The organism is Amaricoccus macauensis (assembly GCF_049800915.1).
In the GTDB taxonomy this organism is placed as follows: Bacteria; Pseudomonadota; Alphaproteobacteria; order Rhodobacterales; family Rhodobacteraceae; genus Amaricoccus; species Amaricoccus macauensis_A.
In genome coordinates, this window is sequence record NZ_JBNAFY010000003.1 from 424193 (window position 1) to 481863 (window position 57671).

50 protein-coding genes, 3 tRNA genes and 1 other RNA gene (2 of these 54 running past the window's edge) are annotated in these 57671 nt (G+C 61.6%); 18 read left to right on the top strand and 36 right to left on the bottom strand.

Annotated features, from left to right (window positions below):
• Positions 1-27 carry the end of an ATP-dependent chaperone ClpB gene (clpB, locus tag ACP15W_RS09795; RefSeq protein WP_424932694.1) on the top strand. It extends 2574 nt beyond the left edge of the window, so only the last 27 of its 2601 coding nucleotides appear in the window; its start codon lies beyond the left edge, outside the window; it ends in the stop codon at positions 25-27.
• 86 nt (positions 28-113) lie between these two features.
• Here clpB and ACP15W_RS09800 read toward each other — a convergent pair whose 3' ends face one another.
• Together ACP15W_RS09800 and ACP15W_RS09805 are read right to left on the bottom strand one after the other, a co-directional pair.
• Positions 114-869 carry an NAD(P)-binding domain-containing protein gene (locus tag ACP15W_RS09800; RefSeq protein WP_424932695.1) on the bottom strand — a complete coding sequence of 252 codons (756 nt, stop codon included), beginning with the start codon at positions 867-869 and terminating at the stop codon, positions 114-116.
• Between the two features lie 255 nt (positions 870-1124).
• Positions 1125-2735: a glucan biosynthesis protein gene (locus tag ACP15W_RS09805; protein WP_424932696.1), complete on the bottom strand. Its 1611-nt coding sequence runs from the start codon at positions 2733-2735 to the stop codon at positions 1125-1127.
• 227 nt (positions 2736-2962) lie between these two features.
• On the opposite strand from ACP15W_RS09805, the gene ACP15W_RS09810 reads away from it, so the two are divergent.
• The 5 genes from ACP15W_RS09810 to ACP15W_RS09830 are packed head-to-tail and all read left to right on the top strand — an operon-like array spanning position 2963 to position 8355.
• On the top strand, positions 2963-3634 hold the full coding sequence (locus ACP15W_RS09810; protein WP_424932697.1) for an SURF1 family protein: 672 nt from the start codon (positions 2963-2965) through the stop codon (positions 3632-3634).
• Positions 3635-3654: 20 nt separating this feature from the next.
• Positions 3655-5049: a threonine synthase gene (gene thrC, locus ACP15W_RS09815; RefSeq protein ID WP_424932698.1), complete on the top strand. Its 1395-nt coding sequence runs from the start codon at positions 3655-3657 to the stop codon at positions 5047-5049.
• A complete protein-coding gene (locus ACP15W_RS09820; protein ID WP_424932699.1) occupies positions 5046-6308 on the top strand; it encodes a M16 family metallopeptidase in 1263 nt (420 codons plus the stop codon). The genes thrC and ACP15W_RS09820 overlap by 4 nt, the downstream gene beginning before the upstream one ends.
• 38 nt (positions 6309-6346) lie before the next feature.
• Complete coding sequence (locus ACP15W_RS09825; RefSeq protein WP_424932700.1) at positions 6347-6922, top strand: GNAT family N-acetyltransferase; 576 nt, start codon at positions 6347-6349, stop codon at positions 6920-6922.
• Positions 6922-8355 carry an FAD-binding oxidoreductase gene (locus tag ACP15W_RS09830; protein WP_424932701.1) on the top strand — a complete coding sequence of 478 codons (1434 nt, stop codon included), beginning with the start codon at positions 6922-6924 and terminating at the stop codon, positions 8353-8355. Before ACP15W_RS09825 ends, ACP15W_RS09830 begins: the two co-directional genes overlap by 1 nt.
• Positions 8356-8592: 237 nt before the next feature.
• On the opposite strand, the gene ACP15W_RS09835 is transcribed toward ACP15W_RS09830, so the two are convergent.
• On the bottom strand, positions 8593-9204 hold the full coding sequence (locus ACP15W_RS09835) for a flavin reductase family protein (RefSeq protein ID WP_424932702.1): 612 nt from the start codon (positions 9202-9204) through the stop codon (positions 8593-8595).
• Between the two features lie 116 nt (positions 9205-9320).
• Here ACP15W_RS09835 and ACP15W_RS09840 point away from each other — a divergent pair, with 116 nt between their 5' ends.
• Positions 9321-9854 (top strand): GNAT family N-acetyltransferase, encoded by a 534-nt coding sequence (locus ACP15W_RS09840; protein ID WP_424932703.1) that lies wholly within the window; start codon positions 9321-9323, stop codon positions 9852-9854.
• A 40-nt stretch (positions 9855-9894) separates the two neighbouring features.
• On the opposite strand, the gene ptsP is transcribed toward ACP15W_RS09840, so the two are convergent.
• The 3 genes from ptsP to ACP15W_RS09855 all read right to left on the bottom strand — a co-directional run bounded on the left by ptsP (position 9895) and on the right by ACP15W_RS09855 (position 13924).
• Positions 9895-12159: a phosphoenolpyruvate--protein phosphotransferase gene (gene ptsP, locus ACP15W_RS09845; RefSeq protein WP_424932704.1), complete on the bottom strand. Its 2265-nt coding sequence runs from the start codon at positions 12157-12159 to the stop codon at positions 9895-9897.
• 23 nt (positions 12160-12182) lie between these two features.
• Positions 12183-13409, bottom strand: coding sequence for an aspartate kinase (locus tag ACP15W_RS09850; RefSeq protein WP_424932705.1), 1227 nt, complete (start codon positions 13407-13409; stop codon positions 12183-12185).
• Positions 13410-13504: 95 nt separating this feature from the next.
• A complete protein-coding gene (locus ACP15W_RS09855) occupies positions 13505-13924 on the bottom strand; it encodes a DUF1178 family protein (protein ID WP_424932706.1) in 420 nt (139 codons plus the stop codon).
• 120 nt (positions 13925-14044) lie between these two features.
• Here ACP15W_RS09855 and ACP15W_RS09860 point away from each other — a divergent pair, with 120 nt between their 5' ends.
• The 5 genes from ACP15W_RS09860 (at position 14045) to ACP15W_RS09880 (ending at position 20027) form a co-directional block, all read left to right on the top strand.
• On the top strand, positions 14045-15397 hold the full coding sequence (locus ACP15W_RS09860) for a sensor histidine kinase (protein WP_424932707.1): 1353 nt from the start codon (positions 14045-14047) through the stop codon (positions 15395-15397).
• A gap of 262 nt (positions 15398-15659) precedes the next feature.
• Positions 15660-16364, top strand: a complete 705-nt coding sequence (gene phoU / locus ACP15W_RS09865) for a phosphate signaling complex protein PhoU (RefSeq protein WP_424932708.1) — start codon at positions 15660-15662, stop codon at positions 16362-16364.
• A gap of 17 nt (positions 16365-16381) precedes the next feature.
• The gene (gene phoB, locus ACP15W_RS09870; RefSeq protein ID WP_424932709.1) at positions 16382-17077 is read left to right on the top strand and encodes a phosphate regulon transcriptional regulator PhoB; all 696 of its coding nucleotides are present in this window, start codon (positions 16382-16384) and stop codon (positions 17075-17077) included.
• Positions 17078-17576: 499 nt separating this feature from the next.
• On the top strand, positions 17577-18386 hold the full coding sequence (locus tag ACP15W_RS09875) for a hypothetical protein (protein WP_424932710.1): 810 nt from the start codon (positions 17577-17579) through the stop codon (positions 18384-18386).
• Between the two features lie 270 nt (positions 18387-18656).
• The gene (locus tag ACP15W_RS09880; RefSeq protein ID WP_424932711.1) at positions 18657-20027 is read left to right on the top strand and encodes a glutamate--cysteine ligase; all 1371 of its coding nucleotides are present in this window, start codon (positions 18657-18659) and stop codon (positions 20025-20027) included.
• A 463-nt stretch (positions 20028-20490) separates the two neighbouring features.
• Here ACP15W_RS09880 and ACP15W_RS09885 read toward each other — a convergent pair whose 3' ends face one another.
• From ACP15W_RS09885 to ACP15W_RS09910, 6 genes are all read right to left on the bottom strand, one after another.
• Positions 20491-20892, bottom strand: coding sequence for a F0F1 ATP synthase subunit epsilon (locus tag ACP15W_RS09885; protein WP_424932712.1), 402 nt, complete (start codon positions 20890-20892; stop codon positions 20491-20493).
• 12 nt (positions 20893-20904) lie between these two features.
• Entirely contained in the window at positions 20905-22332 is a 1428-nt protein-coding gene (gene atpD, locus ACP15W_RS09890; protein ID WP_424932713.1) for a F0F1 ATP synthase subunit beta, read from the bottom strand.
• A 19-nt stretch (positions 22333-22351) separates the two neighbouring features.
• Positions 22352-23227, bottom strand: a complete 876-nt coding sequence (locus ACP15W_RS09895) for a F0F1 ATP synthase subunit gamma (protein WP_424932714.1) — start codon at positions 23225-23227, stop codon at positions 22352-22354.
• A gap of 27 nt (positions 23228-23254) precedes the next feature.
• Positions 23255-24793 carry a F0F1 ATP synthase subunit alpha gene (gene atpA, locus ACP15W_RS09900; RefSeq protein WP_424932715.1) on the bottom strand — a complete coding sequence of 513 codons (1539 nt, stop codon included), beginning with the start codon at positions 24791-24793 and terminating at the stop codon, positions 23255-23257.
• The gene (locus tag ACP15W_RS09905) at positions 24793-25353 is read right to left on the bottom strand and encodes a F0F1 ATP synthase subunit delta (RefSeq protein ID WP_424932716.1); all 561 of its coding nucleotides are present in this window, start codon (positions 25351-25353) and stop codon (positions 24793-24795) included. Before ACP15W_RS09905 ends, atpA begins: the two co-directional genes overlap by 1 nt.
• Before the next feature lie 290 nt (positions 25354-25643).
• Positions 25644-26459: a class I SAM-dependent methyltransferase gene (locus ACP15W_RS09910; RefSeq protein ID WP_424932717.1), complete on the bottom strand. Its 816-nt coding sequence runs from the start codon at positions 26457-26459 to the stop codon at positions 25644-25646.
• A gap of 70 nt (positions 26460-26529) precedes the next feature.
• Between ACP15W_RS09910 and gloB the strand changes: the two genes are divergently transcribed.
• A complete protein-coding gene (gloB, locus tag ACP15W_RS09915; RefSeq protein WP_424932718.1) occupies positions 26530-27297 on the top strand; it encodes a hydroxyacylglutathione hydrolase in 768 nt (255 codons plus the stop codon).
• Between the two features lie 196 nt (positions 27298-27493).
• A complete protein-coding gene (gene clpA, locus ACP15W_RS09920) occupies positions 27494-29818 on the top strand; it encodes an ATP-dependent Clp protease ATP-binding subunit ClpA (RefSeq protein ID WP_424932719.1) in 2325 nt (774 codons plus the stop codon).
• Positions 29819-29925: 107 nt separating this feature from the next.
• Here clpA and ACP15W_RS09925 read toward each other — a convergent pair whose 3' ends face one another.
• On the bottom strand, positions 29926-30495 hold the full coding sequence (locus ACP15W_RS09925; RefSeq protein ID WP_424932720.1) for a hypothetical protein: 570 nt from the start codon (positions 30493-30495) through the stop codon (positions 29926-29928).
• A gap of 954 nt (positions 30496-31449) precedes the next feature.
• Entirely contained in the window at positions 31450-32058 is a 609-nt protein-coding gene (locus ACP15W_RS09930; RefSeq protein ID WP_424932721.1) for a glutathione S-transferase, read from the bottom strand.
• Positions 32059-32548: 490 nt separating this feature from the next.
• On the opposite strand from ACP15W_RS09930, the gene ACP15W_RS09935 reads away from it, so the two are divergent.
• On the top strand, positions 32549-32686 hold the full coding sequence (locus ACP15W_RS09935; RefSeq protein WP_424932722.1) for an entericidin A/B family lipoprotein: 138 nt from the start codon (positions 32549-32551) through the stop codon (positions 32684-32686).
• Positions 32687-32699: 13 nt separating this feature from the next.
• On the opposite strand, the gene mtaB is transcribed toward ACP15W_RS09935, so the two are convergent.
• Both mtaB and dapF read right to left on the bottom strand, forming a co-directional pair.
• Positions 32700-33971 (bottom strand): tRNA (N(6)-L-threonylcarbamoyladenosine(37)-C(2))-methylthiotransferase MtaB, encoded by a 1272-nt coding sequence (gene mtaB, locus ACP15W_RS09940; protein ID WP_424932723.1) that lies wholly within the window; start codon positions 33969-33971, stop codon positions 32700-32702.
• Entirely contained in the window at positions 33968-34822 is an 855-nt protein-coding gene (gene dapF / locus ACP15W_RS09945; protein ID WP_424932724.1) for a diaminopimelate epimerase, read from the bottom strand. Before dapF ends, mtaB begins: the two co-directional genes overlap by 4 nt.
• 149 nt (positions 34823-34971) lie before the next feature.
• Between dapF and ACP15W_RS09950 the strand changes: the two genes are divergently transcribed.
• Positions 34972-35047: transfer RNA gene (locus tag ACP15W_RS09950), tRNA-Lys, on the top strand.
• A 382-nt stretch (positions 35048-35429) separates the two neighbouring features.
• Here ACP15W_RS09950 and ACP15W_RS09955 read toward each other — a convergent pair.
• The 7 genes from ACP15W_RS09955 to ACP15W_RS09985 form a co-directional block, all read right to left on the bottom strand.
• Positions 35430-36128 carry a haloacid dehalogenase type II gene (locus tag ACP15W_RS09955; RefSeq protein ID WP_424932725.1) on the bottom strand — a complete coding sequence of 233 codons (699 nt, stop codon included), beginning with the start codon at positions 36126-36128 and terminating at the stop codon, positions 35430-35432.
• Between the two features lie 219 nt (positions 36129-36347).
• Entirely contained in the window at positions 36348-37127 is a 780-nt protein-coding gene (locus ACP15W_RS09960) for a TIM barrel protein (protein ID WP_424932726.1), read from the bottom strand.
• Positions 37128-37276: 149 nt separating this feature from the next.
• Complete coding sequence (locus tag ACP15W_RS09965; RefSeq protein WP_424932727.1) at positions 37277-38095, bottom strand: ATP-binding cassette domain-containing protein; 819 nt, start codon at positions 38093-38095, stop codon at positions 37277-37279.
• 1 nt (position 38096) lies between these two features.
• Positions 38097-39200 carry an ABC transporter permease gene (locus tag ACP15W_RS09970; protein WP_424932728.1) on the bottom strand — a complete coding sequence of 368 codons (1104 nt, stop codon included), beginning with the start codon at positions 39198-39200 and terminating at the stop codon, positions 38097-38099.
• Between the two features lie 75 nt (positions 39201-39275).
• Positions 39276-40202 carry a sugar ABC transporter substrate-binding protein gene (locus ACP15W_RS09975; RefSeq protein ID WP_424932729.1) on the bottom strand — a complete coding sequence of 309 codons (927 nt, stop codon included), beginning with the start codon at positions 40200-40202 and terminating at the stop codon, positions 39276-39278.
• Positions 40203-40396: 194 nt separating this feature from the next.
• The gene (iolG, locus tag ACP15W_RS09980; protein ID WP_424932730.1) at positions 40397-41389 is read right to left on the bottom strand and encodes an inositol 2-dehydrogenase; all 993 of its coding nucleotides are present in this window, start codon (positions 41387-41389) and stop codon (positions 40397-40399) included.
• 369 nt (positions 41390-41758) lie between these two features.
• A tRNA-Gly gene (locus tag ACP15W_RS09985) sits at positions 41759-41832 on the bottom strand.
• A 104-nt stretch (positions 41833-41936) separates the two neighbouring features.
• On the opposite strand from ACP15W_RS09985, the gene ffs reads away from it, so the two are divergent.
• Together ffs and ACP15W_RS09995 are read left to right on the top strand one after the other, a co-directional pair.
• An RNA gene (gene ffs / locus ACP15W_RS09990) (signal recognition particle sRNA small type) lies at positions 41937-42033 on the top strand.
• A 146-nt stretch (positions 42034-42179) separates the two neighbouring features.
• Positions 42180-42254, top strand: a tRNA-Lys gene (locus ACP15W_RS09995).
• 312 nt (positions 42255-42566) lie between these two features.
• Here the strand turns inward: ACP15W_RS09995 and ACP15W_RS10000 are convergent.
• From ACP15W_RS10000 to ACP15W_RS10060, 13 genes are all read right to left on the bottom strand, one after another.
• Positions 42567-43022, bottom strand: coding sequence for a BLUF domain-containing protein (locus tag ACP15W_RS10000; RefSeq protein ID WP_424932731.1), 456 nt, complete (start codon positions 43020-43022; stop codon positions 42567-42569).
• A gap of 176 nt (positions 43023-43198) precedes the next feature.
• Entirely contained in the window at positions 43199-44974 is a 1776-nt protein-coding gene (locus tag ACP15W_RS10005) for an IlvD/Edd family dehydratase (RefSeq protein WP_424932732.1), read from the bottom strand.
• A 5-nt stretch (positions 44975-44979) separates the two neighbouring features.
• Entirely contained in the window at positions 44980-46422 is a 1443-nt protein-coding gene (locus ACP15W_RS10010) for an NAD-dependent succinate-semialdehyde dehydrogenase (RefSeq protein WP_424932733.1), read from the bottom strand.
• Positions 46423-46435: 13 nt separating this feature from the next.
• Positions 46436-48322 (bottom strand): thiamine pyrophosphate-binding protein, encoded by a 1887-nt coding sequence (locus ACP15W_RS10015; RefSeq protein WP_424932734.1) that lies wholly within the window; start codon positions 48320-48322, stop codon positions 46436-46438.
• A complete protein-coding gene (locus ACP15W_RS10020) occupies positions 48315-49820 on the bottom strand; it encodes a tripartite tricarboxylate transporter permease (RefSeq protein ID WP_424932735.1) in 1506 nt (501 codons plus the stop codon). Before ACP15W_RS10020 ends, ACP15W_RS10015 begins: the two co-directional genes overlap by 8 nt.
• A 5-nt stretch (positions 49821-49825) precedes the next feature.
• Entirely contained in the window at positions 49826-50326 is a 501-nt protein-coding gene (locus ACP15W_RS10025; protein WP_424932736.1) for a tripartite tricarboxylate transporter TctB family protein, read from the bottom strand.
• A 25-nt stretch (positions 50327-50351) separates the two neighbouring features.
• On the bottom strand, positions 50352-51317 hold the full coding sequence (locus tag ACP15W_RS10030; protein WP_424932737.1) for a Bug family tripartite tricarboxylate transporter substrate binding protein: 966 nt from the start codon (positions 51315-51317) through the stop codon (positions 50352-50354).
• A gap of 58 nt (positions 51318-51375) precedes the next feature.
• A complete protein-coding gene (locus ACP15W_RS10035; protein WP_424932738.1) occupies positions 51376-52440 on the bottom strand; it encodes a xanthine dehydrogenase family protein molybdopterin-binding subunit in 1065 nt (354 codons plus the stop codon).
• Positions 52440-54380: a molybdopterin-dependent oxidoreductase gene (locus ACP15W_RS10040; RefSeq protein WP_424932739.1), complete on the bottom strand. Its 1941-nt coding sequence runs from the start codon at positions 54378-54380 to the stop codon at positions 52440-52442. The genes ACP15W_RS10035 and ACP15W_RS10040 overlap by 1 nt, the downstream gene beginning before the upstream one ends.
• On the bottom strand, positions 54373-55293 hold the full coding sequence (locus ACP15W_RS10045) for an FAD binding domain-containing protein (protein WP_424932740.1): 921 nt from the start codon (positions 55291-55293) through the stop codon (positions 54373-54375). Before ACP15W_RS10045 ends, ACP15W_RS10040 begins: the two co-directional genes overlap by 8 nt.
• A gap of 32 nt (positions 55294-55325) precedes the next feature.
• Positions 55326-55811, bottom strand: coding sequence for a RidA family protein (locus ACP15W_RS10050; RefSeq protein ID WP_424932741.1), 486 nt, complete (start codon positions 55809-55811; stop codon positions 55326-55328).
• 35 nt (positions 55812-55846) lie between these two features.
• Entirely contained in the window at positions 55847-57010 is a 1164-nt protein-coding gene (locus ACP15W_RS10055; RefSeq protein WP_424932742.1) for a zinc-dependent alcohol dehydrogenase, read from the bottom strand.
• Between the two features lie 41 nt (positions 57011-57051).
• Positions 57052-57671, bottom strand: the 3' portion of a protein-coding gene (locus ACP15W_RS10060) for an IclR family transcriptional regulator (protein ID WP_424932743.1). The gene runs 190 nt beyond the window's last position; the window shows 620 of its 810 coding nt (coding positions 191-810); its start codon lies beyond the right edge, outside the window; its stop codon occupies positions 57052-57054.

Consider the following 57671-nt stretch of genomic DNA (forward strand, 5'->3'; position numbering starts at 1 on the left):
AGCCCGAAGACCACCCTGGTGCACTGACACTTGATGGGTCTTGCCTGAAACTTGTGGGAGCCGCCCTGCCATCGGGCGGCTTTCGCGTGTTCAGAGGCTGCTATGACCGACGGTCACTTCGGAGCAAGGCGCTGGCCGATGTCTGCAAGCGATTCGAGAAGTGCGCGGTGCGCGCCTCCCTCCCTGAGCCCCGTCACCATTTGAAGGCTGATCGTTCCCTCCGTCGCCAGGGCGTCGCGCTCGCGCGCAAGCACGCCCTCATCGCGGCCCATCGCTGCGAGAAATCCCGCGACCAGTTCGGCGGTGTAGAATTCCGCCGCGGCCCTATCGCCCGTGGTTTCGCCCAGCCAGCCTGCAGCGCTCCCCATCAGGTCGAGCAGGCCCGGCACCATCGCACAGATCGCGAAATGGGCGTTGAGCCCGGCCTCGTCCGGGACCGGCACCACCGGGTTCTCGGGTGCGAAAAGCTCTTCCAGAACCCCGGCTTTCGGACAGGCCGCCAACGGGCATCCACCCTGTTCGAGAAAGCCCAGCGGGATCGTCGCGACAATATCCCGGGCCGGAGCGCACAAGTCTGCCAGGTTGGCCAGGGAAACCCCGGCAATGACGGAAACGATCCTGTGATTCTCTGTAAATTGCAGCTGCCGAAGGACCTCCACGGCCACATGCGGGCGAACACAGAGAAAAACTATCTCCGAACCGTCGACAACGTCCTGGTTGTCGGCCACCGCCACACCATGGGACGCGGCAAGATCAGCCGCCACGTCCGAATTGCGTTTCGATACGGTGATCTCATGTCCGCGCCCGGCCAGAAACCGCACCATGGGTGCGGCAATATGGCCGGTCCCGACAAATCCGATTCGGCTCATGTCCCTGGTTCTCCCCTTCGATCAGGGCCCCGGCACGGCATTTGCCCGTGTCCCAGTCTACGCGCTTCGCAGGTGGCACGATACTCTCTGCTGCGGATCCATGGCCGCTCGTCTCCTCGATTTCCCGTGATCCGTCAGACATCATCGAGCGCGACCGTTGCTACGTCCGGGCGACGATCCGCATGGATTCTGGGTAAGGCCGCACGGGCCAATCCCGGCGACAAGCCGGGATTGGCAGATCGGAGAACCGATCGATCAATTGCCTTCGCGCATGCCCCGCATGGCGGCGATCTGCGCCGGGTGAAGTTGCCCCAACCAGGTTTCCGTCAGCGGTTCGCCGTCCTTCGCAAGGAAGGCGCGCACATCAAGCGTGTCCATGTCGATGGAGGACTTGAGGTCGAAGGTCATGCGCCAGCCCTCGTCGCCCGCGATCGGCAGGACATAGGGGTTGATGACCTCTGCCGAACCGGCGGAGATCACCGGCTCCACGCCATCCTCGGGCGTCAGCCCTTCGAGGCTCTCTCCCTCGAAATCGATCACGACCTTGATCTGATCGGCCGGGCGCGGCTGTCCGGGCACTCCCCCTGCACCGAGCCGCGTGGCGGTGGTCCGGGCCAGGCGTCCGCCATGAGGCTCACGCTCTCCCCAGTACATCCGGTAGTTGAACGCACGCGCGTCCCCAGCTTCGGGAAGCTCGGCCGGCAACCAGTAGGCGACGATATTGTCATAGATCTCGTCGTCCGTGGGGATCTCCACGAGCTGCACGACGCCCTGGCCCCAGTCGCCGGTGGGCTCGATCCAGACCGAGGGGCGGCGGTCGTAGAACACCCCGTCATCCTCGTAGTTGTCGAAGTCCCGGTCGCGCTGGATCAGGCCGAAACCGCGCGGGTTGGTGTCCGAGAAGCTCGAGGTCGCCACATGCGACGGGTTGCCCAGCGGCCGCCAGATCTGCTCGCCGGCACCCGTGACCATCGACAGCCCATCCGAATCGTGCACTTCGGGGCGCCAGCTGAATGCTTGCACCCGGTTGGTCTCCGAATACCAGAACATGGAGGTGAGCGGCGCGATCCCGAGCCGTTCGACCGGCGCGCGGAAGTAGAGCTCGGTTTGGATGTCCATCACCTGCCCGGTGTCGTTGGCGATCTCCATCCGGTAGGCGCCGGTGATCCGCGGCCCGTCCATCAGCGCGTAGATGATGACGTCGGTTTCCGGGTTCACGCTGTCCTCGATGTAGAACTCGGTGAAGCGCGGAAATTCCTCGGGCGTGTTCAGCCCCGTGTCGATGGCAATGCCACGCGCCGAGAGGCCATACTGCCGTTCCGCGCCATCGGTGCGGAAATAGGCGCCGCCGAGGAAGGAGATCCAGTCGGTGTTGAGATCCTCGCGCATGATGCGGAAGCCCGCGAAGCCCGCATCCTCATCGAGTTCATGCGCCGGGCTGTCCTCGGGCATGTCGAAATAGCTCTTGGAATAGCGGATCTCGCGCGCCTGGCCATTGTCCACGATGCTCATCTTCACCGGCGAGCGGAAATAGGTGCCGAGATGGAAGAACTGGAGCGGCACGTCGCCCACATCCACCGTCGCCTCACGCCGGAAGCTGATCTTCCAGTGGGCGTCGTAGTCGATGCGTTCGAGCACGTCCGGGTGATCCACCACCGGCGCCTCGTAGGGCTCGCCCGCGAGCGCCTCGGCCCGGTCCTTCAGGATGTCGAAGGAGAAATCCTCGCTCGGGCCCAGATCCGGCATGAACGGCGGGCTCGTCTGGGCGAAGGACACCCCGGCAGGGCCCATGCCCGCAGCAATGATCGCTGCGGCGGCGATCCGGATCAGGGCCTGGCGGCCACGGGCGGCGACGGCTGAGTTCATCAATCGAAGTCTCCAGAACATTGGCTGCGGGCCAAACCGGCCCCGCCGCTCTCTCATACGAATTTTTGGGATTCGCGCCAGAGCAGCCGCCTCAAACCGGGCGAAAATCGGGCATGTTTCGCGGTTTTCGCTTCGAATAGGCGGGCGGCCGCGCGCAGGCGGGGGCTTGTGCCGCGCCATCTCGCATCGCAAACAGGCCGGGCCGCAACGAGGAGGAGCCCGAGGACATGAACCGCCGAATGATTGCGCCGCTGCTCTTCGGTGTCGTGGGCGTGGCGATTCTGCTGAACCTGGGCGCCTGGCAGATGCGCCGCCTGGCCTGGAAGACCCATATCATCGACACCATCGAGGCCCGCATGGCCGCCCCCGCGGCTCCCGTCCCCGCCAGCCCCGATCCCGAGGAAGACCGCTACCGCCACATCCGCGCCACGGGCGAGATCGAGCCGGGCGAACTGCATGTCTATACCTCCCACCCGCCCCATGGCGTCGGCTACCGGATCGTCGTGCCGCTCGCGCTCGAGGATGGCCGCCGGATCCTGCTCGACCGCGGCTTCGTGCCGATCGACGAGAAGGAGACGCCCCGCCACCTGGGCGCGATCACGGTCGAAGGGGCGCTGCAATGGCCGCGCGAACAGGACAGTTTCACCGCCGAGCCGGACCTCGAGAAGAACATCTGGTTCGCCCGCGACGTGCCCCGAATGGCCCAGGCGCTCGGGACCGAACCCGTCCTCCTCGTGACGCGTGCCAGCGACGACCCCGAGCAACCGCTGCCGCTTCCCGTCTCGGTGAATATCCGAAACAATCACCTGGAATACGCGATCACCTGGTTCTCCCTTGCCCTCGTATGGGCGGTGATGACACTCTTTCTACTTTCGCGTATCAAGCGCCGAACCGATTGATGCAGAGCACTGGACCATCGATGAAATACATTTCCACCCGCGGCGGCGCACCGACGCTCGGCTTCGAGGAGACCATGCTCACCGGTCTGGCCCGCGACGGCGGGCTCTACGTGCCCGAAACCTGGCCCACGCTGACCGAAGAGGAAATCACCGCCCTCGCGGGCCTGCCTTATGAAGAGGTCGCGTTCCGCGTCATGCGCCCCTTCGTGGGCGAGGCCTTCACCGACGAGGAGTTTCGCGCGATTCTGACCCGCGCCTATGCCGGGTTCGGCCATGTGGCGCGCTGCCCGCTCTCCCAGATCGGGCCGAACGACTGGTTGCTCGAACTGTTCCACGGGCCCACGCTCGCGTTCAAGGACGTGGCGATGCAGCTCATCGGCCAGCTCTTCGAGGCCAGCCTGAAGCGGTCGGGCAAACGCGTGACCATCGTGGGCGCGACCTCCGGCGACACGGGCTCCGCAGCCATCGAGGCCTTCCGCGGGCTCGATGCGGTCGAGGTCTTCATCCTCTTCCCCCACGGCCGCGTCTCCGACGTCCAGCGCCGGCAGATGACCACGCCAGACGACGCCAATGTCCACGCACTCGCCATCGACGGTGATTTCGATGACGCCCAGGCCCGTGTGAAGGACATGTTCAACGATCACGCCTTCCGCGACGGCGTGGGCCTTGCGGGCGTCAACTCGATCAACTGGGCCCGCGTTCTGGCGCAGGCGGTCTACTACTTCACTGCTGCGGTTTCCCTCGGCGCCCCCCACCGCAAGGTAAGCTTCACCGTGCCCACCGGCAATTTCGGCGACATCTTCGCCGGATACGTGGCAAAGAAGATGGGCCTGCCCATCGACCGGCTGGTGATCGCCACCAATCAGAACGACATCCTCCACCGCACGCTCGATAGCGGCGCGCATGTGAAGGAAGGCGTGACCCCCTCGATCAGCCCCTCGATGGACATCCAGGTGAGCTCGAACTTCGAGCGGCTCCTGTTCGAGCTCTACGACCGCGAGGGTGCGGCCGTGGCGCAGCTGATGGGCGAGCTATCCGGCGCAGGTGGCTTCACCCTGTCGCAGGGCGCACTCCAACGGCTCCGGGCGGAATTCGACAGCGCCCGCGCCTCCGAGGAGGAAACCTCCGAGACCATCCGCACCGTGCTGGCCGAGACAGGACAGGTGCTCTGCCCCCATACGGCCGTTGCCGTGAAGGCCGCGCGCGAAAAACGCGGCGATGCGTCCGTACCCATGGTCGTGCTTGCCACCGCCCATGCTGCGAAATTCCCCGACGCGGTGGAATCGGCCTGCGGCATCCGCCCACCCCTGCCCGCGCGCATGTCGAACCTATTCGATCTGCCGGAACGGGTGACGCGCGTCGAGAACGATCTGGGCGCAATCCAGTCCATCGTGGGCGGGGAAAGAGTCGCATGAGTGTAGAGATCCACACGCTTTCCAACGGGCTGCGCATTGCAGTCGAGACGATGCCGGGCCTGCATTCCGCCTCCATCGGTCTCTACATCACCGCCGGCGGCCGCCACGAGCGGATCGAGCAGAACGGTGTGGCGCATTTCCTGGAACACATGGCCTTCAAGGGCACGCCCCGGCGGAATGCCCGCCAGATCGCCGAAGAGATCGAGGACGTGGGCGGCTATATCAACGCCTACACCGGCAAGGAGATGACCGCCTATTATGCGCGCGTGCTCGAGCCCGATGTGGAAAGCGCGCTCGACCTGCTCTCGGATATCGTCTTCAACCCGCTCTTCGACCAGCCCGACATCGAAGTCGAGCGCAACGTGATCCTCCAGGAGATCGGCCAGGCGCTCGATACGCCCGACGACATCATCTTCGACTGGCTCCAGGAAACCGCCTTTCCCGAACAGCCCTTCGGCCGCACCATCCTCGGACCGGCAGATCGGGTATCGAGCTTCGGCAAACCGGACCTTTCGACCTTCGTGCGCGAGCACTACAGCCCCGATCAGGTGATCCTCGCGGCCTCGGGTGCCGTCGATCCCGAGCGGCTTCTTGCCGCCGCCGAAAAGCATCTCGGCCACCTGAAGGCCCGAAGCGCCGATGCGCCTTTGCCCGCCCGCTTTCATGGCGGAGAGCGCCGCGAAACCCGCAAGCTCGAGCAAGTGCACATGGCGATGGCCTTCGAGAGCCCGACGGCCGTGTCGGACGAAGCCCATACGGCGCAAATCTATACCGTCGCCATGGGCGGCGGCATGTCGTCGCGCCTGTTCCAGCAGCTGCGTGAGCAGCGCGGCCTCTGCTACACGATCTTCGCCCAGGCCTCTGCCTATTCCGATATCGGCCAGATCACGCTCTATGCCGGCACAGGGCCGGACCAGATCGGCGAGCTCTGCAACCTGACCATGGACACGCTGCGACAATCCGCCGAAGGGCTGGATCAGGCCGAGATCGACCGCGCCCGCGCCCAGCTCAAGGCTGGCATGCTCATGGGCCTCGAAAGTCCCTCGGCACGGGCCGAGCGCCTGGCGCGGATGATCGCGATCTGGGGACGTGTTCCACCGATCGAGGAGACATTGGCCAAGCTTGACGCGGTCGATTTCAACGCGGTCCGCGATTTCGGGCAGTCGCTTGCCTTGCGCAGCGACCCGGCGGTCGTTCTGCTCGGTCCGGCATCTGGCGCGCCGGAGCGTGCCGCATTGGCGGCGCGACTGGCTGCATGAACGCCGTGACCGGGAGTCTGCTGCTCAGGCGCCGCAGTATGCCGGTCATACGCACGAATCGGCTCATCTTGCGGCTGCCGGAGATGTCGGATCACGTGCAATGGGCGCAGGTCCGCCGCAACGGCGAGGATTTTCTGCGGGTCTGGGAGCCGAACTGGGCCACAGACCATTTTTCACGCAAGGCGTTCCGGGCGCGGGTTTCATGGGCCGCACGGGCACGCGACGAGGGCCGGGCGCTGCCGCTCTTCCTCATTCGCCGCACGGATCGCCAATTTATGGGGGCGATCACCCTCGACAACATCCGCCGTGGCCCGGCCCAGATCGGCCAGGTGGGCTACTGGATCGGCCCGGATTTCTCGCGCCAGGGCTACATGTCCGAAGCGCTCAATGCGCTCGTGGAACATGCTTTCACCAGCCTGGACCTGAGCCGTATCGAAGCGGCATGCCTGCCCGAAAATTCCCCGTCCCGAGGTCTGCTGGAGAAGTGCGGATTTCGCTATGAAGGCGTGGCGCGCAGCTATCTCCAGATCGCCGGACGTTGGCGCAACCATGTGCTCTATGCCAATCTGCGCTGGGATCGGCGCGCATCGAGCGAACCCGAAGGGATGCTGTGATGGCCAGTGAGCACGGGATCAATCCGGCGGGCCCCGATGTGCTCCAACACATCGAGGCTGCCATCGGCGCCGCTGCCATGCTCTCGCCGGAAGCCCGCTACCTCGAGGAACCGCGAGGCCGCTACCACGGACAGGCCGCGGCGATCCTGCGGCCCGCCTCCACCGAAGAGGTCGCGGCCGTGGTCCGCATCTGCGCCGAGGCGCGGGTGGGGATCGTGCCCTTCGCCGGCGGCACGGGCCTTGTGGGTGGCCAGATCGCGGAGGATCTCCCCGCCCCGCTCGTCCTGTCCTTCGAGCGGATGAACCGCATCCGGCATGTCGATGTCACAGACAACGCGATCGTGGCGGAAGCGGGGGTGATTCTCGCCGATGTCCAGGCCGCCGCCGAGGCCGCAAACCGCCGCTTTCCCCTTTCCCTCGCCTCGGAAGGCACCGCGCGGATCGGCGGGCTGCTCGCCACCAATGCGGGCGGGCTCAACGTTCTGCGCTACGGCAATGCCCGCGACCTGTGCTACGGCGTCGAGGCCGTCATGGCGGACGGCAGCACGTTCGAGGGCCTGCGCCCGCTGATGAAGAACAACATGGGCTACGATCTGCGCCACCTGCTCATCGGCTCCGAGGGCACACTGGGCCTGATCACTGCCGCAAGCCTCCGGCTCTACCCGATCCCGTCCCATGCGGCGACCGCCTGGCTTGCGGTGCCGTCACCCGCAGCCGCGCTTGACCTGCTGGCACTTGCCCGCGACCGGATGGGCCATTCGATCAGCGCCTTCGAACTCATGTCGTGCCGCGGCTTCGACTTCCTCGCCGAAACCATGCCCCAGATCCCGCAGCCCCCGCGCCTGGGAACCGACTGGATCGTGCTGACGGAGGCCGAGGAAGGCCCCGGCACCGCGCTCGAGGAGCGCTTCGCAGAGCTGATCGAGACCGCCATGACGGAGGGCCTCGTCGAAGACGGGCTGATGGCCCAGAACGAGGCGCAGCGAAAATCCTTCTGGACCGTCCGCGAAACCATACCGGAAGCCAACCGCCTCATCGGCTCGATCTCGAGCCACGATGTTTCCGTCCCGCCCTCTCAGCTGGTAACCTTCATTGACGAGGCAGGCCGCGCGCTGGCCGCGCTGGACCCGGACATGCGGATCAACTGCTTCGGCCACCTGGGCGACGGAAACCTGCACTACAACGTCTTCCCCCCGAAGGGCCGGACACGCGCGGATTTCGAGAACCTGCGCGGCACGGTCAAGCAGACCGTCCACGAATGCGTGCACGAGCTCGGCGGCTCGGTCGGCGCGGAACACGGTGTCGGACGCCTCAAGGTGCAGGATTTGCAACGTTTTTCCGCACCCGGCGAGTATCGCGCCATGCAGCGGATCAAATCCGCGCTCGATCCGGAGGGGATTCTCAATCCCGGTGCGGTCATCGCTCAGAACTGAGGGAAAGCGCCATTTCCGCAGCCGGAGCCCGGAAATGAAATGCGCCCTCTCTCGGGGGAAAGAGAGGGCGCTCTAACCAGACTGGAGGGTCTGAGGGTTTGCAAGCAACATGTCCGTTCGTTGGACATTTACTTTTTCGGCCAGAATGGTTACTAAAGATTTAACTACTTTCGATGAATTCGCGCTTTGCGTGTATTTTTTCCCAAACCGCTCAGTTCACTGATCGTGACCTCGAAATCACGCCTGTCCAGGGCGGTTCAGCGCAAAGACCGTCTCCACCGCGGCATAGTCCCGATACCCCAGACGGCTGAGTGGCCGATAGGCCGTCACATCTACCATGCCATCCTTCAGAATGGCCGGATCGATATGGATGCCGACAACCTCTCCAAGCACGAGAAAGGACGCCTGCGCGGGAAGATCGATGATCTGCCAGAGCCGGCACTCGAACGCCGCCAGGGCGGTGGCGATACGCGGAACGGAGACGATCTCGCACGACGCCTTCTCCAGCCCGGCCAGATCGAACTCGTCCACATCTGACGGATAGCTGCCGCTGCTGACATTCATCGCATCCGACATCGCCATGGGCACCACGTGATGCACGAATTCGCCGCGCGCGCGGATATTGGCGAGAGTGTCCTTGCCCTCATCCGTCGCGCCCTTTCCACCGGTGCTTGAGAACATCAGCATCGGCGGCTTGTCGGCCACCGCATTGAAGAAACTGTAGGGGGCGAGATTCGCTCGACCCGTCGTGTCCAGAGTGGAGATCCAGCCGATCGGGCGGGGAGAGATCAGAGCCTTGAAGGGATCATGCGGCAAACCATGGGCATCAAGACCCGGACGATAGAACATGAACCAAGCACTCCAATGGACATTTCCCCCAGTTTATGAGCGTGATACCAGCAAGTCGAGCGGGCCAGAGCCGCTCTTGCCCAAGACCAGAACGATGCGGAGCCTGACCGGCACAGATGTTTCGCCTCTACCGGGAACGCCCCGACGACCAGTTTGAAGTCGAATACCTCTACGACCTCGCCTTCGCGCCGGGCCGTACGGCCCTGTCGTCCTATCGCTTGCGCGACGGCGTCGATCCGGTGGCCGGGCTCTCGCTTGTGGCGCGCGACGAATACGATGTGCTGGCCGGGGCAATCCGCTACTGGCCGGTGCGCGTCGGCGTCCGCGGCGACGCAGCCCTCCTCCTCGGCCCCGTGGCTGTCCACCCCACCCGCCAGGGGGAAGGGCTCGGAGCGCTCCTCATCATGGAAAGCCTGCAAAAGGCCAGCGAGACCGACTGGACACGGGTGATCCTCGTGGGCGACGAGCCCTATTATTCGCGGTTTGGCTTCTCGCGTGAGAGGGCGCGAAGCCTGAGCTTTCCCCCTCCAACCAATCCCGACCGGCTTCTTGCCCGCGCGTTGAAACCCGGAGCCTTCAGAGGCGTCGGCGGAATGGTCGAGAACTGGTCGCAATGGTCGCCGCGCACATTGCGCAGCAGCGGACGCTAGACAAGCACCGTCCGAAAAAGGGGTCTCGCACCACGGCCCGTCAGGCGGGAACAACGATACCCTTCGCGTTGAGCCACTCCTCGAGCGCGGGTCGCAGGCAGGCGTCGCACCGTTCACGAGAGGCCGCGATCACGGCCCGCAGTTCCCCAAGGTCGACCTGCCGCAGCAGCGCCTTCACCGGCCCGATGGATGCGGGGCGCATCGAGAGATTGCGAAGTCCGATTGCAACGAGCACCAGCGCCTCAAGCGGACGGCCGGCGTCCTCGCCGCAGAAAGACAGCGGTTTGCCGTGCGCCTCGCAGCGCTTCACGATATGTTCGATGAAGGTCAAGAAACTCAGGTTGAGCGTATCGTAGCGCCGCCGAACCAGTTCGTTTTCACGGTCTGCGGCAAAGAAGAACTGTTTGAGATCGTTGCCCCCGATTGAGACAAAATCGGTAAGCTCGAAGAAACTGTCCGGCGCGAAGGCAAGGCTCGGCGTCTCGAGCATGGCACCGATCCGCACGGTGGAAGGCAGGCGGTGGCCCAACCCGGCTTCGCGATCAAGCACGGACGTGAAGATCTCCCGCGCCGCCGCGAATTCGCCGGTTTCCGCCACGAAGGGAAACATCACGTGCAGAGGGCGGCCCTTGGCACCGCGTATCAGCGCCTGAAGCTGCATCCGCATCACGCCCTTGCGGTCCAGTCCGACCCGGATCGCCCGCCAGCCTAGGGCCGGGTTCGGCTCCTCCGGACGCTTCATGTAGGGCAGCACCTTGTCCGACCCGATATCGAGAGTGCGGAACACGACCGGTTTCTCACCCGCGGCATTGAGAATGCGGTCATAGAGTGCGGCGAGGTCGGCGCGCTTCGGCACGGTCGAGCGAACGAGGAACTGAAGCTCGGTGCGGAAGAGGCCGACACCCTCCGCGCCGCATTTCGGCAGGCTCGGCAGGTCCGCCATCAGGCCCGCATTCATCTGCAGGCAGATACGCTCGCCATCAAGCGTTTCTGCGACTTGATCCCGCAGGGCTGCATATTCTTCCTGGGCCTCCGCGAGCATCTCGATCTTCTCGCGGAAGGCCTGCGTGACCGTGTCCTCGGGCCGCAGGTGAACCGTTCCCTGATCACCATCGACCAGGATGAAGTCACCGTTCTGGGCCTCGCGGGTGATTCGATCCGCGTGAATGATCAGTGGAATCGCGAGCGCGCGGGCCACGATGGCCGCATGGCTGCCGACCGATCCCTCCTCCAGCACCACACCGCGGAGCTTCCGGCCGTAGTCGAGCAGTTCTGCCGGTCCGATATTGCGGGCTACAAGGATGGCATCGTCGGGAATGTCGCGACCGTTGTTCTGGTCGAGGCCGGCCAGCAGCCGCAGGAGGCGATTGCTGAGGTCATCAAGATCGTGCAGTCGCTCCCTGAGGTAGGGATCGGAAACCCGCATCATCCGCGAGCGGGTGGCAGACTGCTCCTTTTCGACCGCCACCTCCGCGGCCAGTCCGCTCTGGATCGACTCCTCGATCCGCCGGACCCAGCCCTTGTCGTTCGCGAACATCCGGTAGGCATGAAGCACTTCACGGTGCTCGCCGCTCATGGTCAGGTAATCCGCGTCGAGCATTTCGTCGACTTCGGCGCGCAGGGCCTCGATGGCCGCTTTTAACCGCGCGCATTCCTGCTCCGGATCCTCGCTGATCGGTTGGGAGACCACGATGTTCGGCTCATGCAGCACCACATGGCCGATCGCCACGCCCTCCTGCCCCACAAGCCCCCGCGCGAAGAACGGCCCCTGGTGCTGGCGCGCGATCTGCATCGGGCCGGGCCCTATGAAGGCACCCAGTTCGGCCATCTCCGCGATCACCATGGCGACGACTTCGAGCGCGTAGACCACGTCATCGGAATAGACCCGCGCCTCGCGGTTCTGAATCACCAGAACACCCAGGACTTCCCCCAGCCGCTGGATCGGCACGCCAAGGAACGACGAGTAGACCTCCTCACCCGTTTCGGGGATGAACCGGAAGCCGGTGGTATGGGCGGCATCGGCGGTGTTGAGCGGCTCGGCGCGCTCGGCGATGCGCCCGACAAGGCCCTGTCCCAACCGCAACCGGGTCTGATGCACCGAATCCGGGTTGAGACCCTGGGTCGCGCAAAGCTCCAGCCAGTCGCTGTCGCGCTTGAGGTAGACAGAACAGACCTCTGCCACGATGCCATTGGAGATCAGTCGGACGATCCGGTCGAGGCGCTCCTGCCCCTCGCCCGGCTCCGCCAATGTCTCCCGCAATCGCGTGAGAATGATCCGTGAGTCCACGGCCTTTGAAAATGGCATCTCCAGTGCCGGTCTCCCGGAGCTTAGCTCACCTTGTCCAGATCAAACGCATCATGCAGTGCCTGAACCGCCAATTCCAGATATTTGCGTTCGATCAGAACCGAGACCTTGATCTCGGATGTGGTAATGACCTTGATATTTATTCCGTCCTTGGCCAGTGCCTCGAACATCCGGTGCGCCACACCCGCCTGGCTGCGCATGCCGATGCCCACGATCGAGACCTTGGAAACCTCTTCGTCGCGGCTGATGTCGCGGTAGGAAATGCCCCCATCGGCGCGGGTCTTCTCCAGCGCCTGGATCGCCCGTTCGAGCTCGTCCGTCGGGCAGGAGAAGGTCATGTCGGTCATCTCGTCCGCACCGACATTCTGCACGATCATGTCCACGTTCACGCCCGCATCCGCAAGCGGGCCGAAGATCGACGCGGCCACGCCGGGCCTATCCGGCACGCCGGTGATGGTGAGCTTGGCCTCGTCGCGCGAATGCGCGATGCCGCTGACGACTTTGCTTTCCACGATTTCCTCCTCGTCGCAGACGATCGTTCCGGGCACGTCGTTGAAGCTCGAACGCACCATCAGCGGGACCTTGTAGCGCATGGCCAGCTCGACCGAACGGGTCTGGAGCACCTTGGCGCCCAGGCTCGCGAGCTCCAGCATCTCCTCATAGGAGATCTTCTCGAGCTTCCGCGCCTTGCGGGTGATTCGCGGATCCGTCGTGTAGACCCCGTCCACATCAGTGTAGATGTCGCAGCGTTCGGCCTCCAGCGCGGCCGCGAAAGCCACCGCCGTGGTATCCGAACCGCCGCGCCCCAGCGTCGTGATCCGGCCCTCGGGGCTGATCCCCTGGAAACCGGCGATCACCGCGTGAAGCCCCTCGCCGAACTTCTGAATGAGGTTGTCGGTCTCGATGGACACGATCCGCGCGGCACCATGGCTCGAATTGGTCCGCAGCGGCACCTGCCAGCCCTGCCAGCTCCGGGCGGGAACGCCCAGCTGCTGCAGCGTGAGCGCCATCAGCCCCGCGGTCACGTTCTCGCCCGAGGACACCACGGAATCGTATTCGCGGGCATCGTAGAGCGTCGCCGTATCGCGCACCCAGCCGACAAGCTCGTTGGTCTTGCCGGACATGGCAGAGACGATCACGGCCACATCATAGCCGCGCTCGACTTCGCGCTTCACCTTCTCGGCCGCGTTGCGAATCCTGTCGAGATCCGCCACCGACGTGCCGCCGAACTTCATCACCAGTCTGGGCATGGTCACCGCCCCCAATTAGATCGACCCCTCTTATCGGGCACGATCAGGGGCTGCAAGCGCGGCAGGCTGTTGGAAGGGTTAACGGAATACGAACTTCAGTTGGCCTTGCCCCGGCTCCAGGGCAGGGGCGCGACCGGAATGCCGTCCTCGATTAGCTGCTTGGCCTCGGCATGGTTCGCCTCGCCGATGATCGGGCGCTCGGGGGAAACACCCTCGTGAATGCGCCGCGCCTCGGCCGCGAAGTTCCGCCCGACATCCTCGGAGCTGCTCTCGATCTTGCGCCGCAACTCGGCCAGCGCCTGCTCCGCCGGGCTCGACGGCTTGGTGAGATCGGGAGCCTTCTCCTTTCCACGCGTGCGCACGCGAGGCGCCATCAGATCCTTCTCGATCTCCACCGAGCCGCAGATCGAGCAGGCGACGAGCCCAAGCCCGCTCAACCGCTCGTAGTCCCCGCTCGAGGAGAACCAGGAGTCGAATCTGTGATCATTCGTGCAACGCAAGGTGTATCTGATCATCTCGCACCAGAAGTTTGCCTTGCTTTCTAGATATATGACAGGTCCGTGAAAACAATATTGCTTCTCGTCGAAGTGTTCCCTTGTTAGGAGAAACCAGCGGACACTTCACAAGGACATGAAATGCAACGGTGGGCTCTCCCCCCGATAGCCATTGTCACGGGCGCGGCAGCCGCAGCAATCTCGGCGGCAGAGATGGCTCCGCTTGCCACTTTCGCGATTGTCACTGTCATAGCGTTGGGCGCGAGTCTCACATTGCATTCGCGCATCTCGCCGCCCTCCGACCCCGATGCAACCGCCCCGACGCGGGACAAGTCCCCAAAGCCCGTGGCGATCCCCGGCAATGCGCAGGAATTGCCCGGGGAGCTGAGCCGCATCGTCTTCGAGAAGCTCCCCGTGCCGCTCATCTTGATCACCCGACGCGGCCTGATTTCCTTTGCCAATTCCGCGGCGCAGGAAACGCTCCCCCGGCTGTCGAACGGCCAGCATTTCGCCCATAGCCTGCGCGCGCCAGCCTTTGTCGAGGCGGTCAGCGCCACGCTGAAGGACGGGAAGGACCGGACCTTCGAATTCATGGCCTACGAGGCCGGCGACCGTCATTTCGAGGCCCGCGTCAGCATGCTCGCCCTCGGTGAGGCGTCCGGGCTCGAGGACCAGGCAATCGTCCAGATCGAGGACAGGACCCAGACCCACCGCGCGGAAATGCTGCGCTCCGATTTCATCGCCAACGCCAGCCACGAGCTGCGCACGCCACTGGCCTCGATCATCGGCTATATCGAGACGCTGCAGAACCACGCGCGCGAAGATCCCGACGCCCGCGAGCGGTTTCTCCAGATCATGGGGCGGGAAGCGCACCGGATGCAGCGCCTCGTGGACGACCTGATGTCGCTGAGCCGGATCGAACTCAACGAGCATGTGCGCCCGGTCGAACGGGTTTCTCTAAATCGCATCGCGATGGATTGCGCCGCTGTTTTCCGCCCCTTCGCGGAAAAGGAGAATATCAACCTCCAGGTCGAGCTTGAGGCGGACACCCCCAACGTCATCGGCGACCCTGACCAGCTCGCCCAGGTTTTCACCAACCTCATCGACAACGCGATAAAATACAGCGGAGACAACGCCACCATCCGCCTCCACACAGCGCCCGCAAGCCCCGCCAACCCGGGCCGGATCGGTGTCTGTGTCAGCGATTCCGGCGTCGGCATTCCAAAGGAAAAGATTGCGCGGCTCACCGAACGTTTCTACCGGGTGAATGTGCACACCAGCCGAAACAAGGGCGGAACCGGACTGGGGCTCGCCATCGTCAAGCATATCCTCAATCGACACCGCGGCAGGATCGAGATCACCTCGACCGAGGGGAAGGGAAGCACCTTCACGGTCTGGCTGCCGCGCGCGAATGCTCCCGGAGATGTCCACGTCCTGCCGAAAAGCGACACGACCCGAAACGAAGACGCCGCATCGAAACGGCTTACGGGATAGGCCCCCGAGGGGTGTTGAACGCCATGGTTCTTCGATTGGTCCCGGCATTGGCGCCGCCACGCCAGACTTAAAATTATTTTTTTGGTTACGCAGGCTTACAGCGTCACGAAACTGTCAGAAAAATTAAATATTCGTGTCTCGCCACCCCATATAGTGGTGGGACAGTTTCACGGATGATGCACCAGATCGCGGCGCAGATTCGAACACCCGGCCAGGTTGCACCGAACCGGATACAGGCCAGAGGCAAAAAGGGGGAATTGCCATGTCGACGCATATCGTCGCCGCATTCGACGAAGACCTGATCGAGATTCAGGCCAAGATTTCCGAAATGGGCGGTCTGACAGAGGACATGCTGTCCAGGGCTCTGCAATCGGTTCAGAACCGGGACGCAGAACTGGCGAGCGACGTCATCCAGCGGGATGAGGCCGTCGACAAGATGGAAGCGGAAATCGAGGAAGCCGTCATTCGCGTGATCGCGCTCCGCCAGCCGGTGGCAAAGGATCTCCGGGTTCTGATCGCCGCGCTGAAGATTGCCTCCACCCTGGAGCGGATCGGTGACCTCTCCAAGAACATCGCAAAACGCGCCGTGCCGCTTTCGTCCGCGCGTCCCGTGCGTGTCACATCCTCCATCACGCGGATGGGCCGCGAGGCCCTGTCCCAGCTCTCCATCGTCCTGAACGCGCACGCCGCGCGCGATGTGGATGCGGCAGTGCAGGTCTGGAACCAGGATTACGAGATCGACGAGATGTACAATGCCATCTTCCGCGAGGTGGTCACCTACATGGTCGAGGACAGCCGCCTGATCGGCGTCGGCGCGCAACTCATGTTCATCGCCAAGAACCTCGAACGGATCGGCGACCATTCGACCCAGATCTCCGAGATGATCCACTATATCGTCAAGGGCGAACAGCTCGGCGATGACCGCCCCAAGGGTGAGCCGACCGCCGTTGGTCTCGTGGCCGAATAACCGGAGATGAAAATCAGATGAGCGCCAAGGTTCTGGTTGTCGAAGACGAGGAAGCGATCAGCCAGCTTCTCGCCTACAACCTCGGCAAGGAAGGCTTCACGGTTTCGATTTCGGCCGATGGCGATGAGGCGATGATCGCGGTGGATGAACAGAAGCCCGATCTCGTCCTGATGGACTGGATGCTGCCGAATGTCTCGGGCATCGAGTTGTGCCGGCGCCTGCGCACGGGCAATGACACTCGGGACATCCCGGTGATCATGCTGACGGCGCGCGGCGAAGAGGACGACCGGGTGCGCGGCCTCGACGTGGGTGCGGATGATTACGTGACCAAGCCGTTCTCCATGTCCGAGCTGGTTGCGCGCATGCGGGCGGTTCTGCGCCGCACGGCACCGGCGCTCGCAGGTGATGTCGCCACCTTCGCCGACATCGTTCTGGACCGGCAGCTCTGCCGCGTGCGCCGCGGGCAGCGCGACGTCCATCTCGGTCCCACCGAGTTCCGTCTGCTCGACGTGCTCATGCAGCGGCCGGGACGGGTCTTCTCCCGCGAACAGCTTCTGGATCGCGTGTGGGGCCAGGATGTCTATGTCGAGATCCGCACGGTCGACGTTCATATCGGGCGCCTTCGCAAGGCCCTGAACCGGCGCGGCGACCGCGATCCGATCCGCACCGTCCGATCTTCCGGCTACGCGCTCGACGAAACCTACGCGGGCTGAGGCCATCCTCGGGGCGCGCGTCCCGATTTCGCGTTAACTTTCCGGTAACGAACATTGATGCCGCTCGGGCCAAAAGGCGCCCGGGCGGCATTTTTCTGTCGATTAGCCATACGATAGCCATACCGTTTCCATACGGATTCCATATCGTTTCTGGGCGTGATTTTGCCCATCACGCACCCCTCACGAGAACTCTATTCCGGCCCAACACCTTATGGTTGAGGAAGACGCTGGTATGGGTTAGGATCTATGTAAATTTCGGGTCTGCATGGCCCTGTTTTGGTAGCCGTAGAGTGCGCTCTTTCAGCCGTGTGTATCTGTGCCTGTTCGTCGTGTTAGCCGGGATGTGAGTTCAATTCTCTTTGATTATCAACACCCTAAAAACTCGATGATCAGAACATAACTGAGAGAGAAGGTGTTACGTCGGGAAGGGGGTCTGTCCATTCCCGAAAGATCGCAACCAGGGAATTCAGAGCGGGCCCGCGCCCCCGGAGAAAAGCACATGAATGGTTACACGCCCTTCTTCAGGCTCGATCTTTCTCACGATTTCTTTGGCTCCGCGCAGCCACCGATCACGATTCTTCCCGATCGCCAGACAGTACGCCTCGCCCACGCCTCCAACCTCCGCATCCGGACCGGAACCGGGTGGGTCGAGGTCTACGCCCCCGATGATCGATCCAACTTGCAGGAGTTCGCACATGGAGGGGGATTGGAATTCACGCTTCGTTTGCGGGCGCAAAACCCCACCTTGGCCTCTGTCACGTCGGCGATTGCGGAGGCAACCGGAATGATCGCGGTCATAGAGCGCGATCATCCAGAGAGCGGTTCGCTGCAGGTTGGAGAAACATTGAGCACAGCTGACCTACGCCCGCTTGAGGTGGACGGCCTGATCGAAGATCAGGATCTGAAACAGCAGCCCTTGGCAATCATGCGTTTGATGCTAGGCCCGGATACACACGATGCACGCTACAATCTGCGTTTCGGCGCGGCCGAACGGTTCTGGACCTATCACGTCACCGGGAGCAAGGGGAATGCAACGATGGGCATCCGGGACAAGACCGATGCTGTCTCATTCGAAGCGCTTGGGCAGCATGTCCTTTCCAATGGTATGCGAGCTACAAGTTTCCGCTCAAAGGCTCCTATCCCGGCGCGCGCGAATCCCGGCAATCGTTTCGAGTTGATAAGCGAAGGCCCGCACGGTCATAAGGTTCTGCTATCTGCCCTGCCCTGCCCAAAGCCGGGGTCGGACCGCATCGAAGAAAACGGCAGCAACAAATGCGCTGTATCCGAAGTATATTTGAACCTGCTCTAGCCCCTCTTTGGCCGCGAAGCCGATGCCGGCGAGCGGCGCTTGCGAACCAGCTTCTGACGGGTGTCTTCCGCGTCGAGCAAAGACATAGGCAATTGAAACGCTGCTCTAAAGGCCGGCCGATCTGGTCCACATTCGGCATTTGCCGGGCGCGACCAGATTCCGCATGCTGCCCTGCCTCACATCGCCAAGCAAAGACGACCGGCCAGCTTGCCTCCCACCCGGCCCCGGTCTAAGTGGGAACTCCGATCAGGCGCTAGGGAGCACGGCGACATGTCCATTCCGCAATCGGGCGGCGGCCAAATCGAAAATCGGTCAGAGCTCGCCGAGTATCTCGAAAAGGGCTGCAAGCCTTCCGAGGACTGGCGTATTGGCACGGAACACGAAAAATTCGGCTATTGTCTCGAGAAACACCGCCCCCTCCCCTACGAGGGCCACTGCTCAATCCTGACAATGCTTGAGGGACTTCGCGACCGATATCAGTGGGACCCGGTAGAAGAAGCGGGCAAACTGATCGGACTGGAGAAGGATGGCGCGAATATTAGCCTCGAACCGGGCGGCCAACTCGAGCTTTCCGGTGCGCCTCTTGAGAGCATTCACGGCACTTGTGACGAGGTGAATACGCACCTCAGAGAAGTGAAAGACATAGCGGACGAAATTGGCGCCGGCTTCATTGGGCTCGGCGCTGCACCGATCTGGTCGCACGACGAAATGCCCATGATGCCGAAGGGCCGCTACAAGCTCATGACTCCCTACATGAGCAAGGTTGGCACCATGGGCACAACCATGATGTATCGAACATGCACGGTACAGGTGAATCTGGACTTCGCCTCGGAAGCCGACATGGTCAAGAAGTTCCGGGTCTCATTGGCGCTTCAGCCACTCGCGACCGCACTCTTTGCAAATTCACCCTTCTTCGAAGGCAAGGTGAATGGCTGGAAGTCGTGGCGCTCGAATGTCTGGCAACACCTAGACGCGTCTCGAACCGGCATGCTGCCATTTGTCTTTGAGGACGGTATGGGTTTCGAGCGGTATGTCGATTACGCGCTCGATGTCCCGATGTATTTCGTCTACCGCGATGGAACGTATGTGAATGCATTGGGAATGTCGTTTCGCGATTTTCTCGATGGCAAGCTCCCGGCCCTCCCCGGGGAGAAGCCGACCCTCTCTGACTGGGCAGATCACCTCACGACAATATTTCCGGAAGTGAGGATCAAGCGCTTCATGGAAATGCGCGGAGCCGACGGCGGCCCCTGGCGCAGGCTGTGTGCGCTGCCGGCTTTCTGGGTCGGACTTCTCTACGATGCGAACGCCCTCGATTCGGCTTGGGATATAGTCAAGGACTGGACGACAGAGGAACGAGAACAACTGCGGCAGGAAGCGGGCAAGCGCGGGTTATCTGCCGAAATCCGGGGGCGCTCCCTCCACGATATTGCTCGCGAGGTCCTTTCCATAGCAAACGCCGGTCTGGTTTCTCGTGCACGCGCTGGGGCGGGAGGCATGGTCGGAGATGAATCCCATTTCCTCAATGCCCTTCATGAAAGTGTTGAAACAGGTCTCAGCCCGGCCGACGAACTGCTCGAGCTCTTCCATGGGGAATGGCAGGGAAAACTTGACCATATCTACGCAGCGTGCAGCTACTGAGTCGAGACGCGGCGCCTAGTTGCAAGTGCGCCTCACAGTCAAGCACATTATAGTTCGAATGCGAATCCTCACACCGCTCGTTAACCATTCTGGGGTAGCGTGATCCTATCTGCAAAGGAGCAGCGCAATGCCATATGATATACAGGCTGAACCGCAAATTTCCGAACGCTGCCTGCGCGATGAGATTCTCGACCTCATGTCTCGAAAATCACTCGATCCCAATATGAGCGAGCAACAATATCGGGCGGCCCTTAAAGCTATCGTCACATGTTCACGGAGTCCTGCCGATGAACTCTGGGACAATTACCACGCGCGCTTCGCGGATACGCGTGCGTCGACATACGCGTGTTACGGATACTGAGCGAAGCGCGAGGAATATACGGGTCTTACGCAAAAACGGCCCCCGTAGGGGCCGCCAGATACAAGACCGAGAGACACACGCGCTAAACCGCGTGAAACTCGTTCACAGTGAAAGCTGCGCCTTCAGCGCGGCAACGTCGCGAACGCGCTGCGAAGCCAAAAGACGATTCTCGTCACCTTTGGCCTCCTTTAGTTCATAATCCGCATCCGCAACAAGCTTTTCCAGCATCTCGTTGCTGAACTCGGCCCGAGGAACCGCAAGCTCCGCAAGAACCGAGGCCGCATTCGGCGTTACTTCCGCAAACCCGCCGGTGACGACGAACTCACTGGAATCAGCCCCGGCCTCTACCTTCACGACACCCGGACGCAAGGTCGTCAGCAGCGGAGAATGCTCCGGCATCGCGGTGAAGTCACCTTCCATGCCGGGCATCTGCACGCTCGTGGCTGCCACGGAGGCGAGCTTGCGCTCCGGGCTCACCAGATCGAACTGCATTGTATCAGCCATTGCCTACCTCGCTCAGGCTGCTTCCGCAGCCATCTTCTCGGCTTTCGCGATTGCCTCGTCGATACCCCCGACCATGTAGAATGCCGATTCTGGCAGGTGGTCGAATTCGCCAGCAACCACGCGCTTGAAGCTGTCGATGGTGACCTCGAGCGGGACCTGGACGCCCGGGGAACCGGTAAAGACCTCGGCGACATCAAAGGGCTGCGACAGGAAGCGCTGGATCTTGCGGGCACGCGCAACCGTAAGCTTGTCCTCTTCGGAGAGCTCATCCATGCCGAGGATGGCGATGATGTCCTGAAGCGACTTGTAGCGCTGGAGAATTCCCTGCACGTCGCGCGCCACTTGGTAGTGGTCTTCACCCACGACCATAGGATCGAGAATTCGGCTGGTGGAGTCGAGCGGGTCGACAGCCGGATAAATGCCGAGTTCGGAGATCGCGCGGCTGAGAACCGTCGTTGCGTCGAGGTGGGCAAAGGATGTTGCCGGCGCGGGGTCAGTGAGGTCGTCTGCGGGAACGTAAATCGCCTGAACCGAAGTGATCGAGCCGTTCCGGGTCGACGTGATGCGCTCCTGCAGGGCCCCCATGTCCGTGGCGAGAGTGGGCTGGTATCCCACCGCCGAAGGGATACGTCCCAGCAACGCAGACACCTCGGACCCCGCCTGCGTGAAGCGGAAGATGTTGTCCACGAAGAAGAGAACGTCGGTCCCGGACTGGTCGCGGAACTGTTCGGCCATGGTCAGACCGGTCAGAGCAACACGCGAACGTGCGCCCGGCGGTTCGTTCATCTGGCCGTACACCAGAGCAACCTTCGACTTGGTCAGGTCGTCGGCGTTGATAACGCCGGATTCGATGAACTCGTGATAAAGGTCGTTCCCTTCACGGGTCCGCTCACCCACACCCGCGAAGACCGAGTATCCAGAGTGAACCTTCGCGATGTTGTTGATGAGTTCCTGAATGAGAACCGTCTTGCCGACGCCGGCACCCCCGAAGAGACCGATCTTACCGCCCTTGGAGTACGGCGCCAGAAGATCGATGACCTTGATGCCAGTCACGAGAATCTCAGTCTCGGTGGACTGCTCGGAGAACTCGGGAGCCGAAGCATGAATGGGGCGTCTTTCAGAGGACTCAACAGGTCCCTTCTCATCCACGGAATCGCCAACGACGTTCACAATGCGGCCAAGCGTCGCATCTCCAACCGGGATCGAGATCGGACCACCGGTATCGGTCACCCTTGCGCCTCGAACCAGCCCGTCGGTGCCGTCCATGGCGATCGCGCGAACCGTCGATTCGCCAAGATGCTGAGCAACTTCGAGAACGAGGCGCTTGCCATTGTTGTCCGTCTCGAGCGCATTCAGAATCTCAGGCAGGTGACCTTCGAACTGAACATCGACCACGGCGCCGATGACCTGTGTAATCTTTCCGACAGCGATATCTGCCATTGCTATGGTCTCCGTATCCTTAGAGCGCTTCGGCGCCAGCAATAATCTCGATGAGCTCGGTGGTGATCGCAGCTTGACGCGAACGGTTGTACTGGATCGTCAGTCGGTCGATCATGTCGCCCGCGTTGCGCGTCGCGTTGTCCATCGCACTCATCCTCGCGCCCTGTTCGGACGCGGCGTTTTCCAGAAGCGCTGTGAAGATCTGGGTGGCGATACCGCGCGGAAGCAGGTCCGCCAGGATCGCACCCTCTTCGGGTTCATATTCATATTGTGCGCCACCGCCGGAAGATTCGGCTTCCTCGAATTCCGCCGGTATGAGCTGACGTCGCGTCGGGATCTGGGTGATCACGTTCTCGAAGCGGCTGAAGAACACCGAACAGACGTCAAACTCACCTTCGTTGAAGCGATGCAGCACCTTGTGCGAGATATCAACGGCGTTGGCATAGCCAATCCGCTTCACTTCGCTGAGGTCGACATGCTCGACGATCAGGTGATTGAAGTCCCGACGTAGCATCTCGCGGCCCTTCTTGCCGACCGTCATGATCTTTACGGCCTTGCCTTCGGCCAGAAGTTTTTCGAGATGCGCACGCGCCTGCTTGACGATCGACGAGTTGAAGCCGCCGCACAGACCTCGTTCGGCCGTGGCGATCACGAGAAGATGCGTGTCGCTTTTGCCGGTCCCGGCCAGAAGACGCGGTGCCGACGGTCCGGTTCCGACACCGGCAGCCAAGTTTCCAAGAACTGTCTCCATGCGCTCGGCATAGGGCCGTGCGCTTTCGGCGGCTTCCTGGGCGCGACGGAGCTTTGCCGCCGCGACCATCTGCATGGCTTTGGTGATCTTTCGCGTCGATTTGACGCTTTCGATCCGGATTTTCAGGTCCTTAAGGCTCGGCATGGGCCGCGCTCCCTCCTTCGATCCGGGTTAGGCGAATGTCTTGGCGAACGCGTCGATCACCGAGTCGATCTCTTTCTCAAGGTCACCGGCGACTTTCTGGTCCTGGTTCTTGATCTTGTCGAGAAGATCGGCGTTGTTGTTGCGAACATGCCCGAGAAGACCCTTCTCGAACCTCCCGACATCACGGACCGGAAGCTTGTCGAGATAACCGTGCGTGCCAGCGTAGATCACGATGACCTGCTCCGCGTTCGTCAACGGGGAATACTGCGGCTGCTTGAGCAGCTCGACAAGGCGCGCACCCCGGTTCAGCAACCGCTGTGTCGCGGCGTCGAGATCGGAACCGAACTGTGCAAAGGCCGCCATCTCGCGGTACTGTGCCAGCTCTAGCTTGATCGAACCCGCGACCGATTTCATTGCCTTCGTCTGTGCGGAGGAACCAACGCGGCTCACCGAGAGACCGACGTTCACGGCCGGACGGATGCCCTGGTAGAAGAGTTCGCTTTCGAGGAAGATCTGCCCGTCAGTAATCGAAATCACGTTGGTCGGGATGTAGGCCGAAACGTCGCCAGCCTGTGTTTCAATGATCGGAAGCGCTGTCAGCGAACCCGCACCATGATCTTCGTTGAGTTTAGCAGCGCGCTCGAGAAGGCGTGAATGGAGGTAGAAAACGTCGCCTGGATATGCTTCGCGACCTGGCGGGCGGCGAAGAAGGAGTGACATCTGGCGATACGAGACAGCCTGCTTCGAGAGGTCATCGTAGATGATGAGCCCGTGCATGCCGTTGTCCCGGAAATACTCCGCCATGGCACAAGCCGAATACGGCGCGAGATACTGCATCGGTGCAGGCTCGGATGCGGTTGCGGCGACGACGATCGAGTATTCGATCGCACCCGTTTCCTCAAGCTTGCGAACCAGCTGTGCAACGGTGGAGCGCTTCTGACCGACAGCCACATAGACGCAGTAGAGCTTCTGGCTCTCATCGTCACCTGCAGCTTCGTTGTAAACCTTCTGGTTCAGGATCGTGTCGAGCGCCACAGCAGTCTTGCCGGTCTGACGGTCGCCGATGATCAACTCGCGCTGACCGCGTCCGATCGGGATCAGCGCGTCGATTGCCTTGAGACCAGTTGCCATCGGCTCGTGAACCGACTTCCGCGGAATGATGCCAGGCGCCTTGGAGTCGGAGACGCTCCGTTCGGTGGCCTCGATCGGACCCTTGCCGTCAATCGGGTTGCCAAGGGCGTCAACGACACGGCCCAGCAGGCCCTTGCCCACCGGCACGTCCACGATGGAACGGGTGCGCTTGACGACATCGCCTTCCTTGATGTCCCGGTCGGAGCCGAAGATCACGACACCGACGTTGTCCATCTCGAGGTTCAGCGTCATACCCCGGATACCACCGGGAAATTCGACCATTTCGCCGGCCTGGACGTTGTCGAGGCCGTGGACACGGGCGATACCGTCACCGACGGAGAGCACGCGGCCAACCTCAGCGACCTCGGCCTCCTGCCCGAAATTCTTGATCTGCTCCTTGAGGATCGCGGAGATTTCAGCGGCTTGGATCGTCATTATCCGACCTCTTTCATGACATTCTGGAGATTGGCGAGCTTGGCGCGGATCGAAGTGTCGATCATCTTGGAACCGACTTTGACCACGAGACCGCCGATTAGGCTTTCATCCACATTGACGCTGAGACGGATGTCACTGCCAACACTTTTCTTGAGCGTCGAAACCAGCTGATCCGTCTGTTCTGCGGTCAGCTCGCGTGCGGAGGTTACCTCGGCGACAACCTCACCGCGATCTTCCGCGATCATCGATTTGAGCTGGGAGATAAGACCGGGCAGAACGAACAGGCGCCGATTGGACGCCATCAGCCCGATCGTATTGGCTGTTTCCTGGCAAAGCCCCATCTTTTCAGCCAGTGCCCGAACCGCATTGCGCTGATCCTCTCGACTGTAGATTGGCGAGGAGATCAGTTTCCTCAGATCCGCACTTTCGGCGAGAGCCCCCTCAAGGGCCTGCAGATCCGATTCGACCTGAGACAGGGAACCGTTTTCCTTGGCTAGATCAAAAAGGGCGGCGGCGTAACGCCCGGCTACCCCTGAGGTCAAAGATGCTGAGCTGGACACTTACACCCCTTCGCAGTTTCATCCCCAGGCGACAGATGGCCCAAGATTCTTCTGTTGGAATGGCGGTGCTCCCGGACCGCCAAAATCGGCGCGGTGATAGCAGAGCCTATAGTGCATGGCAATACGATTGCGGTGCAATATCCGGCTGAATTCGCCGCAGATTGCAAGGCCTTGCATCGGACAATGGTGGGAACTGCCTCGATGACCCGCAAGTCGGGGTCGTGGCCGGCACACGAAATCGCGATGTGTCAGAATCGCTCCTTAGTCCGTTGGATCAACGGCTTGTCTCGTCAGTTTCTGCTTCGGCAGGTCGACGGAACTACCGGCCTCTCCCTTGCGAGTTTCGCAGATGTCAGGCTGGACGCCGGCTTCGGAGGCTTGCCTCGCAATCCCTCGAGAACTTCGAGCGCCCCGGGCAGAACTGATGGCGATCCGCCATTCGGGCGGGCATAGACCTGCTTTCCCGCCTCAAGCAGAAGCGCTCCTGCGATCAATCTGGGGTCATAGCGGCGCCCCATCCTTTCCCACAGACCAGCCGTTCGGTGCCAGAATTTGCGGTGGGTTGGTGGCCAGTAGAGCGCAGCCGCGTCCCGCATCGGGCAAAAACGGTGCTTCTCGAGCTGGGCCTCGAGTTGCCCTACCGTGTATGGACGCCCGTTACCGAATGGCGTGATGTCTCTGCGCGCCCATAGACCAGCCCGGTTCGGCACCACGAAAACAGCCTGCCCTCCCGGAGCCAGCACACGCCAGATTTCCGCCAGCAAATCGACCGGATGCTCGCTCGTCTCAAAACCATGAGCCACGATGAGTCTGTCAATACTCCCCGCAGCCAGCGGCCAGTGGGTTTCCTCTACCAGCGCCGACACATTTGGAGCCCCGCTCGGCCAGGGCATGACACCCTGTTGCGCCGGCATCAGGCTGATCACGCGCTCGGCTTCCCCCAGAAATGGGCGCAAAAGCGGTGCCGCGAACCCGAATCCGGCGAGACGCAACCCGTGCACATCCGGCCAGAAAGCGCGAAGCGCTTCCTGGAGGGCTCTCTGCGTGGAACGGCCCAGGCGTGTCCGATAATAGAAAGCCCGGAGATCGAGCACGTCCTGATGCATTGCGTCATCCTAGCCGATGCGACAGACTCCGCCAAGTTCGCCCATGGGTTCGCAGCGGAGGGAAACCGTCATGTCACTTGAAGTCGTAACCATTCCCTGCCTATCGGACAATTACGCTTATATCCTTCGAGACAATGCGACAGGGAAGGTCGCACTCGTTGATGCTCCCGAAGCAGGCCCCATCGCAAGGGCCCTCGGTGAGCGAACCTGGTCGTTGGACCTCATCCTGATCACGCACCACCACAACGACCACATCGCTGGTGTCGATGAACTCAAAGAGAAATTTGGCGCACGTGTTGCCGGAGCGACAGCCGATGCGCACCGACTGCCGAAACTGGATATGGCCCTGTCGGAAGGGGATTCGATTGATCTAGGTGAAAGCCGGGCGATCGTGCTGGATGTTCCCGGACATACGGTCGGTCACATCGCGTTCTTCTTCCCCGTAGCCAAAGCACTATTCTCGGCGGATAGCCTGATGGCGCTCGGATGCGGTCGATTGTTCGAAGGCACACCGGACCAGATGTGGGAAAGCCTCTGCAAGATGGCAGCCCTTCCCGGCGATACCAAAGTCTATTCCGGCCACGAATATTCCCTCTCGAACGCCAAATTTGCCCTGAGCGTCGACCCGGAAAACCCGGCATTGAAAGCGAGGTGCGAGGATATTAAACTAAAACGTAGCAAGGGTTCGCCTACGGTTCCCGTGTTTCTGAGCATCGAACAGGAAACAAACCCGTTTATTCGCGCCGCCGACCCAGCTCTAAAAGCGGAACTTGGCCTCTCACAGCAAACAGATGCACAAGTTTTTGCCGAGATCCGCAAGCGCAAGGATTCTTTCTGAGCAATCATGAAAAGTTGAGCGGAAATTAGGCAGCGCAGGAATAAATGGCTTTGAGCCCCCGGATGCTGAGAGCATACTCGGATCTGGAAGCGAATGGAACAAACCGAAGATTAACCGGCGAAGGGTAAGCTGTCCGTATCTTGCCCTGAAGGCCGGTTCCCCAGACCGGCGGGTTCAGACCGGAAGGACGCAGAGAATGCCCTCTTTCTCCAGTACCCTCGAAGCCGCAATTCATAATGCTCTCGGCCACGCGAACCAGCGCAAGCACGAACTCGCGACACTGGAGCATCTGCTGCTGGCCCTTTTGGACGAGCCTGACGCTGCACGCGTGATGAAGGCTTGTGGCGTAGAGATCGACAGTCTCCGGAAGACCATCGTGGCCTTTCTGGACGAGGAACTCGATGCCCTCGTCTCTGACATCGAGGGTTCGGAAGCCGCACCCACGACCGGCTTCCAGCGTGTGATTCAGCGCGCGGCAATCCATGTTCAGAGTTCGGGTCGATCCGAAGTTACCGGGGCAAACGTCCTCGTCGCGATCTTCGCCGAGCGCGAAAGCCACGCGGCCTACTTCCTTCAGGAACAGGATATGACCCGCTATGACGCGGTAAATTACATCAGCCATGGTGTCGCCAAGGACCCGTCCTACGGCGAATCCCGCCCCGTAAAAGGTGCAGAAACCGCGGAGGAACCGAAAACGCAGGCTCAACCCAACAAGGACGCCGAAGAGACCGCGCTGCAGAAGTATTGCGTCGATCTCAACGAAAAGGCCGAGCAGGGCGACGTCGATCCACTGATCGGGCGCCATCACGAGGTGGAGCGGTGCATCCAGGTGCTCTGCCGACGCCGTAAGAACAACCCGCTGCTTGTCGGCGATCCCGGGGTCGGAAAGACCGCGATCGCGGAGGGCCTCGCACGCAAGATTGTCGATGGTGACACACCATCGGTGCTGACCGACACGACGATCTTCTCGCTCGACATGGGCGCTCTTCTTGCAGGAACGCGCTACCGCGGCGATTTCGAAGAGCGGCTCAAGGCCGTCATGAAGGAGCTCGAAGCGCACCCGAATGCGATTCTCTTCATTGACGAAATTCATACGGTCATCGGGGCCGGTGCCACTAGCGGTGGCGCCATGGATGCGTCGAATCTCCTAAAGCCGGCACTTCAGTCGGGCTCGCTGCGCTGCATGGGGTCCACCACCTACAAGGAGTATCGGCAGCACTTCGAGAAGGATCGAGCACTCTCGCGGCGATTCCAGAAGATCGATGTGAACGAGCCGAGCGTCGAAGATGCTTTCAAGATCCTGAAGGGTCTGAAGCCCTATTTTGAAGAGCACCACGATATCCGTTACACGCAGGATGCGATCCGGACCGCCGTCGATCTTTCGGCGCGCTACATTCATGATCGCAAGCTGCCGGACAAGGCGATCGATGTGATCGACGAGGCCGGAGCCGCACAGCATCTTCTGCCCGACACGCGTCGCCGGAAAACGATCGGCACCAAGGAGATCGAGGCAGTGGTCGCCAAGATCGCCCGCATTCCTCCAAAGAATGTCTCCAAGGATGATGCCGAGGTGCTGAAGGATCTCGAAGGTTCGCTGAAGCGCGTCGTCTTCGGCCAAGACAAGGCAATCGAGGCGCTGTCCGCCGCAATCAAGCTGGCCCGTGCCGGTCTGCGCGAACCGGAAAAGCCGATCGGCAACTACCTTTTCACCGGCCCCACAGGCGTCGGAAAAACGGAAGTCGCCAAGCAGCTTGCGGATACACTCGGTGTGGAACTGCTGCGCTTCGACATGTCGGAATACATGGAGAAGCACACCGTCAGCCGTCTCATCGGTGCACCTCCAGGCTATGTCGGCTTCGACCAGGGTGGCCTGCTCACCGATGGCGTGGACCAGCACCCGCATTGCGTCCTGCTCCTCGACGAGATGGAAAAGGCGCATCCGGATGTCTACAATATCCTGCTTCAGGTAATGGATAACGGAAAGCTGACAGACCACAACGGCCGGACCGTCGACTTCCGCAACGTGGTCCTGATCATGACCTCGAACGCAGGCGCCGCGGAGCAGGCCAAGGAAGCCGTCGGCTTCGGACGCGCGCGGCGCGAAGGAGAAGATACGGCAGCTGTCGAACGGACGTTCAGTCCAGAATTCCGCAATCGTCTCGACGCCGTCATCGGCTTCGCACCCCTCGCAAAAGAGGTCATTCTCCGAGTGGTCGAAAAGTTTGTTCTTCAGCTCGAAGCGCAGCTTATGGATCGCAATGTCCAGATCGAGCTTTCCACGGAAGCCGCGGAATGGCTCGGCGACAAGGGCTACGACGACAAGATGGGCGCGCGGCCTCTCGGTAGGATCATCCAGGAGAACATCAAGAAACCGCTGGCCGAAGAACTGCTATTTGGCAAGCTCACCAAGGGCGGACTCGTTCGCGTGGTCGTCAAGGATGGCAAGCTCGAACTCAAGATCGAGCCTGCGGCCACGCCCCGCCTGTCGGCCAAGAAAACTCCCTTGCTTACGGCGGAGTAGGAGCCCCAAGGGAAATCGCGGCGGGCTACACTGGCCTGCCACCACACAGCGCGGGCCTCGGCTGACCCGCTGACATCAGCGAAAAGACCGGATCTTCCGGTCTTTTTCTATGGGCTCTTCACCCAGAGATCCAAGCGGCCCGGCTCCGCGTCCGGCAAGAGGTTGCCGTAATCCCTCACAGCCACCGCACCTCCATCCCCGCCCACGACTCCGGCAACGTCTTCCGCCAATTCGACCGCTGCTGGCCTGTCTGCGGTCAGATAGTAGCCGACCCGAGAGAGCGCGATTGGAAAGGAAATTTCCTCGACCATGATGCGCTCGTGACCAGACTGCTCCAACAATTCGAGCAATTGAGCCCGATCGTTCTCCGGAAAATTCGGACCGAGCCGCAGGCGAATCGCGAACGCTTCCGCCGCATCTTGAGCAGACCGGCTCGGTATCTGGCGTGGCAGCGGCGCAGGTGCCATGCCAGCCGGAGCAATGTCGGAAACCGACGAAATTTCTACGTTTTCCCCAAATGTTCCGCTTTCACCCTTCGCCATTGCGACGTCCGACACCCTCTCGGGTTCTGTCTTGACGAGTTCACTGTCCGATACAGCCTGTACTGACGGGCCTTCAACAACCTCGCCTCGCGACATTTCCCCACGAATGAACACCGCACCGGCAACGATCGCCAAGGCGAACAGCGCTCCTCCCAGAATGGCAGGATATAGACGAGCAGGCTCCCGCACCGTAGCAGAGCCCACCTGAACCGAAGGAGTATCAGCTGCGTCCGCCGGCGACACTTCCTGGGATCCATTTGTGCCCATGGGATCGTGGCACTGATCGGGCACAGGAGGTTCGATAGGGGGCTCGACCCTGCGCGAGAGATTTCCTGCTCCCGCATTCGGACCACCACGGCGGACTGGAAAAGCCGAATCACCGGACCCCGTGCTCGGAACAGATGGCGCACTACGCCATGGCCCGCTGACCGCGCCAGCGCGAATGTTGTCCCGCCGCCCCCAGTTCTTTGCCATCCTGCCGGATGAAGATTTCGTCTCTTCGCTCACAAGAACAACCCCCACGCCCGCGAGTTGCTCGCGACAAAAACACCCCGCAATAATACCCCACCCCGGGGTTACTCTGAAAGGCGCAATAGGGTTTATCGTTAAAGTAGACAATAATCCGAACGGACGAGTATTTCGAGTTTGGCCTCAAGCGTTACTGATTTCGAGAGAAGCTTGCCTTGGCTTGAATACTTTACAAGGTACAATTGGGGAGCATACTGAACGGAACTAGAAACAACACACTCGCTACAAACTGACATTTACTCCGGACCACCCTGCGATTAGCCAAATCGCGATTTTTCTGATGCTCTACTCTAAGGCGCCCCCCCGTGGCCTGCCTCTGCATAGCGCATTCAAATGTCAGATGTGTTACAAGTGGGCCAATCGCTGCAAAGCCATAGACTGGACGCGATTGACAACGATCTGGAACATGGACCTGGGATGGTCTCCGTCCGAAAGTTCGCGAACCCCCGCCATATGGACAAGGCACACGGCGCAATTCGCGTTCTCGGACCAGTATACTGAGATCGATTTAATCCCCCAAAGCCATACGCCGCGCGAAACGTCAGCTTTTCCAGCGGAGGTTCAGGACGCAGGGGCCGTGGCTTGCATGGAGGGCCGCGCCGAGAACTCGGCCTCCCAGCGGGCCAGCGCCGGCCGCCCGTTGCGCCACGCGCGGTCGGAGTGACGGTAGTCGAGATAGCCCAGCGCACAGCCTGTCGCGATCTGGGCAGCCCCAGGTGGCCCCGAAAGATGAGATATCCAGCGAGCTTCCAGCGCATCCAGCGAGCGCGCAACTTTTAGCCATTGCGCCTCGACCCATTTTTCAGAACGCTCCTCCGGCTCCCTGCACCGGCCCTCATAGACCATGAGCACGGCGGCTTCGGTCATACCGTGGGCCGTTGCTTCGAGCGTCAGTGCCTCCCAAAGGCCTGGCTCGTTGGGATAAAGTGTCCCCCCGGCCAGCGAATCGAGGTAGCGCGAAATGACGCGACTGTCATAAAGCGCGGGGCCGTCCGGTCGTTCAAGCGTTGGAATTTTTCCAGCCGGATTTTGCGATACAGGCAGCGTTCCCGGATTTATCGCGGTTCCGGAGGCGGTTACGATTTCGACCTGCCCGATCAATCCGGTTTCATGCAATGCGACCATGACCATCCGTACGAATGGCGATGCTGGCGAGCAATAGAGCCTCATGCGGGGTCTACGCGCCTGAACCGGACCCGTCCCACGGCGGACAGGTCGATCTCCAGCCCGCCCCCCTTCCCGGGCACTCGGAACGTCCGGCGCATACGGCCGTGGCCGTGCGCTGCGCGCTCCGCTTCTGCACGGTGAGAATGCATGTGAACACCCTCAGCCAGATCGTCGAGCACCTGTTCCCGATGGGGATCTTTAGGTTCCGAATTACGCGAGCGCGCTGCGTAGCTCGCCACTGCAATGACAGCGCCATAGCGGACGAGTGACCAGATAATTGGGGTCAGGGCGATGGGAGCCGCCATATCAAGATCTCCGGGGCCATACATTCCAAACTCAAGCATAAGAGCTCGAGACGTTTAATCAAATCAACTCCTGTAATTTCGCGATTGACCCTGGCGCGAACCGAGTTGCGCGATCCGCCTTTGATGCTAGACTTCCTGAGCCGGGCGCGCTGACCTGGTATCGCATCAACTACCGAGGCATAAAGTTCATGATTCGCCCGATCATCATAGTCGCCGCGTTTTTCGCCCTCACGGCCTGCAACACTGTCGAAGGCATGGGCCGCGACGTTTCGGCAGCAGGCAACAGTATGTCGGATACCGCTGACGACGTGAAAGGAAAAATGTAGGTCCGAGCCGGAATCAAACTGAGCTTGATGATAGCGGCTCAGCTGTCAAAGTCCCACACGCTTCAAGCCCCGATATCCTCGCCGGGACAATTTGACCGGGCTTGAAGCTTCCGTTGACCTGCGCCAGCGCAAAGCCTTCGGTACGACCCAGGTTCGGTTTTTCCATGAGAAGCGAAACCCGAGCTCCTTGGATAGCATCGAGATGTCGTGCCTTGCGTAGCTCCCCCAGCGCACGTAGCCGCGCCGCACGTTCTCGGACCACTTCCCCCTCAAGCTGAGGCATACGTGCAGCCGGTGTACCCGTTCGCGCACTGAACGGAAAGACATGCAGCCACGTCAGATCGCATTCCTCAACCAAGGCCAGACTGTTGGCAAACATCGCCTCGGTTTCGGTCGGGAAACCGGCAATGATGTCGGCACCGAATACAACCCCCGGTCTCGCCTTTCGAACGGCCTCGCAGAATGCTATCGCATCATCCCGTAGATGCCGCCGCTTCATCCGCTTCAGGATCATATTGTCGCCATGCTGGAGCGAAAGATGCAGATGCGGCATAAGCCGGGTCTCGCCACCGATCAGTTCAAGCAGCAGAGGGTCGACCTCGACCGAATCGATGGATGAGAGGCGAAGCCGCGGGAGGTCCGGAACACGCCTAAGAATGTCGCGAACCACCGATCCGAGCTTTGGAGCGCCCTCCAGATCACTGCCCCAACTTGTAAGGTCCACTCCCGTCAAAACGATCTCGTTGAAGCCCTTGTCACGCAACCGAGCTACCTGCTCGACAATGCGGCCTACCGGCACTGACCTGGAGTTTCCACGGCCGTAGGGTATGATGCAAAACGTGCAGCGATGGTCGCAACCGGTCTGCACCTGCACATAGGCACGAGCACGCGCACCAAGCCCGTCGACGAGTGGCGCTACGGCCTCCCGTTGCTCCATGATGTCGCCGACCATGACGCCACCGGCACTTTCGCCCGCAATGCGTGCCCACGATCCCGCACGCAATTTCTCCCCATTGCCGAGCACGACATCAACTTCTGGCATTTCGGAGAAGCGACTGCTCTCTGTCTGCGCCGCACAGCCCGTCACGATCACTCGCGCGTCCGGGTCTTTCCGCTTGGCCTTGCGGATTTGCTGCCGGGCTTGCCGCACCGCTTCGCTGGTCACCGCGCAGGTATTGACTACAACCGCATTCCCGATGCCTGCTTCTCGGGCGAGGTTTTGCATCACCTCGGTCTCGTAGGAATTCAGCCTGCACCCAAACGTGCGGAAATCCGGTGCTTTCATGTAAGGGCTCCGAGGAATTCCGGCGACAGGCTACCCTCGAAGACCAGAGCCGTCGGTCCAGCCATCCAGACGCCATCATCCTGCCAGTCGATGTCGAGAACACCGCCATCAAGGTACACCGCCACCTTCCGGTCAGTCAGGCCGCGCAACGCTGTCACCACGACACTTGCGCAAGCGCCGGACCCGCAGGCCTGTGTGATCATGCCGCCTCGCTCCCAAACGCGCATCCGGATTGCACCACGGTCAAAAACCTGCACGAACTCCACGTTCGTCCTCTCCGGGAACAACGCGTCATGCTCAAATCGTGGACCCTCTTTCTGAAGGTCAACCTGTTCGATGTCGTCCACGATGAAGACGCAATGCGGATTTCCCATGCCCGCCGCTCCCGGCGCGCCAGGCAGTGGAAGTGGATCAAGGGACAAATCGCGCGCAAGCGGCACCTTGTCCCAGGCTAACTCGGGTGGGCCCATATTCACCCGGATGAGGCCGTCCGACGCTCTTTCCGCCCGGAGGATCCCTCTGCCCGTGACAACCGCAAGCTCGAATATTCCGGCTTCCTCCATGAGGAGCCGCGCCACGCATCTGGTCGCATTGCCACAGGCAGCGGCGACGCTTCCGTCTGAATTCCAGAAATCAATCTGCGCTGCCGCCCCTTCGGTGGCGTCCCTGATGACAGCGAGCTGATCGAACCCGACACCACGATTGCGGTCTCCGAGCGCACGCGCAAGCTGCGGCGTTACGGGGTTCTCCCTGCCGCGCGCATCCAAAACAACAAAATCGTTGCCAAGACCGTGCATCTTGAGAAATCTCAAGCGAACGGCCTCCCCGTGTGTGTCAGATTCGTCCTTCATCGGCGTCATATAGGCGAACAGAGGCGCAACAACCAGAGTGCCGCGGCTTCTGGTGAATGCTGTACGGCCTGAAGTGAAATTCAGTGCTTCAAAAGGGAAGATTCGTTCTTGACCCCGCGGCGCTGCCCGCTTACCTCTCCGCCTCGTTTGGGCCCGTAGCTCAGTTGGTAGAGCAACTGACTTTTAATCAGTGGGTCACAGGTTCGAATCCTGTCGGGCTCACCAGAACTTCCAATGATCTCGCAAGGGACGGCCAGTGCGCTGTCTCTTGCCCGTCACCGGATTTATTGTCCCACTGCGCCGTAGATTTATTGCCAGCCACTACGAGTTGCTCTGCGTATTCTGTATTTGGCGCGAAGACTGGAAACGCCAGAAGCATGATTGTGATCTTATGCACTTCCAAGAAGTTGAGCACGGAAGGCGTCACACATCGTACCCGGCTGCATGCTGCATCTGACTTGCGAAGGTTATTCGCACCCAACCTCAAGTGAAGCTTCAGGCCCATTCCTTTCTTACGCGCCTTGCTCGCCGATGGTGCAGAGCCCCGGTCCAGAGCGTCCGCGAAGCTCGCCGAGACGACAGTGAAAGCATCGAAATTAGTGCAACTCTACGATCTAAGATTCCTTGCCATGATCAGGTCAGCCAGTTCAATGAGGTTGTCAGACGCGTAATCCGGTCTCGGAACGCCCTCCGCCATCAGCACATTGTTGTTTGGCCGAGCAATAAATGCCCCTCTCCAACCGGCAGATTGCGCCCCGATCGTATCCCAGAGGTGACAAGCAACCATGCATAATTCACCCGCCTCCACTTTCATCTCCGAAGCCACAAGTTCATAGGTCGCGGGATGCGGTTTGAATGCGCCGACCTCAGCCACACTGAAGCTACGGCTGAAAAACTGGGCTATCCCCGCCCTTTCGAGTGGGGTCGGTGAAGCTGTAGGTGCCGAATTGGTGAGGGTGACGAGCGTGAAACCGGCATCGCGCAACTTGCCCAGTGCTGGAGCTACATCGTCATATGCGGGCATTGAACCAATCAGAGATTTAAGTTCGGCGATATCGCTATCGCAAATTCTCACCTCCTTGTTCCCCCCTACCATCCGGAGCACACCGCCTGCGAGTTCACCAAACGGCGTGTAGTGCCCGGAAAGTGTCATCGTCTGTGAATAGAGAATCAACTCGGCGAACCATTCACGCAAGACTTCCGGCCTGCCGAACAGCCGTTCGAAAAGCGGTTCGAGGCTGGTAATGTCCAGAAGGGTTTCATTTACGTCAAAGACGATGACCGAAGGTGGTTTGTATTCCGACATGGGCAAGTTCTCCTAACTTCAGACGGCTAGTTCACCCATCTGCAGCATTCGCGATACTCTCTCAGGAATTCAAATAGCTTTGGCGCGATGGTTGGCCATCCGCGGTTCTACTGCCCTATTCGACAATTCACCCTCAAGATATCGACCGAGGCTGGACGGAAACCGAGAATTACGATGGGAAGAAGGGCGGGGCATTCCTCATAGGGAATGTCTATGCAACTACAGGGTAAAAGCCGCAACGAAGGCATCCACCGCCGCATCACTGTCGCCAGCCGCCCAGGCTTCCATGCCTACGGGGCCGATGTACCCCATCTTGTGCAGGGCCCTCGCAATGCCTGTGTAGTTGATTTCTCCGGTTCCGGGTTCGCAGCGCCCAGGATTGTCCGCAACCTGTACCTCTCCGATCCAGGGCAGGCATTTTTCGCACCAGCGCACCAGATCTCCCTCCCCGATCTGCGTATGATAAAGATCAAGGTTAATCCGAAGTTCAGGCCGATCAATCGAGGACACGAGCGCTAGCACATCTGCGGTCGAACCGAAGGGACAACCAGGGTGATCCATCAGGTTCAGGTTCTCCAGCGTGAACACCACGCCCTCATTTTCTGCCAGGTCACAAAGCCGCATCAGCGTGTCGCGCGCTTTCAGCCACATCTGACCATCGACAACTTCATGCTGCCAAATCGGAATGCCGCCATCGCCGAGTCCCGTGCCGTGCAGGTTAAGCTTGTCCACGCCGAGCCGCTTGCCAACCTGTGCCGTTTCCCGGGCGGAAGCCACCAGCATGTCGGCCCCATCAGCATCTGCGAGTCGCCCCTCCAGGTAACCGTTCATGATGGTGAAATTCGCACCAGTCGCTTCGAGTTTCGCAAGATCGTGGTCGGGATAGTTCCACAGACCAACCCCCAGGCCGCGCTCCCTGAGCCGAGCGGCGCGCCATTCGATGGGTTTGTCTAGCCAGAGCATCTCAGCACAGGCGGCAAGTGGAAAAGTCTGCGACATGGCGGAACCTCTGGTGAATGGGCGCCCAATGGCGTTCGGACAGCGCTTCGCAACTACTGAGAATGGAGAAAGAGGGGATCGCGGTGTTGCGATCCCCATATGCCCGTTCGGGCTTTCTTGGCACCGGGCGCTCCCGGTTTGCGAGAAACCTAGACGGTTCCTTCGAGCGAGCCCTCGAGCTGCGCCAGTTCCTGGCCACCAGCCATCAGATCCTGAAGCTCTTCTGGCGTGATCTCACCACGCTTTGCCGTCCCGAGCGTCTTCCCGCGATTTAGAACCGTGAAGCGGTCACCGACGGCCAGAGCGTGCCGCACATTGTGGCTGATAAAAACCACACCGACTCCCTGCTTGCGCACCCGGTCGATGGTTGCGAGTACATTGGAGGTCTGCCGCACGCCCAGGGCGGACGTCGGCTCGTCCAGGATCAGCACCCGTGCACCGAAATAGACGGCCCGCGCAATAGCTACCGTCTGGCGCTCACCGCCCGAAAGCGTCCCGACCGCCTGGTCCGGCCCGCGGAGGTTGATGCCCATCTTGCGCATCTCCTCCATCGTCACGGAATTGGCCGTATCGGTGTCGAAGCGGGTCATTATTCCCTTCCCCTTCGTGGGTTCCCGGCCCATGAAGAAGTTGCGCGTCACACTCATCAGCGGGATCATTGCGAGGTCTTGGAACACGGTCGCGATGCCAGCCTCCATCGCGTCGCGCGGGCTGCCGAAATTCATCGGCTTACCTTCGAAAAGGATCTCCCCCTTGGTCGGCTTGTGAACACCCGACATCGTCTTGATGAAGGTGGACTTGCCCGCGCCGTTGTCACCCAGGAGGCAGTGGCACTCACCCGGCCGAACATCGAAGCTGACACCTGCGAGCGCGATGATGTTGCCGAAGTGCTTCTCGATATCCTTCATCTCAACGATAGGTTTCGTATCCGGCGCATCGCCGTGATGGAACTTCGTATCAACGGTCATATCAACGCTCCCCCGTCACGCGCTTGCGGATCGCATTGTTGAAGAGAACGGCGATGAGAAGCATGCCGCCGAGGAAGACCTGAAACCAGTCCTGGTCGAAATTGGTGTAGGTCAGGCCGATGACAACCATGCCGAAGATTATGGCCCCGAAGAACGCACCAATGGCCGAGCCATAGCCGCCGGTGAGCAAACAGCCCCCGATCACGGCCGCGATAATGGCCTCGAACTCCTTCTGAAAGCCGCGGCGGGCATCCGTGGAGCCGGCGTCGATCACGGTGATGATAGCGACGAGGGCAGCGCAACAGGCGGTGATGACGAACAGCGTGATCTTGACCTTGTTGACCGGAACGCCGGAATTCGAAGCCGCGTTGCGATCGCCACCCGCTGCGAAAACCCAGTTCCCGACGGGTGTGCGCAGGAGGACATAGGTTGCAAGCAGCGCGAGCAGCAGGAACCACAAGATCTCGACCGGGATGCCAGGAACTTTCGGCACGCCGCTATTGAACGTGTCAATTACTCCCATGCTGGCCAGCCCCCTAAAGACAGGACCGAATGCATCGCCCGAAAAGAACGGGGTCAGGAAGTCGCCTTCGACTGCTTCGCGCACACCGCGAAGCTGGGTCGACCCACCTGTCGACAGCTTCAGTCCGACAAGCGACAATCCGCGGAAAATGAAGAGAAATGCGAGCGTGACGATGAAAGAGGGCAATCCGGAGCGGATCACGATCGTTCCATTGATCGCTCCGAAGAGCCCGGCAAAAACGAAGGTTGCTGGGATGGCCAGAATGAGCGGCAAACCCCAATTGACCGAACAGACCCCGAAGAACAGACCGGAGAAGGCAACCATGGATCCGATCGAGAGGTCGAATTCTCCCCCGATCATCAGGAGCGCGGCCCCGATCGCAAGAATGCCGAGTTGCGCCGCGGGGGTCATGAAGTTCATGAAGCCCGACAACGTGAACATTGATCCGTCGGCAGTGATCAAGAAGAAGATCGTCACGAGGATTACACCGGCTATGGCGCCAAGCTCGGGACGTTTCATCAGGCGAGTGACAAGAGGCTCCGTCTTCAGACGTTCGTCTTGCCGGACAGCGGTGTCGGACATTCTTCCTTCCCCCAATACCTTTGGTACCGTGAGCCACGGGAATGCGGCTCACGATGAAATTCCTGAAAGAGGCCGCTAGCGAATGCCCTGCGCGGAAAGCTCGACCACCTGCTCTGCCTTGTCTGCAGTAATCAAGTTCGGGCCCGAAGGAACGTCGCCGCCGGGAACGAGCCCGTAATCCGCATTCAGTGCCAGGAAGCTGACAGGCAGATATCCCTGGAGATACTGCTGCTGATCAAGCGCAAAGGCCGCCTTGCCATCCACGATGGCTTCCAGGAACGGTGCGGAAAGATCGAAAGTGGCGACCAGAACCTCACCTGTGCGACCGATCGCGTCCACTGCAGCCACCGCGGGCTCGCCGACGGTCGATGCGCCGAGGGCCATGACTGTATCAACATCCGGATTCGATTCGAGTGCCGCCTTCACCTTGGATTCGACCTGTGTCGGATCGTTCTCGGTCGGAACCACCTCGACGGTACCACCGAAGCCTTCCGCGAACCCGGCGCAGCGCTGGTCGAGGGAAACGTTGCCGACCTCCTGGTTCACGCAGATCGCATTGGTGCCCCCAAGCTCGGCGAGACGCTCACCGGCGGCAAGGCCTGCATCAAACTCGTCTTGGCCGACATGGAGCAGCGCACCAAGTTCCTTGGACACGTCGGAGCCGGAGTTCATCGAGATTACAGGAATGCCAGCATCGACGGCACGACGGATTGACGGGCCGAGCGCATCGGCATCGGGAATGGAAACAACAAGGCCGTCCGGCTCCTGGTTCACAGCGGCATCAATGAGCTGGCTCATCTGAACCATGTCAAAGGTCTCCGGCGAACGGAACTCAACATTGGCTCCAGTATGCTCACCGGCCTTTGCTACACCGTTCTTCACCACGGACCAGAACGGATCGTTCGCCTGTCCATGCGCCACAACGATGATATCCGCAGCAAACACGGGCGCCGAGACGGCGATCGTGGCCGCAGCTGTCACTGAAGCTAGCAGTTTGTTCATATTGACCTCCCATCGGGTTGATGTTCGGGTGGAAGCTTGCGCCACCCGTAGACCGGCCGTTGAGCGGCCGGAATTCTGCTTTGGATCGGTGCGCGCCGATCTTCTCTTCCTTATCGGACCCCGAAACGCTATGCACTTCAAGCATTTCCGCAGGATGCTGCCCAAATATCAGGCTTAACGAATTGCCCGTCGCCCTAGTGCGAAACGGTCACAGGCTTTCCGGTCCTCGCGGATTCTGTTGCCGCTTCCGCAAGTGCGAGCGCGCTGATTCCATCCTCGAGCGTGACCGGCACAGGGGAGTTTGCCACAACAGCCTCGACAAAAGCCGTCCATTCGGCGGCATAGGCGCGCATGTAGCGCTCGAGGAAGAAAAACTCCGGCTTGGCACTTGTCACACCGGCGGTAGTTGCCTTCGAGACAGTGTTTTCAAGGACATTGTCCGCAGAAAGAAGACCCTCGGAGCCGAGAAGTTCGACACGCTGGTCATAGCCATAAACTGCACGGCGGCTGTTCCGTATCACCGCGAGGCGTCCGTCGGCATACCGCATCGTGACGATAGCCGTATCGAAATCTCCAACTTCACCGATGGCGGGATCGACAATGGAGCTGCCCACCGCGGAGACTTCTTGCGGCACTGCACCCATCAGAAAGTTGGCCATGTCAAAGTCATGGATCATCATGTCCCGGAACAGACCGCCGGAAACCTTGATGTAGCTGACCGGGGGCGGTGCAGGGTCGAAAGACGTGACAGAAAGCAGTTCCGACTTGCCGATCTCTCCGGTTTCTGCCGCGACTTTCACGGCCGCAAAATTGGGGTCGAACCGGCGGTTGAACCCGATCATTACAGGAATGCCCGTTGCTTGGGCTTTCGCCAGACATTCCTTGGCACGAGCAAGCGAAAGATCCACCGGTTTCTCGCAGAGAACTGCTTTTCCGGCAGCCGTAGCGGCTTCGATGAGGTCGGAATGCGTGTCAGTGGAGGTGGCAACGAGAACCGCGTCAATGCTGCTATCTGCCAGAATTTCATCCGAGGAGCACGACTTAGCGGAGTACTTCGTCGCCAACGCGTCAGCTGCAGCCGTATTGACGTCGGAAACGGCGACAAGCGTGCTGCGCTCGTGTCCCGAAATATTGACAGCGTGCACCTGACCGATGCGGCCTGCTCCCAGCAGCCCAACCTTCAGCATTCGAGTATCCTCCCGACTCGTTATCTTATTTTGCCACACGGTGCTCTATCTTGCTCTCGTGAGCAAGGGCATTTTTGCTCTCGTGAGCAATTTTCTGGCTTGAGCGCTTTTAAAAGCCCGCGGTCCCTGCGCTTCAAACCTGACCCCTCAGTCCTGAATGCGGGTCGCCACCGCGCACGAACCGATAGCGATCTTGCGGATATCACATTCCTGCGTGATCGCTACAATACAGATATCCAAGCTGGCAGAGAGGCCACCAGAATCGGCACAAAGCATGCACATCTTGAATGTGCAGTTTCGCGCACGAATGCTCGGCCGTGACAGAACGAGACGGTTCCATCCGAGAAATATCCAAGTTTTTAGGAATGCTGGAGCGGGTAGACGGAATCGAACCGACATAGTCTGCTTGGAAGGCAGAAGCTTTACCATTAAGCTATACCCGCGTAGCGCATGACACGTATATGAGCCCCGGATTGGCGTCAAGTCTGGGTAATTGCCATATCGCCTCCTCTTGAAACCCTAGGCAACAACATGTAACTCCGTGCCTGAGAGGTTGGCGCGGGCAGGCACCTCGCCAACCCGGTCAGGTCCGGAAGGAAGCAGCCGTAACGAGCCCCGCTTGGGCCGTTGTCCAGCCTCTCACTCCCCAATCATTTTGTTACTCATGCACAGCAGGTTTTTTGTGCGGTTTTGGATATTGATCTTCAGGGACATCTTCGATACGACCGCGCAACTTGATTGACGAGGATTCGCCGCAAGGCCGTCCCTGTCATGATCATCCGCTTTGTGCGGGCCCGTAGCTCAGTGGTAGAGCAGTTGACTCTTAATCAATTGGTCGAAGGTTCGAATCCTTCCGGGCCCACCATAAAATCCGGCACTTAGCAGTTCTTGTCCGTATCGTTCCCACCATTTGTTGCCAAGCAGGCGTAGTTATTATGCGACGGCTGACCTTGGCTAACTTTACCCGCGCGTTTTGAACTGGTTATTGGAACGAGGTTGGATAGCGCATGATAACAGGTTTCTTTCCTGTGAGTTGGCGATTGAGTGGAGATCAACACAACTCTGTCGAAATCGCAGAAGGTTGCTCCAATTGTCTAAGAGCCTGCGCTCCCCCCACCATAAAATACGAGAACCTGTCGCTCTCGCTCCATATGCGGTCAAGCTATGGCCAAACCGCTCAACCTGCTCCCTCCATCGACGAACTGTTATAGAAATCCACGAGAAGCTCCCGCGCCTCCGGGATGGTTCCGCGTTCCGCTCGCTCCCAGAAGGCCCGGCTGCCAAGATCCGCAAGTCCGGGATAGGCAGCGAGTTGAGTGGTATCGATGTTTCGGAATCCCATTGACCAATCCTCGAACATCCGGGCGCTTTCGCTACCTTCCTCAAGAACGATGATCGAGTAATGGCGGCCATCCTTCGAGATCCGTCCCCAGAGATCCTCGATGGCGCTCTCCTGCCCCTCGATAACCTGGAGGAAATGCCCCCGACCGACCGCCGGATCGAATCGATAGACGAGCAGCCCGGTGACACCGTCCGCCGTATTGCGCTTGCGACTGCTCTCCAGGAGATTGCCAAGCTCCACCGCAGAGGGCGGAGAAACGGCTTCACTCACGTAGACGATGAACTTGATCATGGGTCAGCCCCTTTTCCTTCATGCAGTCTTTCCTCACCCTTTCGCGTAGAGCGCCTCCTGCGACGAGTTGATCGACCGCGGCACTGGCATCCCGGGAGAACATGCTCGTCGTTTCCTGTTTGGGAAGGGGGCACAGTTCGGAATGCCCACCCCTTTCGGCAAAACAGCACGATAACCTACTCCGCAGGCACGCCTGACACCCCCTCTCTGCTGTGACCGGCCTCGATCGATTCTTCTTCCTGCTCGGCCAGCGGCTTGAGGAAGCCGAAGTCGCATCCCTCATCTGCCTGCCCCACTTCCGCGGCATAGAGCCGGTCGTAGCCCCGGCGCTCCTCGGGCGGCACATTGGATGGTCGCCACTCCGCGCGACGGCGATCAAGCTCCGCCTCCTCCACGAGCAGCTCGATGGACCGGTTCTTCACCGACAGCCGGATGCGATCCCCCGTCCGCACGAGCGCCAGTGGCCCGCCGACCGAGGCCTCGGGCGCGACATGGAGCACGATGGTGCCGAAGGCCGTGCCGGACATCCGTGCATCCGAGATCCGCACCATGTCCTTCACGCCCTTGCCCGAAAGCTTCTTCGGGATCGGCAGATAGCCCGCCTCGGGCATGCCGGACGCGCTCTTCGGCCCGGCATTCTGAAGCACCATGAAGTCGTCGGCGGTGATCTCAAGATCCGGATCGTCGACCCGCTTCGCCATGTCCTCGAGCGAGTTGAAGACGACGGCGCGCCCCTCCTTCTCGAAGAGCGACTTGTCGGCGGCCGACCGCTTGAGGATCGCACCGCGGGGCGCCAGATTGCCGAAGAGCGCGACCAGCCCGCCTTCCGGCTCCAATGGGTCTTCCGCCGTAGCAATCACCCTGTGATCCACGTAGCCAACGGCGCGCTCGAGCCGGTCGCCCAGCGTCTCGCCCGCCACCGTGATCGTGTCGAGATGGAGGAGCGGCTTCAGCTCGCGCAAGACGGCACCGACGCCGCCCGCGAAGAAGAAATCCTCCATGTAATGCTGACCGACAGGCTTGAGGTTCACCAGCACGGGCGTCGTGTCGGAAAGCTCGTTGAGCTTCTCGAGCGAAACCTTGATGCCCAGCCGCCCGGCCACGGCCGTAAGGTGGATGATCGCATTTGTCGAGCCGCCCAGCGCCAGCAGCATCCGGATCGCGTTCTCGACCGACTTCTGCGTGATAACCTCGCTCGGCCTGATCGGGTTCTCGATCATCCGCGCCGCGGCCAGCCCCGAGGCTTCCGCCGCCCGCAGCCTGTCGGCATGAACCGCAGGGATCGCGGCGGTCCCGGGCAGCGACATGCCAAGCGTTTCTGCGATGCAGGCCATGGTCGAGGCCGTTCCCATCACCGCGCAGGTGCCCGAGGTCGTGGCAAGCCGCCCCTCGATATCGTTGATCTGGTCGGTCGAGACATCGCCCGCGCGATACTTGCCCCAGAAACGGCGGCAATCGGTGCAGGCGCCGAGGCGCTCCTCGCCGTAGCGCGAGGTCATCATCGGCCCCGCGACGAGCTGCACCGCGGGCAGGTCGGCCGAGGCGGCCCCCATGAGTTGCGCCGGAACCGTCTTGTCGCAGCCCCCCATGAGGACGACCGCATCCATCGGCTGGGCGCGGATCATCTCCTCGGTGTCCATCGACATGAGATTGCGGAACTTGAGGCTGGTGGGGCTGAGGAACACCTCGCCGAGCGAGATCGTCGGAAACTCGATCGGCAACCCGCCGCCCAGAAGCACGCCGCGCTTCACCGCCTCGACAAGCTCCGGAAAATGCCGGTGGCAATTGTTGAAGCCCGAGAAGCTGTTGGCGATCCCCACGATCGGCTTCTTCAGCACCTCGCGCGAATACCCCATTGAGGAGGCGAAGGAATTGCGCAGGTAGACCGAGAAATCCCGGTCGCCATAATTGGTCAGCCCGCGCGCGAGGCCCTGGTCTTTTTCGTCTGCCATGTAAGTTATCCCGCGAGCTTGATCTTGACGTATTTCGGATCGAGGTAGTCGTGGATGCCGAGCGATCCGCCCTCGCGCCCCATGCCGCTTTCCTTCACGCCGCCAAAGGGCGCCTCGGCCGTGGCCAGCAGCATCTCGTTGACGCCAACCATGCCGCACTCGAGGTCCTCGTAGGCGCGTGTGGCCACGCTGAGGTCGTTCGAGAAGACATAGCCCGCGAGGCCGAATGGCAGCGCGTTCGCCCGCTCGATTACCTCGTCATAGGCAGAGAAGGTCGTGATCGGCGCAATCGGCCCGAAGGGCTCCTCGTTCATCACCAGCGCGTCGTCGGGCACGCGGCCCAGAACCGTCGGCTCGATGAAATAGCCCTTGTTCGACCCCGTCGGCGTGCCACCGCCTGCGAGCAGTTCGGCACCGCGATCGATGGCATCCTGTGTCATCTTCTGCACCGTCTCGAGGCCGCGACGGTTTGCCATCGGCCCGACCTGCACGCCGTCGTCGAGCCCGCGGCCCACCTTGAGCGACTTCGCGATCTCGGCAAAGCGCGCGGAGAACGCGTCGTAGCTCTTCTCGTGCACGTAGAACCGCGTCGGCGAGATGCAGACCTGGCCGCAGTTGCGAAACTTTGTCGGCGCGCAGACATCTGCCGCCGCCACCGGATCGTAGTCGTCGAAGATGAGCACCGGGCCGTGGCCGCCAAGCTCCATCGAGACTTTCTTCACGCCTTCCGCCGCCAACGAAAGGATCTGCTTGCCCACGGGCACCGACCCGGTGACGCTCACCTTCCGCACGATGGGCGACCGGATGAGTTGCGTTGCGATTTGGCTCGACGCACCGGTCACCATGTTCACCACGCCCGGCGGGATGCCCGCATCATGACAGGCCTGCACGAGAGCGGCGCAGGAGGCCGGGGTCTCGCCGGCGGGCTTCACGATGATGGCGCACCCCGCCGCAAGCGCCGCGGCGATCTTGCGCGCGGGCAACAGCGCCGGGAAATTCCACGCCGAAAAGGCCGCGACCACGCCCACCGGCTGGTGAATGACCGCCATGCGGCTGTCGGCCGTGCGGGCTTCGATAATCTGGCCGTAGATCCGCTTGGTTTCCTCGGAATACCACTCGAACTGGTCCGCCGCCGCTCCCGTTTCGCCCTTGGCTTCCGCAAGCGGCTTGCCGGTCTCAAGCGACATCAGCGTGGCGATGTCATCCGTCCGGGCACGAATAAGCTCCGCAACCTTGCGGATCCTGGCGGCACGCTCCCAGGTGCCGGTCTTGCGCCAGACCTTGAAGCCTTCCTGCGCCGCTGCCAGCGCATCCTCGACATCGGCCTCGGTCGCGACCGCGATCAGCCCGAGGGCGTCCTCGGTGGCAGGGTCCGTCACGGGCTTCGTGCCCTTGTCGGACGCGGGGCGCCAGTCGCCCCGGATATAGAGGTTGAGATCGTGATACATGGGTCTCCCTCCCTCAGATCGTTGCTTCGATGTAGCGGGCTTCGACATCCGCGACCCAGTTGCCGACATTCCAGGAGCCATAGGCGCCCATGCCAGCCAGCGGGTCCTCGCCGGAATAGACCGGGATATGCACGAGCGAGAGGCCGTCATGGGCAAATGCCGTCTCGAGCGCGGCATCAAGCTCGTCACGGCTGTGCCCCCCGAAGATCGCCTTCACGCCCGAAACAGCTCCGGCCAGCGCAGCATAGTCGACGGCGACAGAATCGTTCGTGCGGAATTCCTTGCCGTACTGTGCGAGCTGCAGCCCGGTGATCGCGGCCATCCGGCGGTTGTCGAAGAGCGCGATCATGCCGCGCACGCCATGCTCCACCGCATCGATCAGGATTTGCGGGTTCATCATGAAGGAGCCGTCGCCGGTGAAGGCGATGCCGTATTTCGCGTCCGCCACTCCTGCCGAGCCCAGGAGCGCCGATCCGGAGAAGCCCATGAAGGACGCGCCCGTCTCGGTGAAGGTCTCCCCCGGAGCGTCGTCTTCGACCACCTGGAACCCGTTCGCCTGGACATCGCCCGCGTCGAAGAACTTCACCGCGCCCTTGCGCTTGGCGAAATCCGCCACGGCGTGGATTGCCGCCGGCTGCGCCAGAACGGGCCGCTGCCAGACCGCGTCGTGGATCGGTGCCGCATTGAACCGGGCGGTCTTGAAATCGGTCCACTCGCCCTTCTTCGCGGCGCATTGCCGCAGCCATCCCGTTCGAGTCCGAGATCCGGTATTCTCGCCCAGCGCCGCGAGCAGCCGATCGATCACCGCCGAGATGTCACCGGGCAGCGCGACCGTGTTGGCATAATGCATCAGGTCGTTGAAATCGCCGTTGATGTTCAGGACCGCACGTGCGTTCGGGTAGCCGACACCTGAGCAATCGGCCTGACAGACGCCTCGGCTGCCGATGAAGATCACCGCATCCGCGTTCTCCATGGCGAAATTGCCGCTGATCGAGCCCTTCGAGCCGCCCACATGCATGTTCTGCGCATGATCGTCCCGCAGCACGCCCGTGGACCCCGGAGACAGCACGACCGGGGCTCCGATACGGCTGGCGAGCCTGCGCACTGCCTCGGCATGGTTGCGGGTGCCGCCCCCGGCCTTGATCACGACGCGCTCATGGCTGCGCAGCAGGTCCACGGCTTCCGCGAAGTCGCTCTCCAGCGCCGGCGCAAGCGCGGGCACGCGGCTGCGGCCGGGCAGCGTCCGGATGTTGAACTCCGCCTCCTGCGGCTGCGTGTTGATCGGCAGCATCACGAAGAAGGGCCCCGGCTTGTAGGGGTGATGCACGCAGGCCGTGCCCCGGCGAAGGCATTCGCGCAGCGCCTCGGGCGTGTGCAGCGTGTAGGACTGGCCCATCAGCGCCGTCACCTTGCCGAAGATCCCCTGCTCGGGCTTCGGGACCTGCTGCATGTTGTAGCCTTCGCCGCGCGTCGTCTCGTCCCCGTAGATGTGATAGACGCCGACCCCGTTCGAGGCCGCGGCGAGCGAGCCCGCCATCGCCTGCAGACCGCCCGGCCCGATCGAGGTGATGACCGCCGGCGTCTTCCCGTAGACCCAGGCATAGGCGGTCGCGGCATGGGCCATCTCCACCTCGTTGCGGCAGTTGATGACGGCAAGCGCGCCCTCCTCCGAATAGACCCGGAGCACCTCGCCGAGATCGGTCGAGCCATGGCCGAAGATCGCGTAGAACTGCGTCACACCCTGCTTGAGCAGCCCGATGACGAGCGCCTCCGAGAGCGTCAGCCGCGCAATGCCGGTCGCGCCGTCATCATGCAGAAGGTCGGGATCGGCTGCGAGTTTGCTGGCCCGTGTCCGGATGTCCAGATCCCAGCCCACGGGGGGTCCGTTCTTGTCAAGCATCGACACTTACCTTTTCGGTCTGGCTCCGTCTGAGGTTCAGCTCGCTTGCGATCTGCAGTCCCACGACGAGGAGCGCGAGCGCAAAGAAGACGAGAGCAATGGGAGAGGTGAGAAAGATGTCCGCATGGCCGCCGGAGAGCATCATCGCGGTGCGGAACTCGTTTTCGAGCGTTGGTCCGAGAACCATGCCGAGAATGATTGGCGTCACGGGAATCCGCATGCAAATTAGCACATAAGCGGCAAAACCGACGAGCCCCATGGCATAGACATCGAAGACACTGTTACGCACAGAGTATGCACCGATTATGCACATCACGAGCACACCAACGGCCAGCATCTCACGCGGAATCTTCAGCACGTGAACGAAGAACCGGATGCCGATGAGCTGAAGCGCAAGCACCCAGACATAGGCAATTACGACCGCGATGTAGATGCCATAAACCGCCTCGGCGTTCTGCATGAAGAGCGCAGGCCCCGGCGTGATCCCGTGGATCAGCAGCCCCGCCAGAACGATCGCTGTGGCCGGATCACCCGGAATGCCCAGCGAAAGGAGCGGAATGAGTGTCCCCCCCGTGACGGCATTGTTGGCCGTCTCGGGCGCAATTACCCCGTCGATATTGCCCTTGCCAAAGGACTCGGGCGTCTTGGAGAAGCGCCGAGCATGATCATAGGCCAGGAACGATGCAATCGCGCCGCCCGTGCCGGGAATGGCGCCGATCCCCGTTCCCAGGACCGAACAGCGCAGCATCAGCCAGGACCGGCTGAATAGCAGCTTTGGCGACGGCATCCGCGCACGGATCTTCGCCACGCGCTTGCCGCCGATGTCCATCTTCTGGGTCGCGGCCTCGATGATGAACGGAACCGCGAAAAGCCCGATCATTGCCACCAGCAGGTTCACACCCTGCATGAGGCCGATGCTGCCGAAGGTCATACGCGGAATGCCGTCGATCTGATCGAGCCCCACGGTCATGATCATCAGGCCGATCACACCGCTGATCAGCCCTTTGATCATCGAATCCCCGCACAAGCCGCAGATGGTCGACATACCGAAGAGAACCAGGGCGAAGATCTCCGCCGGACCAAAGCCGATGGCCAGGCGCGAGACGAGATTCACCGAGACGATCATCACGATGAGACTGAAGATACCGCCAAAGACCGAAACGATGACCGCTGTTCCAAGCGCGATTGAGGCGTCGCCCCGTTTCGTCATGGAGTAGCCGTCGAAGACGGTCGCGGCGGCTGATGGCGTGCCGGGAATGCCGAGCAGGATTGCGGAGACCGACCCACCGGTCATGCCACCGATATAGGTTCCGAGAAGAAGCCCGACGGCGGGCAGCGTGGCCATCCCGAAGGTAATGGGCAGTGCCAAAGCGAGCGCCACGGTGAAAGTCAGACCGGGAATGGCGCCGAAGATCAGCCCGACAAGGGATCCCAGACCCACAGAAGCGATGAAGAGCGGATCCATCGCGGCAGTCGCGGCTTGGAGAAAGAGTTCCATGGAAACTATCCCAGATTGATCCACTGGCCCCTGGCGAGATAGATCCCGAGCAGTTTGCCGAAGATCAGCCAGCAGCCGAACGTCATTCCAATGGCCATGCCAAGGAGCTTCCGCCAGGAACGCACCTGGTAGTTCACCACCATCACAAGCAGCATGACCACGGGAGTTGCGAGGACGAAGCCCACCTTCTGAAGCAGGAATCCGTAGAGGAACACTTCCGCGAGCAGCAGGAGGGCGGGCAACCAGTGGATCGGCAGTGTGTTGGTGATCTTGCGCCCCTTCACGACCAGTTCGTTCTCAGGGCCTGGCGGGCACGCAAGACACTTGAGCAACAGGATTGCGGAGAGCCCCATGAGGATCACGCCGAACCCGAGCGGAAACGCTCTCGGACCGATGTCGCCACCACCCGGGCCGGGCGGGATCGTCATTATGACGACCGCCGTCCAGATCGATGCGAGCATCAGGAGGAAAACGCCGAGTATGGTCTCTTTGGCACGGTCACTCATCTGACCCTCCCGTCCATTTGTCGGATCACATCGAAAGACCGAGATTCTGAAGCAGGTTGCCGTAGAACGCATCGTCTTCCGCGACGAGTTCGCCAAAGGCCTCCGGACCTTCGTAGGAAGGTACGAAACCGATCGTTTCGGCTGCCTCGCTGAACTCCTCCCGCGCAACGGCCCGCTCGGCTGCCGCGGCCAGGGTTTCGATCACATCGTCGGGGGTATTGGCCGGTGCAGCCAGGCCGCGCCACATGGTGATGTCCACGTCGACCCCCTGCTCCTGGGCAGTCGGCACATCGGGGAGGATATCGATCCGCTCTGGCCCGGTGACCGCGATCACATCGAGATCGCCTGCGTCCACATAGGACTTGAACTGGCCCGGCCACTGGATCGCAGCATCAATGCGCCCGGCGAGCAGCTCGATGGGTGCCTTCCCCTCGCCATAGGAAATGAACGTGACCTTGTCGCCGAGCCCCATCGCGTCGAACAGTGCGGCCGAGGTGAGATGCGTGAACGAGCCCTTGCCGGAGATTCCCACCTTGAGCGGTGCGTCGGAGGCCTTAAGTGCCTCGGCCATCTCGGAAAGCGTCTCCCAGCCCTCATCCGCGTTCACCGCCAGGGCCGGAACCTCGGTCGAGATCCGCGCGATGGGGGTGAAGTTGGAGTAGTCGAACGGTACCCGTCCCATGTGATGAATCGTGTTGATCGAGTTCGAATTCCACACGATGTTGTAGCCATCGGGCCGCGTTGCCAGCACATGGGAGTAGCCCACCGCCCCGCCGCCACCGGTGCGGCTTACCGGCACCACCGGCTGACCCAATTCCTCCGACATGAGTTCGGACAGAAGCTGGGCGATCGTGTTGGCCGTTCCCCCGAACAGAACCGTCATCTCGACCGGCTTCTCAGGGAACTCCGCGCGCGCCGCGCTGCCGATCCCCATCAACGTGAGGGCCGCAGCCGACAAGAGGGCAAACCGTGCCTTGCGTATGATCTTCATGATATCCTCCCTTTTATTGGTTATTGGATCTTGCTTGGTTGCGGCGGGCGCCGCGCATTCAGTGGGCCGTGACGTCTCTCCTTCCATGGAGACGCGCACGCTCCTCGCGGTTCGCCTGGGCGATCATTTCCCGGCCGGGCGTGTGCTCACGCAAGGCCTTGAGAATCTTCTCTGGTGTCGCGGGCAGCGATTTCATCCGCACCCCGATCGCGTCGTAGATCGCGTTCATGATTGCGGGCGCGGTCGGCACCAAGGCCGGTTCGCCAATGCCCTTGGCCTTCAGGGGGCTGCGGGGGTCCGGGTCCTCGACGATGACGCAATTGATCTGCGGAATGTCGAGCGAGGTCGGCAGGATGTATTTTGCGAAGCCGTGGGTGGTCGTGTGACCGTCGACGGTGATGTATTCCTCCATCAGCGCCTGTCCGAGCCCCTGCACCACGCCGCCCTCGATCTGGCCTTCGACGCCGCGAGGATTGATTGCCCGGCCCACGTCATGCGCGGCCCAGATGCCGAGCACCTGCACCTCCCCGGTCCAGGTATCGACCTCGACCTCCGCCACCTGCGTGCCGAAGACATAGGCCTGCCAGGGCGAACCTCGGCCATCGACCGGATCGAGTCCTGTGCCATGCGCCGTGAAGGAAGCCGAGCCCACGGGCACCACGCCGCGCGCCTTGCAGGTGGCAACGGCCTCCTTCATTGACATGCGCTTGTTGGTTTCCATCGCCCAGAGTTCGCCGTTGAACGCGCGAAGCTGGTCTATCTCGACATCCCAGTGATCGGCCAGCTGCTCGAAGAGCACCTTCTTCGCCTCCCGCGAGGCGAGCGCGACCGAGTTGCCGATCATGTAGGTCTGGCGCGTCGCCCCGGCATGGGCCGCTTCCGGCGAGCGCGAGGTATCATTGTCCCCGATGGTCACGTCCTGGGGGCGAATGCCCATCTCGTCGGCCGCGATCTGGGCCAGAACGGTGAGGATGCCCTCGCCGATCTCGGTGACGCCGGTGACGACCTTGCCGGTGCCGCCATCGTCAATCTCGGCCCAAGCGCCGGCCCGGTCAATCGTGGCGGTGCGGGCGATCCCGTACCAGCTTGCCGCCATGCCGCGGCCGCGTTTCCTCCGCTCCATCACGCCACCCTCTCGTTTGCCTTGACGTCATCGGGCACGGCTGCCGGGCCGCCCGTGGGCTCGTCACCCTTCCGCAGATCCGGCGCATCCGCCACGATCCGCGCGCCCAGCGTGCAGGGCTGGCGGGTGTCGGGGCCGTTCATGTCTCCGCGCGTGACTCCGCGCACCCGGGGCGCGCCCTTTTCCCACCGCGATGCGGTCTCCGCCGCTTCGAGCACGCGGTCAAGCGACGCCGTCTGAAGCTCCTGCTGGGTATGGGTGAGCGAGCCGATCCGCATCATGTTGACGCGCCGGATCTCGAACGGATCCATGTTGAGCGCCTCGGCCGCCATATCCATCATGCTTTCGGTCGCGAACTGCGCCTGCATGCCGCCGAAAGTCCGGAACGCACCCGAAGGCGTGTTGTTGGTATAGACCGCGCGCGTGTCCACGCTGAGGTTGTCCACCTCGTAGGGTCCGCAGGAGAGGATCGCGGCCTTGCGCATCACGCCCTCGCTCGACATCCCGTAGGCGCCGCCATCCGACAGCATCGAGAACGAGATCGCGGTGATCCGCCCGTTCCACTTCAGGCCCATCTTGTAGTGGACACGGGAAGGATGCCGCTTGGCGGATGCGATCAGGCTTTCCTCGCGGGTGAAGTTGAGCTGCACCGGACGGTGCGTCTTCATCGCCGCGAGCGCCAGCATACCCTGGTAGATCATGTCCTCCTTGCCGCCGAAGCCGCCGCCGACCGGGCTCATGATGAACCGGACCTTGTTGATCGGCTTCGCAATGATCTCCGAGAGCATGTGCCGGTGATGGGTGATGTTCTGCGACGGCGAGATCACCGTCACCACATCATCCGCATCCACATAGGCGATGCCCGCCTCGGGCTCCAGATAGGCATGCTCGACCTGTTGGGTCGAGAAATCGTCTTCGAGGATGATGTCGGCCTCGGCAAAGCCCTTCTCCGGGTCGCCCTTGCGCACGGGGATGTGCTTCACGAGGTTTCCGGGCGCGTAGTCGTGGATCACCGGCGCGCCGTCCTTCAGCGCATCCTCGGGATCGAAGAGCCCCGGCAGAACCTCGTATTCCACCCTGATCTTCGCCAGCGCGCGACGCGCCGTCACCAGATCCTCGGCGGCGACGGCCGCGACCGCCTCGCCCACGTGACGGACCTTGCCGCGGGCCATGATCGGCTGGTCATGCACGAACACGCCGAACCCGTCCTTGCCCGGCACATCATCGGCGGTGATGACGCATTCCACACCGTCCATGGCCTCGGCCTCGCTCTTGTCGATCGAGACGATCCGGGCATGGGCATGCGGCGAACGGAGCACCTGCATCTGCAGCATGTCCGGAAGCTTCATGTCGGCCGCATACTTGAGCCGCCCCGTGACCTTGGAGGGCGCATCCAGCCTGCGCACATTCGCACCGATATAGCTCTCGCCCAGCGGATCGTCCTCGTCAAGCAGCGCCGGCTGTGCCGTGCCGGCCACCACCGATCGGGCGATCTCCACCGCCTCGAAGATCTTGGTATACCCGGTGCAGCGACAGATGTTGCCACCCAGTCGCTCCTTGATCTCCTCCATGCTCGCCGTCGGGTTCTGCCTCAGACAGGAGGTCGCGGCCATCACCATGCCCGGGATGCAGTAGCCGCACTGGCTCGCACCCGTCTTGTGGAAGGCCTTCTGCACGGGGGTAAGGTCGCCGTACCCCGCAATCCCCTCGATCGTCTCGATCTTGGCGCCGTCCGCCTTCGCCGCCGGCATGAGACAGGATTTGACGAGCTTTCCGTCCACGAAGACCGAGCATGTGCCGCATTCCCCGGCCCCGCAGCCTTCCTTGGCCCCCGTCAGGTTGAGGTCGTCCCGCAGAAAGTCGAGCAGCCGCTTGTGGGTATCGGTCTCCTTCGTGACTTTGCGGTTGTTGACCTCCAGTTCCAACTTGATCCTAGGCATCTGCCATCTCCCTCAAGCCCTGGAGTTTCGTTTCGATGTCCGGCTGGTTCTCCAGCGCCTCCTCAATGGCTGCCCGGACAAAATTGACCACCACCTCCCGGCGGTATTCCTTTCGGCTGCGCGAGGCGACCAGATCGCTGGCGCCGCCTGCGGCCTCGATAATGAGATCGCGAGATACCTTCTCGCCGCGCATGGCACTCTCGATGGAGCGCAGCCGTATGGGCTTCGGACCCACCCCGCCCAGCGCGAGCCGAACATCCTCGATGATACGGCCGGTTTGGTCCGTCTTGATGAGCGCGGCACAGCAGGCAACCGAGATCACCAGCGAGCGGCGCTGTCCCACCTTCTGGAAGGCCCCGCCGTAGCCATAGGCCGCATCAAGTGTCACGCTTGTGGCAATCTCGCCCTTTTCGATCAGGGTTCGGCCCGGCCCCTCGATGAAATCGGTCACCGGCACCGTCCGGTAGCGGATTTCACTGCCCTCGAGCCGTGCCAGTTCGATCTCGCCGTTGAGCGCGACCACAGGGGGCGTGCCATCCGCCACGGGTGAGGCGTTGACGAGATTGCCTGCCAGCGTCGCCTGCTCGCGGATCTGGTCATCGGCAAACCAGATCGCGCAGTAGGGCATGCAGGGCAGAGCCTGGCGCAGCGCCACCTCGTTCAGGAAATCCTGGTAGACGGTATTCGCGCCGAGCCGCACCCGTCCATTGGCAAAGCTGTATCCTTTCAACCCGCCGATCCGCGTCACGTCGATCATCGCAGGCAGATGCACATCTCCCGCCCGACCCTCGCGGGCCCATGGGAGGATGTCCGTGGCTCCGGAAACGAGCCGGCTGCCCTCCGGTGCATCCGCCCAGATCGCCAGCGCCTCCTCCAGCGTGGTGGGCATGTGATATTCGTCATAGGTGAGCATCTGGCTGTCTCCTCCCCGGAGTTGTTGTTCTGCTAGCGGCTCATCGGCGCGTAGAAAGTTCCCTCAACCTCGACGATGTCGTCCTGGTTGAGGCGATCGACTTCCACGATTGTTCGAGGCGGATACGGGCCATCTCCCCAGAGATCCTGCTGAACCGCGTTCACGATCGGCCGGAAGCGATACATGTCGGTTGTGTAGACCACGAGCCGCACCGCATCGCGCAGGCTCGCGCCTTCGGATTCGGCAATAAGCTGCATGTTCTCGAAGGCCTTGCGCACGCGCGCCTCATCCCCCTCGACGAGCGAATTGGTGGCGGCATCGATCCCGCGCATCCCTGCTACGAAAACGAAGTCGCCCGCGCGTGTGCCGAGCGCCCAGGTCGCGGTCGGCTGTATGCCGCCTTCGGGCGCGAGGGTCTTCACGCCGTTGGGCGAAACATCCTGCGCCTGAACTCCCGTCGCCAAGAAGGCCGTCGCGAACGACAGGGCAAGGATCAAACTGAAAAGACGGTATGTCATGGTCGCGAGATCTCCGCGGTCTGAATGGGTGGGGCCTATTCGGCCGCCACCTTCTGGCTCTGTGCGTGGGGGTTCTTCACCACCACCTTGATCGCGTCCTCGACCCGGTCCTTCGCATAGCGCAGCGCCTCCTTGAGGTCCGACATCTCGAAGGTGTGGGTGTGGATGAGCGTCGCGTCGAACCGCTTCTGACGCATGAACGCCTCGGCCCGATGGGTGGCCGCCTTGCCCTCGCCGCGAATGCCATAGAGGTAGATGTTGTTGCGCACGAGATAGGCCACATCGACCTCGGGGCTGGACCCCGGGAATGCCGCGAGACAGATCTTGCCGCCACGATTGACCATCTGGGCTGCCTCGTTGAGCCCGTTCGGGGCACCCGCGCATTCCACCACGTAGTCGACGCCCTTGCCGCCGGTCAGCTCGCGCACCTTCTCGACCGCATCCTCCCGGCGCACGTTGATCACGTGATCCGCGCCGAGCTGCTTGCCGATTTCAAGGCGATTGTCCCGGGTGCCGGTGAGGATCACGGGCTGTGCGCCGAGCGCCTTGGCGACGGCCGCGCCCAGAAGCCCGATCGGCCCCGGCCCGGTGACAACGACGCTCTCGCCGGCGACAAGCCCGCCAAGCTCGGTCAGGCCATACATCGCGGTGCCAGCGGTCACGACCAGCGTCGCTTCCTCGTCCGACATGGTGTCATGCACGTGGACCAGCGTGTTGATGTTGTTGATCGCGTATTCCGCGAAACCGCCGTCGGTGGTGAAACCGTTGGCGCGATGGCCCTTGTCCACGTCGCCGTAGTTCTTGCCGTAATTATGGCAGGACGTGTACATCCCCTGGCGGCAACGCTTGCACTGGCCGCAGCCTGCATGGATCTCGACCGTCACGCGCTCACCGATCTCGTATTCATCGACGCCCGGTCCAAGCGCCACGACAGTGCCCATGTATTCATGGCCCGGCGTGAAGTTCTTGTTGAACGGGTCGCCCCCTTCGATCATTGCGGGCGGACCGTGATGGATGATCTCGAGGTCGGTCGCGCAGATCGCGACCGCATCGATCCGCACCAGAACTTCGGCCTTCTTCGGCACCGGCACCGGCTTCTCGCTGAGCGTCAGCTCCCCCGGATCGCCCAGCACCCAGGCCTTCATCTTTTCCGGAATCGGGTAGTCCGGGCTCACGGCTACCGTGTCAGGCATCGCCATCTGGTTTCCTCCTCTACAGGTTTTGTATTCTTTTCAGCCCTCTAGCGTCGCGCGCTTCGAAGCTTTATTGAAAAGTCGTTTGCCGCCTTGATCATCGAGTTGATCAGGTGCTTTCTCGTCTTCTCGGTCACGTCTTCTGCCGGAAGGGTTACCGAGATGGCCCCTACCACGGCGCCCCCTACTTCTCGCAACGTCGATCCGACACAGAACACGCCCTTGCGGAATTCCTCGTCGTCGACTGCGTATTTCTTCCGCCGCACCAGTCGCAGCTCCTCGATCAGGCCGGAAAGCGTCGTGATCGTGCGCGGCGTGTAGCGCGTGAGCCCGTTGGCCGAGATCACCCGCACCAGCTCGGTATCGGGGATCCAAGCAAGGATGGACTTGCCCGTCGCGGTCGCATGCAGCGCGGTCATCTTGTCGACCTCGTCGGGCTCCTCCACCCGCCCCGTCGGATCGGGAAAGCTCAGTTGCGTCACCAGCGAGCACTGGCTCAGAACGGCGTATTGCGCGGCCAGCCCCAGCCGCTTTCCAAGGGCCTCGAGATCATCCCGGATCAGCGTCGCGACATCCAGCTCGCGCTCCGACAGTTCATGCAGCTCGCGAACCTTGGAGCCCAGCATGTAGCCGCGCCGGCGGTCCAGGCGGGTCACGTAACCGCGGT

Bases quoted from the DNA above. Each gene is read 5' to 3' on its own strand.
- ACP15W_RS09800 (WP_424932695.1), bottom strand. From the start codon at position 869: ATGAGCCGAATCGGATTTGTCGGGACCGGCCATATTGCCGCACCCATG.
- ACP15W_RS09805 (WP_424932696.1), bottom strand. From the start codon at position 2,735: ATGAACTCAGCCGTCGCCGCCCGTGGCCGCCAGGCCCTGATCCGGATC.
- ACP15W_RS09810 (WP_424932697.1), top strand. From the start codon at position 2,963: ATGAACCGCCGAATGATTGCGCCGCTGCTCTTCGGTGTCGTGGGCGTG.
- thrC (WP_424932698.1), top strand. From the start codon at position 3,655: ATGAAATACATTTCCACCCGCGGCGGCGCACCGACGCTCGGCTTCGAG.
- ACP15W_RS09820 (WP_424932699.1), top strand. From the start codon at position 5,046: ATGAGTGTAGAGATCCACACGCTTTCCAACGGGCTGCGCATTGCAGTC.
- ACP15W_RS09825 (WP_424932700.1), top strand. From the start codon at position 6,347: ATGCCGGTCATACGCACGAATCGGCTCATCTTGCGGCTGCCGGAGATG.
- ACP15W_RS09830 (WP_424932701.1), top strand. From the start codon at position 6,922: ATGGCCAGTGAGCACGGGATCAATCCGGCGGGCCCCGATGTGCTCCAA.
- ACP15W_RS09835 (WP_424932702.1), bottom strand. From the start codon at position 9,204: ATGTTCTATCGTCCGGGTCTTGATGCCCATGGTTTGCCGCATGATCCC.
- ACP15W_RS09840 (WP_424932703.1), top strand. From the start codon at position 9,321: ATGTTTCGCCTCTACCGGGAACGCCCCGACGACCAGTTTGAAGTCGAA.
- ptsP (WP_424932704.1), bottom strand. From the start codon at position 12,159: ATGCCATTTTCAAAGGCCGTGGACTCACGGATCATTCTCACGCGATTG.
- ACP15W_RS09850 (WP_424932705.1), bottom strand. From the start codon at position 13,409: ATGCCCAGACTGGTGATGAAGTTCGGCGGCACGTCGGTGGCGGATCTC.
- ACP15W_RS09855 (WP_424932706.1), bottom strand. From the start codon at position 13,924: ATGATCAGATACACCTTGCGTTGCACGAATGATCACAGATTCGACTCC.
- ACP15W_RS09860 (WP_424932707.1), top strand. From the start codon at position 14,045: ATGCAACGGTGGGCTCTCCCCCCGATAGCCATTGTCACGGGCGCGGCA.
- phoU (WP_424932708.1), top strand. From the start codon at position 15,660: ATGTCGACGCATATCGTCGCCGCATTCGACGAAGACCTGATCGAGATT.
- phoB (WP_424932709.1), top strand. From the start codon at position 16,382: ATGAGCGCCAAGGTTCTGGTTGTCGAAGACGAGGAAGCGATCAGCCAG.
- ACP15W_RS09875 (WP_424932710.1), top strand. From the start codon at position 17,577: ATGAATGGTTACACGCCCTTCTTCAGGCTCGATCTTTCTCACGATTTC.
- ACP15W_RS09880 (WP_424932711.1), top strand. From the start codon at position 18,657: ATGTCCATTCCGCAATCGGGCGGCGGCCAAATCGAAAATCGGTCAGAG.
- ACP15W_RS09885 (WP_424932712.1), bottom strand. From the start codon at position 20,892: ATGGCTGATACAATGCAGTTCGATCTGGTGAGCCCGGAGCGCAAGCTC.
- atpD (WP_424932713.1), bottom strand. From the start codon at position 22,332: ATGGCAGATATCGCTGTCGGAAAGATTACACAGGTCATCGGCGCCGTG.
- ACP15W_RS09895 (WP_424932714.1), bottom strand. From the start codon at position 23,227: ATGCCGAGCCTTAAGGACCTGAAAATCCGGATCGAAAGCGTCAAATCG.
- atpA (WP_424932715.1), bottom strand. From the start codon at position 24,793: ATGACGATCCAAGCCGCTGAAATCTCCGCGATCCTCAAGGAGCAGATC.
- ACP15W_RS09910 (WP_424932717.1), bottom strand. From the start codon at position 26,459: ATGCATCAGGACGTGCTCGATCTCCGGGCTTTCTATTATCGGACACGC.
- gloB (WP_424932718.1), top strand. From the start codon at position 26,530: ATGTCACTTGAAGTCGTAACCATTCCCTGCCTATCGGACAATTACGCT.
- clpA (WP_424932719.1), top strand. From the start codon at position 27,494: ATGCCCTCTTTCTCCAGTACCCTCGAAGCCGCAATTCATAATGCTCTC.
- ACP15W_RS09930 (WP_424932721.1), bottom strand. From the start codon at position 32,058: ATGAGGCTCTATTGCTCGCCAGCATCGCCATTCGTACGGATGGTCATG.
- ACP15W_RS09935 (WP_424932722.1), top strand. From the start codon at position 32,549: ATGATTCGCCCGATCATCATAGTCGCCGCGTTTTTCGCCCTCACGGCC.
- mtaB (WP_424932723.1), bottom strand. From the start codon at position 33,971: ATGAAAGCACCGGATTTCCGCACGTTTGGGTGCAGGCTGAATTCCTAC.
- dapF (WP_424932724.1), bottom strand. From the start codon at position 34,822: ATGAAGGACGAATCTGACACACACGGGGAGGCCGTTCGCTTGAGATTT.
- ACP15W_RS09955 (WP_424932725.1), bottom strand. From the start codon at position 36,128: ATGTCGGAATACAAACCACCTTCGGTCATCGTCTTTGACGTAAATGAA.
- ACP15W_RS09960 (WP_424932726.1), bottom strand. From the start codon at position 37,127: ATGTCGCAGACTTTTCCACTTGCCGCCTGTGCTGAGATGCTCTGGCTA.
- ACP15W_RS09965 (WP_424932727.1), bottom strand. From the start codon at position 38,095: ATGACCGTTGATACGAAGTTCCATCACGGCGATGCGCCGGATACGAAA.
- ACP15W_RS09970 (WP_424932728.1), bottom strand. From the start codon at position 39,200: ATGTCCGACACCGCTGTCCGGCAAGACGAACGTCTGAAGACGGAGCCT.
- ACP15W_RS09975 (WP_424932729.1), bottom strand. From the start codon at position 40,202: ATGAACAAACTGCTAGCTTCAGTGACAGCTGCGGCCACGATCGCCGTC.
- iolG (WP_424932730.1), bottom strand. From the start codon at position 41,389: ATGCTGAAGGTTGGGCTGCTGGGAGCAGGCCGCATCGGTCAGGTGCAC.
- ACP15W_RS10000 (WP_424932731.1), bottom strand. From the start codon at position 43,022: ATGATCAAGTTCATCGTCTACGTGAGTGAAGCCGTTTCTCCGCCCTCT.
- ACP15W_RS10005 (WP_424932732.1), bottom strand. From the start codon at position 44,974: ATGGCAGACGAAAAAGACCAGGGCCTCGCGCGCGGGCTGACCAATTAT.
- ACP15W_RS10010 (WP_424932733.1), bottom strand. From the start codon at position 46,422: ATGTATCACGATCTCAACCTCTATATCCGGGGCGACTGGCGCCCCGCG.
- ACP15W_RS10015 (WP_424932734.1), bottom strand. From the start codon at position 48,322: ATGCTTGACAAGAACGGACCCCCCGTGGGCTGGGATCTGGACATCCGG.
- ACP15W_RS10020 (WP_424932735.1), bottom strand. From the start codon at position 49,820: ATGGAACTCTTTCTCCAAGCCGCGACTGCCGCGATGGATCCGCTCTTC.
- ACP15W_RS10025 (WP_424932736.1), bottom strand. From the start codon at position 50,326: ATGAGTGACCGTGCCAAAGAGACCATACTCGGCGTTTTCCTCCTGATG.
- ACP15W_RS10030 (WP_424932737.1), bottom strand. From the start codon at position 51,317: ATGAAGATCATACGCAAGGCACGGTTTGCCCTCTTGTCGGCTGCGGCC.
- ACP15W_RS10035 (WP_424932738.1), bottom strand. From the start codon at position 52,440: ATGGAGCGGAGGAAACGCGGCCGCGGCATGGCGGCAAGCTGGTACGGG.
- ACP15W_RS10040 (WP_424932739.1), bottom strand. From the start codon at position 54,380: ATGCCTAGGATCAAGTTGGAACTGGAGGTCAACAACCGCAAAGTCACG.
- ACP15W_RS10045 (WP_424932740.1), bottom strand. From the start codon at position 55,293: ATGCTCACCTATGACGAATATCACATGCCCACCACGCTGGAGGAGGCG.
- ACP15W_RS10050 (WP_424932741.1), bottom strand. From the start codon at position 55,811: ATGACATACCGTCTTTTCAGTTTGATCCTTGCCCTGTCGTTCGCGACG.
- ACP15W_RS10055 (WP_424932742.1), bottom strand. From the start codon at position 57,010: ATGGCGATGCCTGACACGGTAGCCGTGAGCCCGGACTACCCGATTCCG.